The organism is Nostoc sp., assembly GCF_036917135.1.
Taxonomy (GTDB): domain Bacteria; phylum Cyanobacteriota; class Cyanobacteriia; order Cyanobacteriales; family Nostocaceae; genus Nostoc.
Genome location: NZ_JBALEA010000042.1, coordinates 1 through 57671 on the forward strand (window position 1 = coordinate 1; position 57671 = coordinate 57671).

The 57671-nt window shown below is 41.7% G+C and carries 43 protein-coding genes, 2 tRNA genes and 1 pseudogene (1 of these 46 running past the window's edge); 28 read left to right on the forward strand and 18 right to left on the reverse strand.

The genetic code is table 11. The annotated features are described in order from the left end of the window. Positions 1–586: 586 nt before the first annotated feature. On the reverse strand, positions 587–901 hold the full coding sequence (locus V7K50_RS12820) for a hypothetical protein (RefSeq protein WP_334960475.1): 315 nt from the start codon (positions 899–901) through the stop codon (positions 587–589). Positions 902–1634: 733 nt separating this feature from the next. Here V7K50_RS12820 and V7K50_RS12825 point away from each other — a divergent pair. From V7K50_RS12825 to V7K50_RS12845, 6 genes and pseudogenes are all read left to right on the forward strand, one after another. Further along, a complete protein-coding gene (locus V7K50_RS12825; RefSeq protein ID WP_334960477.1) occupies positions 1635–2246 on the forward strand; it encodes a hypothetical protein in 612 nt (203 codons plus the stop codon). 101 nt (positions 2247–2347) lie between these two features. Beyond that, a tRNA-Val gene (locus tag V7K50_RS12830) sits at positions 2348–2421 on the forward strand. Between the two features lie 125 nt (positions 2422–2546). Beyond that, positions 2547–2720 (forward strand): Arm DNA-binding domain-containing protein, encoded by a 174-nt coding sequence (locus V7K50_RS30695; protein WP_442944587.1) that lies wholly within the window; start codon positions 2547–2549, stop codon positions 2718–2720. 307 nt (positions 2721–3027) lie between these two features. Beyond that, positions 3028–3196, forward strand: a pseudogene (locus V7K50_RS12835) (ISAzo13 family transposase); the annotation flags it as partial. Positions 3197–3585: 389 nt separating this feature from the next. Continuing rightward, a complete protein-coding gene (locus V7K50_RS12840) occupies positions 3586–8088 on the forward strand; it encodes a PAS domain-containing protein (protein ID WP_334960479.1) in 4503 nt (1500 codons plus the stop codon). A 171-nt stretch (positions 8089–8259) separates the two neighbouring features. Continuing rightward, entirely contained in the window at positions 8260–8925 is a 666-nt protein-coding gene (locus V7K50_RS12845) for a nitroreductase family protein (RefSeq protein ID WP_334960481.1), read from the forward strand. A 72-nt stretch (positions 8926–8997) separates the two neighbouring features. Here the strand turns inward: V7K50_RS12845 and V7K50_RS12850 are convergent, their stop codons facing one another. Together V7K50_RS12850 and V7K50_RS12855 are read right to left on the reverse strand one after the other, a co-directional pair. Further along, positions 8998–9282: a hypothetical protein gene (locus V7K50_RS12850; protein ID WP_334960483.1), complete on the reverse strand. Its 285-nt coding sequence runs from the start codon at positions 9280–9282 to the stop codon at positions 8998–9000. A 15-nt stretch (positions 9283–9297) separates the two neighbouring features. Beyond that, positions 9298–9426 carry a hypothetical protein gene (locus V7K50_RS12855; protein ID WP_334960485.1) on the reverse strand — a complete coding sequence of 43 codons (129 nt, stop codon included), beginning with the start codon at positions 9424–9426 and terminating at the stop codon, positions 9298–9300. 152 nt (positions 9427–9578) lie between these two features. On the opposite strand from V7K50_RS12855, the gene V7K50_RS12860 reads away from it, so the two are divergent. Further along, entirely contained in the window at positions 9579–10646 is a 1068-nt protein-coding gene (locus tag V7K50_RS12860; protein ID WP_334960487.1) for a DEAD/DEAH box helicase, read from the forward strand. Then, complete coding sequence (locus V7K50_RS12865) at positions 10643–11854, forward strand: HNH endonuclease (protein WP_334960489.1); 1212 nt, start codon at positions 10643–10645, stop codon at positions 11852–11854. Before V7K50_RS12860 ends, V7K50_RS12865 begins: the two co-directional genes overlap by 4 nt. A gap of 144 nt (positions 11855–11998) precedes the next feature. Here V7K50_RS12865 and V7K50_RS12870 read toward each other — a convergent pair whose 3' ends face one another. Next, entirely contained in the window at positions 11999–12265 is a 267-nt protein-coding gene (locus V7K50_RS12870; protein WP_334960491.1) for a ribbon-helix-helix domain-containing protein, read from the reverse strand. A 117-nt stretch (positions 12266–12382) separates the two neighbouring features. Next, positions 12383–13120, reverse strand: coding sequence for a Ycf66 family protein (locus V7K50_RS12875; protein ID WP_334960493.1), 738 nt, complete (start codon positions 13118–13120; stop codon positions 12383–12385). A gap of 288 nt (positions 13121–13408) precedes the next feature. Between V7K50_RS12875 and gndA the strand changes: the two genes are divergently transcribed. From gndA to V7K50_RS12890, 3 genes are all read left to right on the forward strand, one after another. Beyond that, entirely contained in the window at positions 13409–14839 is a 1431-nt protein-coding gene (gndA, locus tag V7K50_RS12880) for an NADP-dependent phosphogluconate dehydrogenase (RefSeq protein WP_334960495.1), read from the forward strand. Between the two features lie 276 nt (positions 14840–15115). Then, entirely contained in the window at positions 15116–16213 is a 1098-nt protein-coding gene (locus tag V7K50_RS12885; protein WP_334960497.1) for a Gfo/Idh/MocA family protein, read from the forward strand. 6 nt (positions 16214–16219) lie between these two features. Further along, complete coding sequence (locus V7K50_RS12890) at positions 16220–16465, forward strand: HNH endonuclease (RefSeq protein WP_334960499.1); 246 nt, start codon at positions 16220–16222, stop codon at positions 16463–16465. A 124-nt stretch (positions 16466–16589) separates the two neighbouring features. On the opposite strand, the gene V7K50_RS12895 is transcribed toward V7K50_RS12890, so the two are convergent. Further along, the gene (locus V7K50_RS12895; RefSeq protein WP_334960501.1) at positions 16590–19307 is read right to left on the reverse strand and encodes a DUF3536 domain-containing protein; all 2718 of its coding nucleotides are present in this window, start codon (positions 19305–19307) and stop codon (positions 16590–16592) included. Between the two features lie 741 nt (positions 19308–20048). Between V7K50_RS12895 and cax the strand changes: the two genes are divergently transcribed. The 4 genes from cax to trmFO all read left to right on the forward strand — a co-directional run bounded on the left by cax (position 20049) and on the right by trmFO (position 25126). Beyond that, positions 20049–21140 carry a calcium/proton exchanger gene (gene cax, locus V7K50_RS12900; RefSeq protein WP_334960502.1) on the forward strand — a complete coding sequence of 364 codons (1092 nt, stop codon included), beginning with the start codon at positions 20049–20051 and terminating at the stop codon, positions 21138–21140. Between the two features lie 397 nt (positions 21141–21537). Then, complete coding sequence (locus V7K50_RS12905; RefSeq protein WP_334960503.1) at positions 21538–22677, forward strand: serine/threonine-protein kinase; 1140 nt, start codon at positions 21538–21540, stop codon at positions 22675–22677. 254 nt (positions 22678–22931) lie between these two features. Beyond that, the gene (locus tag V7K50_RS12910; protein WP_334960505.1) at positions 22932–23690 is read left to right on the forward strand and encodes a Uma2 family endonuclease; all 759 of its coding nucleotides are present in this window, start codon (positions 22932–22934) and stop codon (positions 23688–23690) included. A gap of 122 nt (positions 23691–23812) precedes the next feature. After that, entirely contained in the window at positions 23813–25126 is a 1314-nt protein-coding gene (gene trmFO, locus V7K50_RS12915; RefSeq protein ID WP_334960507.1) for an FADH(2)-oxidizing methylenetetrahydrofolate--tRNA-(uracil(54)-C(5))-methyltransferase TrmFO, read from the forward strand. 81 nt (positions 25127–25207) lie between these two features. On the opposite strand, the gene V7K50_RS12920 is transcribed toward trmFO, so the two are convergent. Both V7K50_RS12920 and V7K50_RS12925 read right to left on the reverse strand, forming a co-directional pair. Beyond that, complete coding sequence (locus V7K50_RS12920; RefSeq protein WP_334960509.1) at positions 25208–25852, reverse strand: ferritin-like domain-containing protein; 645 nt, start codon at positions 25850–25852, stop codon at positions 25208–25210. A gap of 430 nt (positions 25853–26282) precedes the next feature. After that, positions 26283–26576, reverse strand: coding sequence for a hypothetical protein (locus V7K50_RS12925; RefSeq protein WP_334960511.1), 294 nt, complete (start codon positions 26574–26576; stop codon positions 26283–26285). Positions 26577–26736: 160 nt separating this feature from the next. Here V7K50_RS12925 and V7K50_RS12930 point away from each other — a divergent pair, with 160 nt between their 5' ends. After that, positions 26737–27942, forward strand: a complete 1206-nt coding sequence (locus tag V7K50_RS12930; protein ID WP_334960576.1) for a murein hydrolase activator EnvC family protein — start codon at positions 26737–26739, stop codon at positions 27940–27942. 65 nt (positions 27943–28007) lie between these two features. Continuing rightward, positions 28008–28080, forward strand: a tRNA-Arg gene (locus V7K50_RS12935). Positions 28081–29176: 1096 nt separating this feature from the next. Here V7K50_RS12935 and cas12k read toward each other — a convergent pair. Further along, positions 29177–30631, reverse strand: a complete 1455-nt coding sequence (gene cas12k / locus V7K50_RS12940) for a type V CRISPR-associated protein Cas12k (protein ID WP_334960513.1) — start codon at positions 30629–30631, stop codon at positions 29177–29179. Positions 30632–30699: 68 nt separating this feature from the next. Here cas12k and V7K50_RS12945 point away from each other — a divergent pair, with 68 nt between their 5' ends. The 6 genes from V7K50_RS12945 (at position 30700) to V7K50_RS12970 (ending at position 39458) form a co-directional block, all read left to right on the forward strand. Then, the gene (locus V7K50_RS12945) at positions 30700–31131 is read left to right on the forward strand and encodes a MerR family transcriptional regulator (protein ID WP_334960515.1); all 432 of its coding nucleotides are present in this window, start codon (positions 30700–30702) and stop codon (positions 31129–31131) included. A 75-nt stretch (positions 31132–31206) separates the two neighbouring features. Then, entirely contained in the window at positions 31207–33432 is a 2226-nt protein-coding gene (locus V7K50_RS12950) for a DEAD/DEAH box helicase family protein (RefSeq protein ID WP_334960517.1), read from the forward strand. 9 nt (positions 33433–33441) lie between these two features. Next, positions 33442–35094: a type I restriction-modification system subunit M gene (locus V7K50_RS12955; RefSeq protein WP_334960519.1), complete on the forward strand. Its 1653-nt coding sequence runs from the start codon at positions 33442–33444 to the stop codon at positions 35092–35094. After that, positions 35091–36389 carry a restriction endonuclease subunit S gene (locus tag V7K50_RS12960; protein WP_334960521.1) on the forward strand — a complete coding sequence of 433 codons (1299 nt, stop codon included), beginning with the start codon at positions 35091–35093 and terminating at the stop codon, positions 36387–36389. The genes V7K50_RS12955 and V7K50_RS12960 overlap by 4 nt, the downstream gene beginning before the upstream one ends. 244 nt (positions 36390–36633) lie before the next feature. Beyond that, positions 36634–38523 (forward strand): AAA family ATPase, encoded by a 1890-nt coding sequence (locus V7K50_RS12965; RefSeq protein WP_334960523.1) that lies wholly within the window; start codon positions 36634–36636, stop codon positions 38521–38523. 2 nt (positions 38524–38525) lie between these two features. Then, positions 38526–39458 carry an MIT C-terminal domain-containing protein gene (locus V7K50_RS12970; RefSeq protein WP_334960525.1) on the forward strand — a complete coding sequence of 311 codons (933 nt, stop codon included), beginning with the start codon at positions 38526–38528 and terminating at the stop codon, positions 39456–39458. Between the two features lie 198 nt (positions 39459–39656). Here the strand turns inward: V7K50_RS12970 and V7K50_RS12975 are convergent, their stop codons facing one another. Together V7K50_RS12975 and V7K50_RS12980 are read right to left on the reverse strand one after the other, a co-directional pair. Continuing rightward, positions 39657–40274, reverse strand: a complete 618-nt coding sequence (locus V7K50_RS12975; protein WP_334960527.1) for a type II toxin-antitoxin system PemK/MazF family toxin — start codon at positions 40272–40274, stop codon at positions 39657–39659. A 1-nt stretch (position 40275) separates the two neighbouring features. Continuing rightward, complete coding sequence (locus V7K50_RS12980; protein WP_334960529.1) at positions 40276–40755, reverse strand: type II toxin-antitoxin system antitoxin SocA domain-containing protein; 480 nt, start codon at positions 40753–40755, stop codon at positions 40276–40278. Between the two features lie 984 nt (positions 40756–41739). Here V7K50_RS12980 and V7K50_RS12985 point away from each other — a divergent pair. Both V7K50_RS12985 and V7K50_RS12990 read left to right on the forward strand, forming a co-directional pair. Next, positions 41740–42723 carry an AAA family ATPase gene (locus tag V7K50_RS12985; protein ID WP_334960531.1) on the forward strand — a complete coding sequence of 328 codons (984 nt, stop codon included), beginning with the start codon at positions 41740–41742 and terminating at the stop codon, positions 42721–42723. A 147-nt stretch (positions 42724–42870) separates the two neighbouring features. Then, complete coding sequence (locus V7K50_RS12990; RefSeq protein WP_334960533.1) at positions 42871–45258, forward strand: S8 family peptidase; 2388 nt, start codon at positions 42871–42873, stop codon at positions 45256–45258. Between the two features lie 3 nt (positions 45259–45261). On the opposite strand, the gene V7K50_RS12995 is transcribed toward V7K50_RS12990, so the two are convergent. The 5 genes from V7K50_RS12995 to V7K50_RS13015 form a co-directional block, all read right to left on the reverse strand. Further along, a complete protein-coding gene (locus V7K50_RS12995; protein ID WP_334804334.1) occupies positions 45262–45765 on the reverse strand; it encodes a TniQ family protein in 504 nt (167 codons plus the stop codon). Beyond that, positions 45765–46601, reverse strand: a complete 837-nt coding sequence (locus tag V7K50_RS13000; protein ID WP_334804333.1) for a TniB family NTP-binding protein — start codon at positions 46599–46601, stop codon at positions 45765–45767. The genes V7K50_RS12995 and V7K50_RS13000 overlap by 1 nt, the downstream gene beginning before the upstream one ends. A gap of 3 nt (positions 46602–46604) precedes the next feature. Further along, positions 46605–48320, reverse strand: coding sequence for a Mu transposase C-terminal domain-containing protein (locus V7K50_RS13005; protein ID WP_334960535.1), 1716 nt, complete (start codon positions 48318–48320; stop codon positions 46605–46607). Positions 48321–48803: 483 nt separating this feature from the next. After that, positions 48804–49283 carry a hypothetical protein gene (locus V7K50_RS13010; protein ID WP_334960537.1) on the reverse strand — a complete coding sequence of 160 codons (480 nt, stop codon included), beginning with the start codon at positions 49281–49283 and terminating at the stop codon, positions 48804–48806. A gap of 416 nt (positions 49284–49699) precedes the next feature. Next, positions 49700–50983 carry a proton extrusion protein PcxA gene (locus V7K50_RS13015; protein ID WP_334960539.1) on the reverse strand — a complete coding sequence of 428 codons (1284 nt, stop codon included), beginning with the start codon at positions 50981–50983 and terminating at the stop codon, positions 49700–49702. A 441-nt stretch (positions 50984–51424) separates the two neighbouring features. On the opposite strand from V7K50_RS13015, the gene V7K50_RS13020 reads away from it, so the two are divergent. From V7K50_RS13020 to V7K50_RS13030, 3 genes are all read left to right on the forward strand, one after another. Then, positions 51425–53620 (forward strand): hydantoinase/oxoprolinase family protein, encoded by a 2196-nt coding sequence (locus V7K50_RS13020; RefSeq protein ID WP_334960541.1) that lies wholly within the window; start codon positions 51425–51427, stop codon positions 53618–53620. Positions 53621–54215: 595 nt separating this feature from the next. Next, on the forward strand, positions 54216–55469 hold the full coding sequence (locus V7K50_RS13025) for an MFS transporter (protein ID WP_334960543.1): 1254 nt from the start codon (positions 54216–54218) through the stop codon (positions 55467–55469). A 3-nt stretch (positions 55470–55472) separates the two neighbouring features. Continuing rightward, entirely contained in the window at positions 55473–56660 is a 1188-nt protein-coding gene (locus V7K50_RS13030) for an anion transporter (protein WP_334960545.1), read from the forward strand. On the opposite strand, the gene V7K50_RS13035 is transcribed toward V7K50_RS13030, so the two are convergent. Together V7K50_RS13035 and V7K50_RS13040 are read right to left on the reverse strand one after the other, a co-directional pair. Continuing rightward, the gene (locus V7K50_RS13035; protein WP_334960547.1) at positions 56638–57189 is read right to left on the reverse strand and encodes a hypothetical protein; all 552 of its coding nucleotides are present in this window, start codon (positions 57187–57189) and stop codon (positions 56638–56640) included. The genes V7K50_RS13030 and V7K50_RS13035 overlap by 23 nt on opposite strands. 354 nt (positions 57190–57543) lie before the next feature. Next, on the reverse strand, positions 57544–57671 hold the 3' end of the coding sequence (locus V7K50_RS13040) for a recombinase family protein (RefSeq protein WP_334960549.1). 1180 nt of this gene lie beyond the right edge of the window; 128 of the gene's 1308 nt are visible here — the last part of the coding sequence; the start codon falls outside the window, past its right edge; its stop codon occupies positions 57544–57546.

A 57671-nucleotide genomic window follows, 5' to 3' on the forward strand; every position in this document is an offset into this window, starting at 1 on the left:
TCAGCTTATGGGTTCAGAAACTTTAATAATTTTAGAGTAAGATGCTTATTGAATTGGCATTTTAATTATTAGTTTAGCATAACAAGTACTGAAGATCCCTAATTTTACACTGTTTAACTTCAAAGCAGACGACAAATGTATAGATTCTTCATGCATACATAGATGAGGGGGAGAAAAGGGGTTGCCGAGGGCAACCCCTTTTCTCCCCCCTTAAAATGATTATCATTCTTGAGAAAACCTGTCTCTTGTTTTTCTTGGAATAATTTATTCTTTGGAAGTCCCTATTAATACTATCAAGCAGCAACTCACCGTACAAGGTTTATTACCTCTTCATGTGTGGACAGATCCAAATCAATGGTTTAGTTTACTGCTCTGTAAGTTGCAAGCATAAAACAAATCAGGTATACCTTACATATATAGAGGTTCTCAGTTGAGTCCAATAGACATTTCCGAAAAAGAATTGTTTTGACGTAGCAGTGCTACGTCTCTACAAGGGTTCTGGGTGACGCATATTTAATTTCTGGAGATGTCTATTAATGTAGATCCCTATTAGTCCAAGTAAGTAAGCTAAGTGTTTAGCCGCTAATTATTGCTGCATTGAAGGTGTGGGAAAAATTCTGCTGAATACAGGAATCCTTGGCTGAGGCTTAGTTACAGTTATATCGGCATTAGCAGCAGATGAGTTCTTAGCTGCCTCAGAGAGGATAGATGGTTTACTATTAGCAGAATTGGCAAAATTACTCAATTGGATAGCGGAAGGTGAATTTGAAGATATGGAGATAATCTTATCAGTATTTTGACTGTTGGTTTTTACCGGAGTTTGAGCTTGAGATGGAGTAATGATGAAAGTCGAACTTGTTCCTAATATCAGTATGAGCAAAGAAGAAATATATTGTTGCATGGGAATTGCTAAAATGGGTCGATAAATATTTAGAGCTTAAAGAAGTTGTGTTTGTTATTAGTTGTAAATAAAATCGCAATTTCCTAAGATAAATCATAGTGCTGTTGTCCAAGAAAATCTGATCGCAGCGATTTATAAATGAATAGACCACTACTGTTAGTACATTAATTCGCTAACAATAACCAAACCTCCCTCAATCACCTTTATTACAAGGCAAAGCGTAGTTTCACTTCTGGCTGATAAAAAAAGAGCGGTTATTTTAACACTATTAAATTGGTTTGATCGAGAGTTAGCAAATAGATATACCTGGAATCATTAACGTTTTTTAATCAACTAACCCAGCACAACTTATTAATAGTATATTTATATATAAGTTATTATTAAAAGAGGAATATTACTGAACTTTCTCAAAAAATGATCTATATAAAATAAACTTTTAATTGGCATATTTAACTAACTAAAGCAGAAAATATATGAATTTTTAATAAAGCCTAAGTTTAATGAAATAGTTACTTAAATAAATACGTATATAATATATTTTTCTGGTGTGGTGGGGACTTCAGTCACAGCACTTTCAACGCGAACAAATGAACTATTGTGTTGAAAGCTGAAAGTCTGACCCCACACCATCCGGGATGTGAGGTAGATGTCTCCTGAGATCGAAGGATACAAAACATATAAACGCTACAATTTATCAGAAAAGTAAAGAAATAGTTAAATCCAGAGTGCCTTCATGATGGCTAATTTGACATCTGTTGACTTTGTTACCGTCCTATCCCAGACTGCGGCTGCGTATCGAGGGCAGGGAGGCATACGCCCGAGTGCTGAAATATTAGTAAATGCGTTGCTACAAGCAGAAAAAGCTGCCAAGGGGCAACGATTGACTTATCCGCTTGAGTCTCTTCTAGGTAAATGGCAACTTTGCTTTGCCACTGGTACTAAGAAAGTCAGAGAACGCGGGGGAATTGTTTTAGGCAAGGGTTTGTATGTACCCAAGTTTATCGCAATCTATATTTCCTTTAATGCCACCTGGGAACAGGATTCAGGCAGAGGTGAAATTGCTAATCAGGTTGAATTCAGCCCAGTTTTATTGAAGCTCACGGGACCAGTGCAATATTTAGGTAAGAAAAATTTATTGGCGTTTGACTTTAACCAGATGCTTATCAGTCTGTTTGGTCATATTGTTTACAACAGAGCAATCCGTTCTGGCAAAGTTCAAACAGAAGATTTCTACAAGCAACCCATAGCTAAACTACCCTTCTTTGCCTTCTTTTTAGTGACGGAAAATTTCATTGCAGCTCGCGGTCGTGGAGGAGGATTGGCATTTTGGATTCGAGAAATTTAAAGACACTGTAAATCAGATATTTTTGGTGGCGGCACCAGGGAAGAGGATTTGACTTGCATTTCCAGATAAGTATATGCTACTATTAGTGATTGTGTGGTTAAGGACGTATAGCTCAGTTGGTTAGAGCGCTACGTTGACATCGTAGAAGTCACTGGTTCGAATCCAGTTACGTCCATTTAGAATCTATATATAGTAAGGGTTTCAGAAGTAACTGGATTTAAACATCATCAGTTTTTACCTCTTATTGACACAAATCTGACCTAGTTTTAGTATCAGATTAGTATCCTAATTTTATATCCTATGTCCAAGGCTCCAACAGGGACTGTACATATAGAGTGCTTCAGGGACAGGTTGCGTTTAAGGTTCACCTACAATAGCAAGCAACACACCTTAGCTCTTAAACTAGCTGACACTCCAGTTAACCGCAAAGTGGCAGAGGGTATAGCCTCATTAACAATTCAAAATTCAAAATGACGCTCTCTACGAGACGCTAAAAGCGTAGCTTGCTTCTCTGAAAGAGTACGCGGACTCGCTTGCCGCCGGCGCTAACAAAATTCCAAATTAAAGACAGTTCAGACGAACGCGAGTGCGTCTCCAAGAGTTGAGAAGTGCCTTGCGCGGGTTCCCCGCGTTGTAGCAACTGACGCTCTTCCTAACGGGGGATTTAAACCCCGATGGTTCCTGAGCGTAGCCGTTGGCGCAGCCTCTCGTAGAGAAGGACTGAAATGGGTGCTATATCTAGATTGCAGGTTCTTAAACCTTTTAATTTCCGATAATCCAATTAGATTGGACATGTGCAGTACTAGAAAATCATCTTCATTGGCAGTATTTTAGATGAACTAGAAACGGCTTTAAATTTTGCTAGCACTATGAAATGGAACGGAAAACATCCAGCCGTTAAGCTAGTACAGGAAAGATATCAAAATGGGGTGAAGCTTACAAAAAAAGCTAGTTTTTCTTGGAATGATTTATTCTTTGGAAGTCCCTAATAAGATTATAATCACCTATTTATAAGTTTTTCAGCGATTTCATCTCTCCCAAATGATTTAGAATTGCTATGACGATCTTCATCGATAATTTGTATTACTGAGTAAATATTTATAGATTATTCTCTGGGAAAAGTGATATAAATTTCATAAGTACGCAGGAATAAAATTATACATTAAAATTATCAAACAAATTAATGCAAAGCAGATGTCAAGAGGGATTCCATAAATTCTATCTAATATGGTAAGATCCTGGCGTTAATGAAGGATTTTAACATTTCTTGAAAAATGTCAAATTTTCTATACTAACCTGCGGAAGGTGGGTTAATATCTACTTGATTAATTAATTCACAATGTCTCAGCAACAGCGCACTCTCTTAATTGTCGATGATTCCCCAGAAGATCGAGAACTCTATCGGCGGTATTTGCTGCGCGATCGCGAATATTCTTACAATATTCTAGAAGCAACGCTAGGACAACAAGGGCTAGAACTTTGGCAGCAACATCAGCCTGATGCTGTGTTGCTTGATTATCGATTGCCCGACTTAGATGGACTGGAATTTCTGGCACAATTGCAACTATTGAGCCAGCAGCCTTGCTTACCTGTGATTGTCGTCACCGGGCAAGGCAATGAGGCGATCGCAGTTAAGGCGATGAAAGCGGGCGCACAAGATTATATTGTCAAAGGGCAAATTACCCCAGAAGGGCTGCAAATAGCTGTAAATACGGCAATTGAAACAGTGCAGCTACGCACCCAACTACAACAGCGGATTGAGCGAGAGCGCGTAGTCTCATATATTACCCGAAAAATTCACCAATCGCTGAGTCTGGATGAAATTCTTCAGACAACTGTAACCGAAGTGCGAGAATTTCTGCACACCGATCGCGTCTTGGTTTTTCAGTTAAAACCTGACGGAGATGGCACAGTAATATCAGAATCAGTTGGGGCAGAGTGGCGATCGCTGCTCTCCCGCACTATGTACGATCCCTGCCTCGCTGAGAACTACCTGGCATGGAATCCGTCGGAAAATGTTACCTACGATCCCGCCTTTGTCGAAAATTATATCCAACGCTATCGTCAGGGTTACGTAACGGCGATATTTGATATTCAAGATAGCACTATTGATCCCTGTCACGTTGAATTGTTGGCTCAGTTTCAAGTGAAAGCTAATCTGGTCGTGCCAATTATTTACGATGACCACTTTTGGGGGTTGCTAATTGCTCATAACTGTGCAACTCCTCGAAGCTGGAAACCCTTAGAGATCGACTTGCTCAAAGAACTGGCGATTCAAGTTGGCATTGCAATTCGACAGGCGCAACTCTATCAGCAAGCACAGAATGAACTGACTGATCGCAAACGGGTAGAAGCAGAATTACGGGAGAACGAACAATGGCTACGATTAGCACTGTCAGCCTCTCGGATGGGAACATGGAACTGGAACATCCAGACGGGAAAAATTTCCTGGTCGGATAACCTGGAAGCCTCATTTGGACTACAACGAGGAGAATTTGACGGCTCATTCGAGATGTTTGCTGCGCGGTTGCACCCAGACGATCGCGATCGCGTGCTGGCAGCCGTCGAGCGTGCTGTCGCCACAGGAGAAGACTATGACATTGAATTTCGGGTAGTATATCCCAACGGCAAAATTCGGTGGGCACTCAGCCAGGGCAAGGTGCTATACGACCAAGACGGGCAACCGATTCAGATGGCGGGGATTGATTTAGATATTACCGAACGCAAAAAGTCAGCCGAAATTCTGCGTGAGAGTGAAGAACGTTTTCGCCAACTCGCAGAAAATATTGATGCGGTGTTCTGGATCAAAGAGGTGTCGGAAAATCAAGTTAGCTATGTCAGTCCTGCATATAAAAAACTGTGGGGATTGAACCCGCAGGAATTGTATCAAGGACAACAAGCATGGGTCGATCGCATTCACCCAGAGGATCGAGAAGCGACAGACAGAGCGTTTCATGAAAAAGCTATCGCAGGTAAATTTGATGAAGAATATCGGATTATTTTACCCGATGGTAGTATTCGCTGGGTTCACGATCGCTGTTTTCCTCTTCGAGATGAAACAGGAGAAATTTATCGGTTTGCAGGTATTGCCGAAGACATCAGCGAACACAAACAGGCAGAGCAAACGCTGCGAGACAGTGAAGAACGCCTGCAAATGGCACTAGAAGGTTCTGGTGGCGGTCTATGGGATTGGAACATTATTACTAATGAAGATTATTTAAGTTCCAGATGGCTGGAAATGCTGGGATATGAAAAAGGAGAGTTACCGGATGACTTTAGCAGTTGGGAGCGACTAATTCATCCTGACGATAAAGTTTGGGTGATGGAACGGTTGAATGCCCATCTTCAGGACGATTCGGTGTCTTACAAATTTGAATATCAGATGTTAACCAAGTCTGGGGAGTGGAAATGGATTTCCAACCACGGAAAAGTAGTTTCGCGCGATCAACAGGGCAATCCCCTGCGAATGGCAGGCATCCATCATGATGTCACCGATCGCAAACAGGCAGAGCTTGCTTTGCGCCAGAGTGAAGAATTTAAGAACCGCATTTTAGAAAGCACTTCTGACTGCATCAAAGTATTAAGCCTTGATGGGCGGCTGCTGTACATGAACACAGGCGGACTGTGTTTAATGGAAATTGACGACTTAAATTCCCATCTCAATACTGAATGGCTCTGTTTCTGGGAAGGCAGCTATCGGCAACAGGCAGAACAGGCACTCGCTGCCGCTAAAACAGGTGAAATCAGCATTTTTCGCGGATACTGCCCAACTGTAAAAGGCACTGCCAAATGGTGGGAAGTGGTCGTTAGCCCGATTCTGGATGCTTTTGGGCAGCTGGAACGAATCTTATTGATTTCACGAGACATCACCGAGCGCAAAAAGACAGAACTCCTATTGCAGGAGAGCGAAGCCCGGTTGAAACTGGCGTACAAAGCTACGCGATCGGGAGTATGGGATTGGGACATTACCCGCAACATCGCTTATGTATCTGAAGAGTACTGCAATCTGTTCGGTTTTGACCCAACCACAGAAGAAGTCAGCTTTGAAGACTGCTTAAGCCGCTTGCACCCAGGCGATCGCACCTCAGCCAATGAAATAGTGAGTCGTACTATTCAGCAACAGCAAGAGTACTATGAAACTGATTACCGCATTTTACACCCTGATGGCATTCGCTGGTTAGCAGCTAGAGCTAAGGTTTTCTATGATGCTGTGGGCAATGGGGTACGAATGCTGGGCAACGTGCAAGATATCACCGATCGCAAACACGTAGAGGAAGAATTACGACAAAGTGAAGAACGCTACCGCTACCTAGCAGAGGCGATTCCGCAACTTGTTTGGACTTGTAATGCCAGTGGTTCGTGCGATTACGCGAATCAACGATTGTGTGACTATACCGGATTGAGCTTTGAAGAGATTTTAGGGCGGGGTTGGTTATCAGCTGTTCATCCAGACGATAGACAAGCGGCTCAATCTATGTGGAAGAATGCTGTGGATCGTGGCAGTAGCTATCGCCACGAATACCGCTTTAAAAGAGCTGCTGATCGCAACTACCGTTGGCATTTGGTACTGGGACTGCCGCTAAAAGACCAACAGGGACAGGTAGTAAAATGGTTTGGCACCTGCACAGATATTCACGATCAAAAGGAACTGGAAGTTGAACGCAATCGCCTACTTGCCCAAGAGCAAGCAGCCAGAGCCGAAGCCGAACGCGCCAATCGGATCAAAGATGAATTTTTGGCGGTTCTCTCCCACGAATTGCGATCGCCTCTCAACCCAATTCTCGGCTGGACAAAACTGCTGCAAACCCGCAAATTTAGTGAAACCAAAACGGCTGAAGCCCTAGCCACCATTGAACGCAACGCCAAATTGCAAACTCAACTGATTGATGACTTACTCGATGTCGCCAAGATTCTGCGCGGCAAACTCAGCATCGAGGCTACTCCTGTGAATATGGTATTTGTGATTGAATCTGCGATCGACACGGTAAGAACCGCAGCGATTGCTAAATCAATTCTGTTGCATCCGGTACTGCCGAACATTGGGCAAGTCTCTGGAGATCCTAACCGCCTGCAACAGATCGTTTGGAATTTACTTTCTAACGCGATCAAGTTTACCCCTAACGGAGGACGGGTAGAAATCCGACTAGAGCTAGTCGATAATCAGGCGCAGATTACCGTCAGTGATACTGGTAAAGGCATTAACCTTGAGTTTCTCCCACATATTTTTGAGTCATTTCGTCAGGAAGATGTCTCAATTACTCGTAAGTATGGCGGGTTAGGATTGGGGTTAGCGATCGTCCGGCAGTTAGTTGAGGCTCACGGCGGCACCATCATGGCTGATAGTCCAGGTGTTGGCTTGGGAGCCACCTTTACAGTCCAGCTGCCACTGCTGAATATTGAACCGGAAATTAAGCAGACAGATGAGTTGCCACAACCAGCACTCGAACTTACAGGGATTCGAGTCCTCACAGTTGATGATGACCCTGATGCCCGTGAGCTATTAACAGTATTGCTTGCTGAATACGGAGCGCAAGTCCTGACTGTTTCCTCTGCGGCAGAAGTGTTGGCAAACCTAGAGTCCTTTCAACCCGATGTCTTAGTCAGTGATATTGGAATGCCCGAAGTTGATGGCTATACCCTGATTCAACAAATCCGCACTTTAACCCCCGAAAAAGGCGGACAGATTCCCGCGATCGCTTTGACTGCTTATGCCAGAGTTGAGGATTCCCAGCGAGCTATAACCAGTGGCTATCAACGGCACGTTACCAAACCCCTTGATCCAGAAGAGTTAGTTCAAGCTGTGGTGGCACTTAAAAAAATTGACTTGGGCAAACAGTTTTAGCCTTAACTGAACTGTATTGGTCTTTAGGTTGGATTTATTGAAAACGGCGGGAAACTCCATCCCCTTGCGGGTGGAGGTTTTTATTTTTGTTTCAAGAATAAATAAATTTGCTTGTATCCTAATTATGAATTACAAATTATTTGGTCATAACCCAACAATCAGGAGAATATCATGAGTTCCATCACTCAAATCCAACCTTTAGATGTACCCAGTGCGATCGCTAAACGTCGTTCTATCAAAACCTTTAAAACAGACCCCATCGCCCCAGAACTGCTCAAGCAACTGGTAGAGTTGACCGTGGCAGCGCCCAGCAGCTATAATATTCAAGGGTGGCAAATTATTCTCGTGCAAGATGAGGCGCAAAAAGCAGCCTTATCAGCAGCATCGTGGAATCAACAGCAAATTATCCAAGCACCAGTTACCTTTGTGTTCGCTGCCGATGCCAGTGCATCTGAAAAAAACTTGACCCCGATAATTGAACAGGCTCTTGCAACTGGGGCATGGAATGAAGGCACAGCGAATTATTTTAAAAGTGCTATTCCGCAATTTCAACAGGGGCTGGGAGACAAGCAACGGGAGTATGCGATCAAAGATGCGATTATTGCTGCTACCCATTTAGTCTTAGCAGCCGAAAGTCTGGGTTTATCTACCTGTTTTATGAATGGTTGGCTTGAAGACAAGGTAAAAGAAGTGATTGGTGCTGGGGATAATCCAGATTTAGCGATCGCTGTTTTAGTTCCTGTTGGCTATGCAGCTGAACCACGCTTAAATCCTGGTCGTTTGCCATTCTCCTCCAACGTCTCTGTAGACAGAATCGGTAATCCTTATGCAGGGTAGCTTCCCTAAAATAGCCTGATGGAAATAGTGAAACCCAATATCATCTTAGGTTAACGTTGGGTTTCACTACATTCAACTAGGCTGATTATTTGGTGGTATTTGTTCCGATGGTGTTTCCGCCGGCGGAGCGAGTACCGCATCTGGAGTAATTTCTTCTACAGGAATTGGTTGTTTGTCCTCAATTTCAAAATCTGGTTGGGCTGCTTCCACCAATTCAGCAGATGGGGGATGTGGTGGTATCGCTTCCGGTACAGTCTCGATTTTTACTTCGGTGTTGGTAGTAACTGTCTCCTCTGCTGGTTGTTCGGGTATGACAGTAGTTTTTTCGATAATCTCAATAACAGGTTGCTCTGCCAAAACAGAGGTAATGTCTTAAGGTTTGGGGGTTGTGGGTGTCTTTTTACTCACAGTCTGTTGCACCTTGTCTTTCGCGCCACTGAAGGTGCTACCAAGACCTTTTTGCAACTGGACTAGCCGTTCCTGAAAGAACAACTTATTCACCTAATTCTAAATAAATATCCTGGTAATTAGTTAGACAGCGCTCTGGGTTTGGGAATACTGACAATTAGGGTAATGAATTGCTGCAATCCGTTGATTTAGCCCTAGTTCCAGCCTTTCCCCTAAAGCACTGTCTTTCTAGGATTTTAGATATTATGACAACTGTTCAAGTTACATACGCAGGTCTAATCGAAGTAAAAAGGGGTGAGGCTCCCAAAGAGCTATACTCCCACCAGAACGAAGCAATCAAAGCACTGAATGAAACTAATAAAAATGCCTTTGAAGGCTTGCTAGTTCTACCTACGGGTGGCGGAAAAACTTTAACGGCAGTTCACTGGCTACTACGTAATTTTATTAACAAAAATAAAAAGGTTCTGTGGATTGCTCATCGCCATGAATTACTTGACCAAGCACTTGAGACACTTCAACTTAGTGCCTATTCATCATTATTGAGTAATGTATCAGGATTTAGATACCGCATTATCTCAGGTCATCCTAAACATGATCGACCTGTAAACATTGAAAAGACGGATGACATCATCATTGCCAGTAAAGATAGTCTAAACAGTGGGCTTGATCACTTGTTGAACAACTGGGTCGGTCACTTACAGGAAGTTCTTTTGGTTGTAGATGAAGCGCACCATGCAACAGCTAAGACATATCGTAAATTGATTAATGCTGTCAAGGATAATCTAAAAAAACGAGGTCATAATAACGGCTTTAAAATGCTGGGACTAACGGCTACCCCCTTTAGAACAGATGAGAGTGAGAAGAGTTTGCTAAAGTTAGTTTTTCCAAATGATATTATCTTTTCCGAACATCTGAGAAATTTAATTGCCAGGGGAATCCTTGCTGAACCGATTTTTGAGAACTTAAAAACGAACATAGAAATCAAGCAAAAATTGAATGAATTGAATGCAAGGCAAATCAAAAATATCGAAGATTTTGACAGGCTGCCAAAGGACATTGCTGAGAAGATTGCTCAATCTAGTACGCGTAACAATCAAATTGTTGACCATTATATTAACAATAGGAAAAAATACAAGCTACTTCTATTATTTGCAATTGATGTAGAACACGCAATAACTTTAAACGCACTGTTTAAAGCTAAAAAAGTTAATTCTGATTTTGTTGTATCTTCAGTTAAAGATTTAACTACAGGTGCTACATTTTCTGCCAAGGAAAAATCAGAAAATTCAGAAATGGAGAGCTTGAAGTATTGATAAATGTAGAAATGTTGACTGAAGGAACAGATTTACCTAAGCTACAAACTGTTTTTCTTACACGACCAACCGCCTCTACAATACTAATGACACAAATGATTGGTCGGGCTTTGCGTGGGCAAAAAGCAGGCGGTACAGAAAACGCTTACGTGGTCAGTTTTATTGATAACTGGGAAAACAAAATTAACTGGGTGAACCCAGAAAAACTTCATTTTGAAGAAGATGCAGAATTTATTGTAAAAGGAATTCCATCAAATAATAGAACTGCTCGGCTGATATCTATTGAAATGATCGAAGAATTCGCTCGTATCATGGATAACTCCATTGATACTAGTGGTTTAGAAAAACTAGACTTTTTGAAGAGGATTCCTATTGGAATTTATCATTTTTCCATTCTCGAACCATCCGAAGGATATGAGCCTAATCCTAGACCTTATGATGTATTGTTGTATGACGATACAGAAGAAGCATACGACAATTTTGTTAACGATTTGAAGACTCTATTCCAAAGTATTGATTTACAAGATAGGGAAATATTGACCGAACCAGAACTTGAAAAGCTTTGGCAAACTGCAAAGCAAATTTATTTTCATGACTATCAAACTTTGCTTGGTTACAGAGATGAAGATGTAAAAAATATCTTGCGTTTCTATGCTCAAAAGCAAATCCCACCAGCATTTCTAGCTTTTAGCGAGAGAAGAAAGTGTGATTTATCTATCGTAGCAAGACATATCTACGATAATTCGTTAGGTCGTAGAGCAGAGTCTGACTATATCAACTCAATTTGGAATGATGAAAAGTCTTTTTGGCAAGTTATATTCAGCTACAACCAGTTATATTTCATGAAGCAATTGGACGATGAAATTAGGAAGATTACTAATCCAGATATATACGGTAATGTATCCATATCAATACCAAGTGTAATTCCTGACACTGTACCAATAGAGAAATTAACTCTATATGAAATCAAAGAGCGAGATATTCTTGAATACAGAAAAATTAAAAATGCTGTATTCGCCAAGCAAACAGATACAAAAGGGTTTATAACTTGTGCAGCCAGTGGAGTTAAAACTCAGATGCGGAGAGATTTTCAAATTGATCACATTAAACCTATGTCTCAAGGTGGTTTAACTACCATAGATAATCTGCAACTGCTGACACGTAAAGCTCATGTAGAGAAAACCCGTATAGAGAATACAAGACGATAGTCTTTGAGGGATATCTCTGTATTCGTAGGTAATCTAAATCTTTCTGGTTTGGCAGGTTTAAAATATATGGTGTCACTCAAAAGAGACTTATGACCTTAACCCTGAACTTGCCACCAGAATTAGAACAGTATCTTGCACAAGAAGCTAAACAGCAAGGGCTTTCTGTTGGCGTAATTTTTCTGACAGTCGCGCCATCACCACTTCGCCGTCTATTACATCTCCACGTTCTATAGAAGCAAGCCCAACAGCTATTTTTTTATGGGTTTCTTCTTCCCATTCCTTATAACCCTTTTCCCATTCTTCCAGCAGTTTCAATGCTTTAGCAATCACATCTTCAGCATTTTCATATCTACCTGTAGCAATTCGGGTTTGTATAAATTGCTCGTATTCCGCCTTAAGTTGGATGTTCATAATTGTTATTCCTAGTTAGTATCGTTCTGAATTAGCGTTTGAAATTAGCCCTAAAATAGCCTGATGGAAATAGTGAAACCCAACATCATATTAGGTTAACGCTGGGTTCCACTACATTCAACTAGCTTGATTAGGTGGTATTTGTTCCCGTGGCGTTTCCGCCGGGGGAGCGAGTACCGCATCTGGAGCAATTTCTTCTACAGGAATCGGTTGCTTGTCCTCAATTTCAAAATCTGGCTGCGCGGCTTCCACCAACTCAGGAGATGGGGGATGTGGTGGAATCGCTTCCGGTACACTCTCGGTTTTGGCTTCGGTGTCAGTAGTAACTGTCTCCTCTGCTGGTTGTTCTGGTATAGCAGTTGTTTTGTGGATAATCTCAACAGCAGGTTTCTCTGCTATTACAGAGGTAATGTCTTCAGGTTTGGGGGTTGTGGGTGTTTTTTTACTCCCAGTCTGTTGCACCTTGTCTTTCACGCCACTGAAGGTGCTACCAAGACCTTTTTGCAACTGGCCCAGCCGTTCCTGAAGGGACAACTTATTTACCTGTTCCTGAATGCCAGTTCTCACCGTCTCAGCACTGGGTACTTGGGTTTGTTGTGCCTGGGGGGTCAATTGCCGACGTAATGATAGAGTTTGCCAGCCAAACCAGACCAAAAGAGCCACACTTGCCACATGACCCAGCAACAAACCCCCAGTGATGCGTGGTGCAAACACCCATAATACTAAGGCGTAGAACAGCCCTACACCACTCCAGATAAAGTCATTCTTGCGATGGATTTCTGGAAAAAAGAAAGCTGCTATATAAATGGCTAAACTACCAAGACCGACCACCAAAGCTAGGACAAATGCCAGCATTATTTGGTTACTCCTTTCACTATTGGGGATTGGGGATTGGGTATTGGGTATTGGGTACTAGGAAAGAATTTCTCAGTCCCCAGTCCCTAATCCCCAGTCCCCAATCCCTTAATTAACAATTTTGCAAGTCAATTGTTGATTTAGATACAAATTAAAATTAATTATCCCTGTTAGTTGTGGATATTTGTCATTTATATCAAGTCTTAAGGTCTTCTTTAGGGGAGAAGGGAAAATATCGGACTACCCTTAAAGTAAAAGGATCTGCAAGAGTTAGCCCAGAAATTTTTTATGACACTACAAAGCTTTGGTGTGATTGGATTAGCCGTTATGGGTGAGAACATCGCTCTCAACGTGGAGCGCAATGGCTTCCCAATTGCAGTTTACAACCGCTCCCGAGAAAAAACGGATGCGTTTATGGCGCAACGTGCGCCAGGAAGGAACGTCAAAGCCGCCTTTACTCTAGAAGAATTCGTTGCCTTATTGGAACGTCCCCGCAAAATTCTAGTAATGGTGCAAGCTGGTAAGCCAGTGGATGCGGTGATTGCTCAACTCAAACCCTTGTTAGACGAAGGCGATATCATTATCGACGGTGGCAACTCTTGGTTTGAAGATACAGAACGACGCACTCAGGAATTAGAACCCGCAGGGCTTCGGTATCTTGGTATGGGTGTCAGTGGCGGTGAAGAAGGAGCGCTGAATGGCCCTTCACTGATGCCTGGAGGTACAACAAGCTCTTACGAGTTTTTATCACCAATTTTCAACAAAATTGCTGCCCAAGTAGATGATGGCCCTTGTGTAACCTATATTGGCCCTGGTGGTTCTGGCCACTATGTCAAAATGGTACACAATGGTATTGAGTATGGCGATATGCAGCTAATTGCTGAAGCCTACGACTTGCTGAAAAATGTCGCTGGATTAAACCCCAGTCAGCTACATGATGTGTTTGCTGAATGGAACACCACCGATGAACTCGATTCATTTTTGATTGAGATTACGAAGAATATCTTCCCATATCTTGACCCAGAAACAAATAAACCCCTGGTAGATTTGATTGTTGACGCAGCCGGTCAAAAGGGAACTGGACGCTGGACTGTGCAAACTGCGTTGGAATTGGGAGTTGCTATTCCCACAATTACAGCAGCAGTTAATGCCCGGATTATATCTTCTATTAAAGAGGAGCGGGTTGCAGCATCGAAAGTCCTCACCGGACCCAGTGGCAAGTATGACGGGCAAACTAAGGACTTTATCAATAAAGTACGCGATGCTCTCTATTGCTCAAAAATCTGTTCTTATGCTCAAGGGATGGCGTTGCTATCCACAGCTTCAAAAACATATAACTGGAATTTGGATCTGGGCGAAATGGCGCGGATTTGGAAAGGTGGTTGTATTATTCGCGCTCGCTTTTTGAATAAGATTAAAAAGGCTTTTAGCGAAAATCCAGCTTTGCCTAACTTGCTGTTAGCTCCCGAATTTAAGCAGACAATTCTCGATAGACAGACTGCTTGGCGGGAAGTGATTGCGACAGCTGCAACAGTAGGAATTCCAGTACCCGCATTTAGTGCATCCTTGGATTATTTTGACAGCTATCGCCGCGATCGCTTACCTCAAAATCTAACTCAAGCACAACGCGATTACTTTGGCGCACATACTTACCTGCGTCTCGATAAGCCGGGAAGCTTCCATACTGAATGGGTGCCCATTGCTGAAGCTAAGAAGTAAATTTTCACACATCCACATCAGGATATTGTGAAAGGTTAAAAAGTTTCAGAATATAGTTTTAAGAGTGGCTCTGAGTTTCAGAGCCACTTTCTTTTTAATGCTGAGTTAATGAAGTATTATAAAATTTACTATAGCAGTTATCATTTACGTGAGGTACACCCGTAGGGGCACGGCATTGCCGTGCCCCTACACCTCGTGATGTAACCTTGTACTGCATCTGAATGGGAACCGCTATATGAATAATAAAAATCAGATAAATATGGGAATAAAAATAATATGATTGGAGTTGCGATCGCAGGTACTGGATTCGGTCAAAAAGTCCACATCCCTGGATTCCAAGCACATCCTCAAACTGAGGTTGTTGCTATTTATCACCGAGATATAAATAAAGCCAAAGCCATAGCCGAATCCCATAATATCCCTCACGCCTCCGATTCACTTACAGATATTGTGGCATTACCAGAAGTGCAAGCTGTCAGCATCTCTACACCGCCATTTTTGCACTACGAAATGGCAAAAACTGTACTCCAAGCGGGGAAACATTTATTACTAGAAAAACCGACAACTTTAAATGCAGTTGAGGCTAAAGAACTTTATCAGTTAGCTAAAGAAAAAAGCCTAATTGCAACTGTAGATTTTGAATTCCGCTTTGTACCAGGATGGCAGTTGTTTGCTGAATTATTATCAGAAGACTATGTGGGTAAGTTGCGCTTAATTAAAATTGATTGGTTAGGTTCTTCTCGCGCTGATACTTCCCGCCCTTGGAATTGGTATTCTGACAAAGATAAAGGAGGCGGTGCATTGGGATCTTTAGGTTCCCACGCCTTCGATTATATTCACTGGCTTTTTGGGCCAGTTCGTAGATTAAACGCCCATTTGACTACTGCGATTCCCACACGAGTTGACCCTGTTAGTGGAGAATCTAAGGCAGTGGATACAGATGACAACTGTATATTAACACTGGAATTAGCAGATGGCACACCTTGCCAAGTTGCTATCAGTGCCGTTGTTCATGCAGCAAGAACCCATTGGGTAGAAGTATATGGCGATCGCGGTACATTAATTGTGGGCAGTGAAAATCAAAAAGATTATATACATGGTTTTCGGGTTTGGGGTTCCCAGCCAGGTAAACCTCTAACGGAAATAGAAATACCAAATCGGTTAATTTTTCCCAAAAATTATGCTGATGGGCGCATTTGTGCATTTATCCGTGTAGTAGACCAATGGGTACAAGGAATTGAGCGCAATCAGGAAATTATACCATCGCTACGAGAAGGAATTTATTCTCAGTTGTTGATGGATTTATCTCATGAATCTCATCAAAAAGCAAGTTGGGTAGATGTTCCCAGCTTGTCAGAATTTCTTAGCAGCTAAAAACAAATGAGCAAAACTCCCCGTATTCGCATCCCATTGGAAGTAAAGAAGTATGTTTTTCAACGTGACAAATACCAATGCCGAAGTTGTGGTAAAACTACTGTAGAAACTAACCTCAGCATTGACCATATCATTCCCCTGGCTCGTGGTGGTCAAAACGATATCAGCAATTTACAAACTCTTTGCTTTACTTGCAATCAACTGAAAACAGACAATATTGATCCCCGTTTTCGGCGTCATTTTGATTTATAACGGTTCTCAATCACATGGAATACAGACCTAACCCCCAGCCCCTTCCCTACGAGCGTTGGGGAGTAAGCCTCAAAGCCTCTCTCCTTTTAGGAGAGAGGTTTGGAGAGAGGTCAGACGCGTACATCTATCTCAATTGATTTGAGATCATGCTGACATCAACGGCTAACTTTTTGCCCAACTTAAGCAACTGAAAACACTGATTATCCCCTTCATTGTCAACGTTAGTGATACACACCGGCGCGATCTGACTTTGCAGACAACTAAAGTATAGTTCCTGCGATCGCTGTAGGGAAATGTCAATATTTAGTTGATCCCCGACATCAATCAATCGCTCCAGTAGTTGGATATCTGCATTAAAACTACCATTGGCATCGTGCAATAATTGCCAGAGCGATCGCGCAATTAATTTTTCTAACATCTGCTTTCCTTCAGGAATATTCAGATGACAACGCAGATGTTTTGCTTCAGTTGCGATCGCTTCCAATTCTAATAGGTGACTCCAACTCTTTTGGGGATCAGCAATTTCTTGCTCAAGCGATCGCAATGTCATCAGACAACGATGCCCTAAGGCAATATCGGCTGCAACCTGCAATTCTTGCGGTACTGCGATTTCATCTCGATGAAACGCCATCAGCACACCATAATTATCACGGTAGGCTTGAGTATACAACTGCCCTAAACGTGTCAGTGTTTCCTGACTCAGCAGCCGCATAATTCGGTGGCGTTCTTCAGCAAATAGATTTTGCAAGCTGAAAGCTTCTTCTCCAAATAGCTGTGTCATCGCCAAGATAGTCTGAGCCGCACTCGCTTGTTGCAGTGCGCCAAACAGCTTTTCTTTTAATTGGCTGTAGTCACGCCGCCCAGTAAATTGTTGAATGCCGCAGTGAAAATCCCAGCCTCCCAAATGCAGAACTGCAAATACTAAATGCTCGCTTTCCCAAGTAATCTCTGATACCAGCTTTAAATTTCCCACAGCCAGAGTTAGCGATCCCATGCGTTGCAATTGGTAATCTAGCTCATTGGCAGCGTAGCAATAAACCCGCTTATGGTAACGCTGAGATTGTTGATCGGCAGCATCTTTTCTCGGCAAAGAATTGTGTGTCTCTGCTGGTTTCTGATTGCTAAATAACGAAGTAATGGCGTAATGGGCTGCTACTTGCTTAAAGCCAAGTTGGGCGGTTAACACAAGTTGGCGATAAATTTCGGCACCGTGTTTGAACTGATCCACATTACTGGGGGCTAAACCAAGACGTTTGACGAAGCCTTTTTCTAACTGCACACCAGCCACATCCCCTGCTAATTCCAAAGCACGGGCGGCGTAGCGGAGAATTTGTGTCCCCTCTGGACGGGAAATTTCTTCAAAAAACCAACCGCAACTAGTGAACATCAATAAAGCGTGACGCTGCATTTCTAACAGGCGCAGAGCGTCTACTTGTTCGGCGGCGGTTAGTTTGTGGGTTTGATGACGGGCGAGAAAACGGTTAACATTGGCAGCAGAGCGATCGCGCAATACTTGGATATATTCATCCCGTGCTAGCCAGGGATCACGAAATAACTGCCTACCTTGTTCTTCATACACCTCAGTTAGCTGATCCCGCAGCCAATTTAGGGCATCCCGCAAGGGACGACGCCATTTTTGATGCCAAACACCGCCTTCTCCACCACAACCACAGTCATCTTCCCATCTGCCGACACCGTGGGCGCAACTCCAGGCGGTGACTGACTTTAATTCCACTTCCCAACCGGGAGAATTTAAGCTGAGGTAGTGAGCGAAGTTCGTCACCGTCCAACCGTGTTGGGGAAACTCTTTGGTAAAGGCGTAGGCTAAGGTTTTCTCAGTTCCCTTTTTGTGGTGTCCAAAGGTTTCTCCATCCGTGGCCACAGAAATCAACTGTGCCAGACGATGATCCCCACGTACTGCTGAACCGATACGTCCAGCAAAATGACTCGAATTATAAACCACATCACTAAAACCCATATCCCGCGATATCGGACCATCGTAAAAGAAGATATCAATGTAGGGTAATTCTTCTTTTCGATCTTCTTTGGGGCTAGTGGCGTTCGCACTCAGAGGTGAAGATGAAGTATCTAATGTCGGCTGCAAATAACAACGATAGGGACGGGTAGAATCAATCTGACTACCACCGACTTCGATCCATTCAGGATGGGGATGATCTGGAGTGGGGAGGGGACGGCAACGCAGTGCTTGAGACGGCGCAAGGATAATGAAGCGAATACCTTCAGCGACAAGAGCTTCTAGGGTGGCGTAGTCTACAGCCGTTTCTGCTAGCCACATTCCTTCGGGATCGCGGCCAAAGCGGGAGCGGAAGTCTTCTTTACCCCAGCGAATTTGGGTATATTTGTCGCGTTCGTTCGCTAGAGGCATGATGATGTGATTGTATACTTGCGCGATCGCATTGCCGTGACCATGCAAGCGATCGCTACTCTTCGTATCCGCCTCTAAAATTCGCTGATAAACCTCCACATCGTAGCGTTCTAGCCACGACATCAGCGTTGCCCCAATATTAAAGCTGAAATACTCATAATTGTTGACGATCCCCACCACTTCACCTTGGTCATTTAAGACTCTGGCAAAAGCATTCGGGCGATAGCATTCCCAATGAATCCGCTCATTCCAATCATGGAAAGGTGCAGCACTCGGTTGGCGTTCAATTGCGTCCAGATAAGGGTTTTCCCTTGGTGGCTGGTAAAAATGACCATGCACCGTCACATAAATACCATTAGCCTTTCCCAGGGGATCGGTTTCTTTGGTGTTATTGGGATCTGAATGTAATGTTAACGTTGAGCCAGAGTTAGCTGGCATTTGGGCAGCAGAAGTCATGTATATTTATCCAAAACAAAAAACTTGCACTTGCACCGAAAACATTGTGCATAAACCTTTCTCCAATGGTTCCCGCACAAAATCCGGTATAAAAAACAACTATATAACCCAACCAAATTTTTGACAAAGCGATTTTATTGTAGTGGGAAATCTGCGTTATCGCACAGCCCTTTCCCTGAAGGCTCAAAGTAATTAGCCATTGAACAAAGCCTCAGTTAGGGGGAGCATCCCAATTTTGCCAAAAGGCACAAAACTAGCAGAAAAACCCTGTACAAACCTCTTTCCTTGGCGTCCTTGGCGTCCTTGGCGGTTCGTTATTTCATTATTGGCCTAAGCCAAAATCCCGGATAAAAATAAACTTGCACATTTGGGATGCTCCCCAGTTAGGGGTTTTATCTTCTTCACCGCCAATCAAAATTCTAATTGTCTTTTAATATATTAAACCTTATTTACGATGTAACATATTGGCACAGATTCAGACTTTTGCAACAAAAGATTACGATAACTCATTATATCGCAATTTTATTTTACACAACATCCGCAGCAGTGAGATGAAAACAGTACAATCTCTGAATTGCTCTATAGACGGTTGAGAGTATCATATCGGAGTGCTGAGTGAGGAGTTAGAAGTGAGGAGTTAGAAGTGAGGAGTAGATTAAACTCATAACTCATAACTCATAACTCATAACTCATAACTTATAACTTATAACTCCGTAAGATACCCTCAACTTAAGACAACAAATGTCAACCAAAAACATTATTCTTTTCGTTCTATTGCTGTTTATCCCGGTTTCTCTAGCAGCCCACTTTCTGGAGTGGGGAGACTTGATAGTTTTCATTACAGCTGGATTAGCAATTTTGCCCTTAGCAGCTTGGATGGGTACAGCCACAGAAGAAATTGCTGTCGTAGTCGGACCATCATTAGGGGGCTTGTTAAACGCCACCTTTGGCAATGCTACAGAACTAATCATCGCTCTCGTAGCCCTGAACGCTGGGTTAATAGATGTAGTCAAAGCCAGTATCACGGGATCGATTATTAGCAACTTACTACTGGTGATGGGTTTTTCCATGCTTTTGGGAGGACTGCGCTACAAAGAACAGACATTTCAGCCAATTGTGGCGCGGGTGAATGCTGCTTCGATGAATTTGGCGGTGATTGCCATTTTGATGCCCACGGCGATGAATTACACTTCTCAAGGAATTAACGAAGAAACACTGCAAAATCTTTCTATTGCTGTTGCTGTAGTATTAATCTTGGTTTATGCCCTAACACTGCTATTTTCGATGAAAACCCACTCCTATCTATACGATGTGGGTGTAGCGGAGACAGAAGAAGAGGAAACCTCTCACGCTAAACCAAATATGACGTTATGGATTGGCGTGCTGCTAGTATGTACCTTGCTAGTGGCAATTGAATCAGAAATGCTAGTCGGTACTTTGGAGGTGGCCACATCTCAGCTAGGTTTGACGGCGCTGTTTACAGGGGTGATTTTGGTTCCCATCGTCGGTAACGCGGCGGAACACGCCACAGCAGTCACCGTAGCGATGAAAGATAAGATGGATCTTTCCCTTTCGGTAGCTGTGGGATCAAGTATGCAGATTGCCCTATTTGTCGCACCTGTGTTGGTGATAGCAGGACGGATATTGGGACAACCGATGGATTTGGATTTCAAACCCTTTGAATTAGTCGCTGTGGTTGTGTCAGTGTTGATTGCCAACAGTATTAGTTCCGATGGTAAGTCCAATTGGCTGGAAGGTACTTTGTTATTAGCTGCCTATACAGTATTGGGTTTTGCCTTCTACTTCCATCCAGTTATGGAAGGTATGGGGTAGTTAGCGCGGTGTAGCCCGCACTTCTCTACGAGACGCTGCGCGTAGCTTGTACGACAAAGCTCAGTGACCATCGTAGACATCGCTCTTGATTAATTTTAGATTTTAGATTTTAGATTCTTTTTGTTCATGCCAGACTAAGGGACTTCCAACAAATAAATTACCCAATCTTCTGGGGTGGGCAACATGAGCGCCCATACACAAGGGCGGCCGAGACGCCCACCCCACAATAAGTAGTTGAGTATTTTTTTATTTGTTAGTCCCTAAAGTCCCGCCACGCGCTTTCAACCCTTGTGGGTGACACAAATCCAAAATCCAAAATCCAAAATTTAAAATCTGTTGATTACCCCCTTTTGCCTGGGACAGGAGAAAATAAAGAGATATAAGAGCGATCGCCTGTATGAGCTACTGCCTTAATCCCCATTGTCCCAAACCGGAAAATCCTAATCATGTCAAGTTTTGTGTGACTTGCGGTTCTAAGTTACTCCTCAAAGAACGTTACCGTGCTATCAAACCAATCGGACAAGGTGGTTTTGGCAAAACCTTCTTAGCTGTGGATGAGGATAAACCCTCAAAACCACGCTGCGTAATTAAGCAATTTTATCCCCAATCTCAAGGCACTAATACTCTTGCAAAAGCTGTAGAGTTATTTAACCAAGAAGCGGTGCAGTTAGATGAATTGGGCAAACATCCCCAAATTCCCGAACTACTGGCATATTTTACCCAAGAAGCTCGGCAGTATCTTGTACAAGAATTTATCGATGGGCACAACTTAGCCCAGGAACTAGCACATAGAGGTGCTTTTAGTGAAACGCAAATTCAGCAATTACTAAATGATTTATTATCAGTATTGCAATTTTGTCACGCTAGACAGGTAATTCACCGCGATATTAAGCCAGAAAATATTATTTTACGTGAGAGCGATCGCAAACTAGTATTAGTAGATTTTGGTGCTGCTAAATCTGCCACTGGCACTGCCTTAAACAGAACTGGTACTAGTATTGGTAGTCCTGAATATGTTGCACCAGAACAAATGAGAGGTAGGGCTGTTTTCGCTAGCGATATTTACAGTTTGGGTGCGACTTGTATTAATTTATTAACAGTGCGATCGCCCTTCGATTCTTATGATACCAACAACGATACTTGGGTTTGGCAGCAATACTTGAAAACCCCTGTTAGTAATCAGTTGAATCGCATTCTCAACAAGATGCTAGAAAGTATCCCAATTCGGCGTTATCAAACAGTAGATGAAGTTCTCAACGATTTAAATCATCAGTCACAAGTAGCAGCTACACCAGCGATAGCGGCAAAACCGATCCCTCAATCACCACCCAAATCTCCACCAGCTTTTGTACCGAAATCTCCTAGTCAAATTGATCGGGAATTAGAGGAAATGAAAACCCAATTTTTGGGTAGTAGCAAACCTCAACCAAATAAAATACAGCCACCAAACCCCATATCTCAAACTCCTAGTAAAAATAAAATAGATGAAGAATTGGAAGAATTAAAAGCCAAATTTCTTGGTAATAACAATACCTAAAAATACACTATGACCTATATCCTAGAAAGCTACGGTGTACACATAAGTCCTAAAAACCTAGTTTTGTAGGGTGTGTTATGCCGTAGGCTAACGCACCATCCCAGATTTTCGGTGCGTGATAGCAAAGCGGTAACGCACCCTTGTATTTAGCTTGGTTTTTGATCGCCGACTTAATTTATAGCTAAAATCAATATTAACGCGATCGCTATCTCAACTAAAAATATCATCTAAAACCTATACTTGGAGGTGCAGCAATGGTACAACAAGTCACACCAGAAACCACCATCGAAGTCATCTACCCGGAAAGCGACGGACAGCCAATGGCAGATAATACAGAACAATTTGCATGGATTGTCAAAATTAAAGAAAATTTAGAAATCTTATTTCCATCGCCAGCTGATGTATTTATCGCCGGAGATTTGTTTTGGTATCCAGTTCAAGGAAACCCTAATATTAAACAAGCGCCCGATACGATGGTAGTTTTTGGCAGACCAAAAGGCAAACGGGGTTCCTATTTACAGTGGAATGAAGATAATATACCACCACAGGTAGTATTTGAAATTCTATCGCCAGGTAACACCCTCAAAGAAATGACCAAGAAATTGCATTTTTACCAGCGTTATGGTGTGGAAGAATATTATATTTATGATCCCGATAAGAATGATTTAAATGGCTTGCTCCGTTCTGAGGATAGTTTTGAAGTCATCGAAGAGATGAATGGCTGGGTAAGTCCGCGTTTAGGAATCCGTTTTACACTGACACCGGATACCCTGGAAATTGTTTCTTCCACCGGACAAAAGTTTTTAAGCCCCGGAGAAATTGACCAGTTACGGGAACAAGAACGCCAACGTGCAGAACGAGAACGTCAAGCAAAGGAAGCGGCTTTACAAGAATTAGAAGCGGCTTCACACGAAAAGGAAGCGGCTTTACAAGAATTAGAAAAAGAGCGCGATCGCTATCAAGAATTGTTAGCTAAACTCCAAGAAAAGGGAATTGACACAGATAATTTGTAATTGCTGCTATTGATGGTGCGTTATACTGTCACTCCTGGCTATGTCTAAAATAGCCGACTTGTTGATGCGTCCTAGCGCTGATGCTGGTGGATACTTATGAGATGGGAATTAAAAATTTAACTATGGAACAACAACCGATAGAAGTAATTGGAGGTGGACTAGCTGGAACAGAAGCAGCTTGGCAAATCGCCCAAGCTGGAGTGCCAGTAATTCTGCATGAAATGCGTCCAAAGCGATTTAGTCCGGCTCATCATACAGAACATTTGGCAGAATTAGTGTGTAGTAATTCCTTTGGGGCAATGGCAAGCGATCGCGCTACTGGATTATTGCACGAAGAGTTACGCCAACTCGGTTCTATCGTCATTTCTAAGGCTGATGAACACGCCGTACCTGCGGGTGGGGCGCTAGCTGTAGACAGGGGACAATTTGGCCAAGACTTGACTCAAACTTTAGCAAATCACCCTTTAATTGAATTCCGCCGGGGTGAAGTGTCTGCGATTCCTGAAGGAATTGTGGTTTTGGCCACTGGGCCTTTAACTAGTCCCGACTTAGCCGAAGATTTGCACCGCTTTACGGGGATGGAATACCTCAGTTTTTTTGATGCAGCTAGCCCGATTATCGTGGGAGAATCGATTAACCGTGACGTTGCTTTTATGGCATCACGTTATGACAAAGGTGAAGCGGCTTATCTCAACTGCCCAATGAATAAAGAGCAGTACTTGCATTTTCGGGAAGAACTCTGTAAAGCTGAACAAATAGAACTCAAGGGTTTTGAACGGGAAACGGCGAAATTTTTTGAAGCCTGTTTACCCATAGAAGAACTAGCGCATCGAGGGGAAGATACCATGCGTTACGGCCCCCTCAAGCCAGTGGGATTGTCAGATGCTCGCACCGGGGAACGTTTTTATGCTGTGGTGCAGTTGCGACAAGAAGATAAAGCCGGTCAACTGTGGAATATGGTAGGATTTCAAACAAATCTGCGTTGGGGTGAGCAAAAGCGCATATTTCAGTTAATTCCCAGTTTAGAAAACGCAGAGTTTGTGCGCCTGGGGGTGATGCACCGCAACACTTTTATTAATGCTCCTCAGTTAATGCATCCTACCTTGCAATTTAAAGAGCGTCCGACATTGTTAGCAGCAGGGCAATTGATTGGTACTGAAGGCTACACAGCTGCGGCGGCGGGTGGTTGCTTGGCGGGAATTAATGCAGCAAGATTAGCTTTGGGTAAAGAACCTTTGGTTTTACCACCAACAACAATGATGGGTGCGTTATTAGAATTTATTAGTTCTGCTTCGCCGAAGCATTTTCAACCAATGCCGCCTAACTTTGGGATTTTTCCCGATTTAGGAGTGAAAATCAAAAGTAAACCGGAGCGTTATGGACGTTACCGCGATCGCTCTTTAGCTGATTTGGCAAACTGGAAAGCCCATAATTAATGGGCATGGGGCATTGGGCATTGGGCATTGGTTATTAACTCATCTCCCTCATCTCCCCACTCCCCACTCCCCACTCCCCATTTATACCTTCAGCACCCAAGCTTCACGATTCTCAGAGCTAACAAAAGGCGCTGGTACGATTTCGATATTTACTCCGAGGGCTTTGAAAGTGGCACGAATAGCCGCAGCATGGGCAGACTCAGTAGAGCCGATACTCGCCCCGATAGTAATCAATTTTGGAGTTTTCAACTTAGCAATTTCCTGGCTATAGGCGATCGCTGCATCTGTCTCCAAAGCTAAAGCTAGCTTGGCAATATTCACATCGCTATCCAAGTTGCCCTCACCCCTTTTGATGTATGATGAAACATCATAGGTAGACTCGGTTTTTACTGGAGTTCCCCCCAAACTCGTGATCGTAGCTGCTAAAGCATCCCGATGGTTTTTATGATCCGCTTGGTTGCGGAGCGCCAAAGCCAAAACAGCTTTACCAACCTCAGTACTAGTTAGTTTGCCAGCAGCAGCACCATAAGCCCAAATTGCCTGGTGTTCGTAATAAAGAGCATTATTGAGAATTTTGACATCGTTTCGTCCAGCAGTTGTTGTCCGAGCATCAGCCTTCTTGGTAATCAACGGCAAACCCAACGCAGTCGCTATACCACCAACTGCTCCACTCATTATTAGCCCACGGCGGGAGGATTTTTTGCTTAAAGGGCTTTGATAGTCCATGAGTTAGTGTCTCCTCAAGAAATTACGGTTTTTTGATGCGGATATGAAAATGAGGGCATACCCAGGGCACGAATAACCCTGCAAGTACTTCCTTGGAAAAACAATAATTTTTCCCAAAGATATAGTTTTAATGTGTCTTGACTAGATATTCACTTTCCACGTCAATGACTGCTCATTTGTAACTCATTTTGGCAATGGTGTCAGCAATTACACTAAATTGGAATAAATACTATTTTTGTATTTTGAACTTACAGCAGTTTTCATGTATTTGAACCACATCTATCGTAGGGGCACAGCATGCTGTGCCCCTACCGCGTGGTCTATTTACCTGAAATATAGCTGTAAATGCAGTATAGGCAAGCATTTAGTCAGATTATTCGCTTTATTTTGACTAGCGAACAAAAATAACTTTGTATTATTTATGGTAGTTTTATTTACTTGTGTCAATAGTGACTAAACCATGTATACCTAGCGCTGTAATTACACCTCCTAGCAATCCCCAGGTGCCATCGGCAAATACGTTGATGCGATGAATGTAGGTGCGATGATAGGCATACTCCAACTGTCTATCATTTACTTTTCCAACCTCTACCAGGTTTTCCACATATCTTTCAGCTTTAATCAGTGCTGCATAATCGAGATTAAACCAATATAATGATACTCCCACCACTGCTAAACCTGGAAAAACCAAGGTAATTAAGAGAATTGCTATACGTGCGTTCATACATCTCACCCGCTAATAAACCTGCTCAATGCTGACATAGCTGGAATCCTTGTGTTACAACTTGGCAGGCCAATTTAATAATCTGTTGGAGTGGGTGAATCAGATTTTGGGAATAATCCTCATAGTGTTTAAAAGCATCGTTGTGGTTGGGCTACACACTATGAGAGGGCGATTTCTTGAAAAAAAGCAGATTTATTACAGTTTATCTATTGCATTTTGCTGCATTTTGTGGATTTATTTGGCATTAATTCCAGCCTACGCAACGTCTACAGGCTCTATTGATACTTTGCGACAACAGCAGCAACAAATGAACCAGCAACATCAGGGTGTGGTTAACGAGCGCGATCGCTTAACTAATCTTCAACAAGAAGCCCAAAAAAACCTCACTGGTTTAAAGCAAAATGTGCAAACTACAGATGGCTACATTCAAGAGAGCGAATCACGATTACAAGTCGCCACCCAACGCCTTCAGCAGTTAGAAACTGATTTAGCTGTGGCGGAACGTTCATATCAGGAGCGTCAAATCGCAACAGTAGCACGATTGCGTTATCTCCAGCGATCGCCAATTTCTGTGGGATGGGCAGTTTTGCTCGAAAGTGAAAATATTAGCGACTTTTTCAGCCGTCGTCATCAGTTGAAGTTAGTGTATCAGGCAGACGAGCAAATTTTGGTAAAACTCAACACCCAAGCAAACCTGATCAATAAACAGAAGACAGAATTAGAACAGCAAAAAAACGAAATTGCTTTGATTCGTGAGCAACTCTTAGCAGAAAAAGCCGATTATCAAACCCAGGCGCGATCGCAATCAGAATTGATTCAACGCCTCAATAGCGATCGCCTCGCCCTAGAAGCAGCGCAAAACCAGCTAGAGAGAGATTCCAAAAATCTGGAAATCTTGATTCAACAAAAGGTAGCAGAAAGCAGAGAAACAGAATCGGCGCAAACAAAAACCAACAGTCGGACAAGTGCGATCGTTCGGGGAACTGGTGTAATGGCATATCCTAGCGATGCTCCTACCAGCAGTCCCTTCGGCTGGCGGATACACCCAATCCTTGGCTATCGTCGCTTTCACGCCGGGTTAGATTTTGCCGCTAGCTATGGTAGTACAATTCGGGCAGCCGATTCGGGCAGAGTGATTTTTGCTGGGTGGTATGGTGGTTATGGTAGAGCTGCAATTATCGACCACGGCAATGGCATGACGACATTGTACGGACATACCAGTGAGTTGTATGTTACCGAAGGACAAGCAGTTGAACGCGGACAAGCGATCGCTGCTGTTGGTTCTACAGGTTTCTCAACTGGTCCCCATCTCCACTTTGAAGTGCGTCGAAATGGTACACCGGTAGATCCAGCTAATTATCTTTAAGCCAAAAACCAAGTTTTTTGAGGCTGCAAATTCTATCCCAGACGTGTTATAATGCGGAAGACTAAGGGCGCGTAGCTCAGTGGATAGAGCAACAGATTCCGGTTCTGTGGGTCGGGGGTTCAAATCCCTCCGCGCTCGTATCGATTGCCAAATTATTTGTCCGCGTTGACAGATTAATGTCCTTCTTGCCAAATTATTGTCCGTGTTGACAAATTGTATATCATTACAACACCCTGCCATACCTAAAGTATGGCAGAACTCTTCTTTTATAGGGTAACTAATCGGTTTCAATATTAGAGCTAAAATCAAGCTCTTCAAACAAAGAATCTGTTGCTCTATCCTTTCAACCCACCTAAAAAGTGTTTGCTATGAACACTGGAAAAATTCCAAAACTCAATAAAGCTTTTAATGTACTAGGACATACCCATTGACAGCGAAAGTCGTAGCGACTTTCAACCCGCCTCTCGCTGGGAGGAGTGTTGAAACCAGTTGATCGAACCGGGATCGGATTCATTCATTGGCACTTTCAACCCGCCTCTCGCTGGGAGGGGTGTTGAAACGTTGCCGAGAGCGAGTTCGACAAATTCAGTATCAGGCTTTCAACCCGCCTCTAGTTGGGAGGGGTGTTGAAACCCGAAAAAATAACCTATCCACATACTAATTTGCAATGCTTTCAACCCGCCTCTACCTGGGAGGGGTGTTGAAACTCAGAATCTCTGTGCTTCCTCATCGTTCTTACTTTCAACCCGCCTCTAGCTGGGAGGGGTGTTGAAACTCTGCGCTCCAAACCCTTGATTTGCCAACAGTTCTGAATGCATTTTTGGCAAGTCTCCCAAAATCGCCTGTCTGTTAACACTTAAAAAAGTAAATTAACTGACACCAGAAAAGCTACAAGCCTTAATCAATAAGCGATTTGAAGTTTTGGCAGATCCCCAGGGAAATTGACCCCGCTTCGATTCGCCAAAAAATAATTAAGGTGGGTTCCTCCTTGCTCGGAGGTGATTCAGTAGCCACCACTGCGGTAAACCCGCACCTCTATTACTGGGGGCGCACCTAATTCCTATCCACAAGGGACAGCAGCATCAAGGTGGGCAGCTACCAGGGTCAGAAAGCAAGACTGTTTAACAGCAGTCAAACTAACCCAAATTTACACAGCACAGAGGCTTATAACAAGCATGAACTGCGGCGCTGTTGAATTTTCTTATTTTATTATCAAGGTTCGGTATTTTGTCAATCAGTTTATTTTGCGAGAATGATAAGCTGCGATCGCTAATTCTTTCGCTTTCTCTTGTGGACTACCTCGAATTGGCTGTTTTGACTCCTCTATAACAATTCCAGCTTTAACAGCTGACGAGTGAATATTTGCCATCAATCTGCCATAACTCCATTGATGAACGCTAACTCGGTACTGTTTGGCATACTGTTTTTGAACTTCTATTAAGTCTGATTTTTGTTCAGCTTTGGCTTGAATCTCACTTTGAACTTGCTCTCGCATATTGTCTAATTTGGGTAGAACAATACTTCCAGCACAGTATGTTTGGGCGATCGCAATAATCTCTTTCGCTAGTAATCTGTCAATATACTTCCCTAACTCCGATTCTCCAAACTGATTTGGTGCAGCAAGCGTTTGAGCTATTTGGCGTTGGTGGGATAAAAAATGCTTTTGCTGTCGCTGTCGATTTAGCAGTTTGTAATTATCACCCAGTAGTTGTTTGATGCTGCGATAGGTAATTACTTGACCTGTAGTGCCGTCTACTACCGCTAGCGTTGCAGGCTTTTCTAAGCCAAGGCTAATACCAATAAGAATATGAGATTGTCCTTTATATAAAGGTTTAGTGGGGCGAGGAAAAGGGTTATTAATTCTGTCTAAGGTGGAGTTTTTCCGTTTTATGTGGGCTTGCTGTTTTTCATTAAGGTCGCCTTTGGCTTTTGTATTAGTGATAATTTTAGCGATTTCTTCAGCTTTCTCTTCCCTTACTTGATTGGTTCCTTCAGTCGTCCATAGGCGTGTATCCACAGAACAGTAGAGGGTTAAGCGATTAACATTCCAAGGATCGCCTTTGCCTTCCTCTTTATCGGTGATTTTGCAACCATTTTTGAGTAAATAGCTGATAGCATAACGAGTCAAGTTATCTTCTGTCTTGGGATAGGACTCAAATAAGTTCTTTGATAACCTCTTGCTATCTGAATTTTGAGCTTTTTTGCGCTTTTTAGCTTTTTTTACATTTGTTGATGGAGTTTCAGCAGTATTGAGGGAAGCAAATTGAGCCAAAATTTCAGCAGCTTTAGTGCGAAGACTATCTAAGCTGACACCACTACTTTCTATCAATTCAACATCACTGTTGAGCATTTGCAACCAGCGATTTTTACCTTCTAGTTGGAACTGCGATCGCTTCATCAAGGCAAACCATGATTTATAAATGTAATTCACCAATGCGATCGCACTCGCGTAAAACCGTCCAGGCTGACCAATGAAACGAGAATCAATTTTTAAAGGCTGGCAGAGTTCTTTGACAACACTAGTGGGGTGTTTGACCTTTTGTCGCCAACTCTCAAACTCTGGGTGTTGACTTACCCGATGCAATAGTTCATTAATCAGTGGCGTATTTAACTCCGCCATCAACTTCCATAGTTGGTGGCGTGATGATTCTGAGGCTACAAGACGACACTGAATAGTGATTTGGCTCATCGGCTTAAAACAATATTGTCTAATACTAACATAATTGTATTAAACAAGTCTTCTGTAAAATAAATTGTATGCAGGAGACATTTTTTACAAGCAAGGAAGCTGCTGAAATCACAGGCTGCACCCTTCGTCAGCTACAGTATTGGCGAGAGAGGGGGGTGATTGTTCCTGTAATCAGTGATACTGGGACAGGACGTAGTATTTATTACTCAAAGTCTAATTTGCTGGAACTGGCTGCAATGTCATATTGGCTATCTGTGGGGTTAAGTTTTGACATAGCCAGCACCACGCTCAAAAAGCTGAAAGACCAAGAGCCGGAGTTATTTACTTCAGGTAAAGGTAAGCGGTTTATGTTGTTGTCACAAGCACAGGAGCGATCGCTTGAGCTTGTGGAGTTTGACAGAAAAAAGGCGATCGCATGTTTGGATGCAGGTAAGCCTGTAATTCCGGTGTGGTTGGACGAAATCTATCAAAAGTTGGCGATGAAGTTGGGAAAAAGTTAAAACTTCTGAGATAAAGCGGAAAAGGCACTGACACTGAGGGCTTCGTGCTAACTTTGGTAAGACAGGAGTGATTTGATGAGCAACTTTAGCAAAGAGACAGACGCACGTATTAATATTGATGACCTTCTCCGCCAAGCAGGATGGAACCCAGCTGATAAATCTCAGGTAATGACTGAAGTTTCGGCTCAAATGGCAGATGGGAGAAGAGGGAGAGCCGATTATCTACTACTTGACCAAAGAGGTCGTCCCTTGGCAGTGATTGAAGCTAAGAAGCGTGCGATTGAGCCTTATGTTGCTAAAAATCAAGCACTTCCCTATGCTCGGAAGTTGGAAGCACCGTTTATTTTCCTCAGTAATGGCGAACTGATTTATTTCTGGGACTATCAAAACGATGATGCCCGGATTGTCAATTCTTTTTTTTCCCGGCGGGATTTAGAGCGGTTGCTTGAAATGCGCTCAACCCGTCAACCTCTAGCTACTATTGAAATTCCTGAATATTACACTCGACAGGGAGAAATTCGCTTAGTCCGTCCCTATCAAAGGGAAACTATGCAAGCTATTGACCATGCGGTTGAATTGGGGAAGCGGCGATTTTTACTCGAACTGCCAACTGGAACAGGTAAAACTGATTTAATTTGTCTGCAATTAAAACGCTTGATTCAATCGGGATATGCCGAAAAAATCCTGTTTTTAGTAGATAGAGAACAATTAGCAAAACAGGCATTAGAAGCAATCCAAGATGTTTTAAATCAGTATGGTAGCTACTGGCTGAAGCCGAGTGTGATCCGGCAAGAGCAGCAAATTACAGTTTGCTTACTCCAAACTATGATTAGCCGTTATCGGGAGTTTACTAGCGGCTATTTTGATGTTGTTGTGGCTGATGAATGTCACCGTTCGATTTATGGTATTTGGCAGACGGCACTTACTCACTTTGATGCGTTCCATATTGGTTTAAGTGCTACGCCAGCAGCTTACATTGAACGTAATACTTTTGATTTCTACAACTGCCGGAATGAGCAGCCAGATTTTACTTACGCTATTCAAACAGCATTTGAACAAAAGTATCTTGTCCCCTATCGATTCGCTACTGGGATAACTGAAATTATTGCTGAAGGTGCTGAAGTTGATGAGGTTTCTTATGACCCAGCAGACTTTGAACGCAAGTGGACTAATGAGGCGAGTAACCGCCTAATGATGCAGGAATTTGACAGACTGGCTTGGGAGAATTATCAAGAATTAGCACCAGGACAAAAGATTGGGCCTGGTAAGTCGATAGTATTTGCTTTGACAAAAAATCATGCAGCACGCTTAACCAGATATCTGAACGAATTACATCCAGAATGTAAGGGGCGTTACGCTGAAGTAATTACAAGTGATGTTGCTAATGCTGATGATTTAATTCGCCAGTTCAAATATGAGGATTACCCACAAGTTGCAGTCAGTGTTGATATGCTCAATACTGGCTTTGATTGCCGGGAAGTTTTGCATTTAGTTATGTGTCGGACAGTGCGGAGTCCAATTCTTTATCAGCAAATTCGTGGACGGGGGACAAGGACTGCGCCACATATTGATAAGCGCAAGTTTGTTATTTATGATTTTTTCAGAAATCACGAATATTTTAATGATAGCGATACTGATATTTATGCGGAAACTGGTCGAGGTCATGTATCAATTAGAAGCAACCAGCAACAATCCCGTCCTCGTTCAGAATTAATTGAATTAGGGCTGAGGGATAGATGGCAGCAATATGTCAATTATGTAGAAGTAGGTACAGAAGGGGAACGGGTTGATAGGCAGGATTATGTCACTAACTGGAAGCAAACAATTCAATCTGCTGTAACTAATGATCCAACACTCCAGAAAATTCGGGATGGAGAACTGTTGACTGAAACAGAAGAAACGGAACTGGTGCGGCGTTTGAATACACCCCGGTACTACTTTAATGAAGAAAACCTGCGGCGAGCTTACCGCAATTATAATGGTAGCCTGATTGATTTTATTCGGGCTGCATTGGGAATATTAAAGCTTAAAAGCCAGGAAGAATTACTGGAAGAAAATTTTAGAGCTTGGTTGGTTTCTCACTCTTTTGCACCAGCGCAAGCTCAGTATCTTTCTTTGTTGAAGAATCGGGGTATTGCCAAAGGTCAGCTAACCATAGATGATTTATTCTTGCCACCCCTCTCAGTTCTCAATGCTGCTGGTTTAGGTATAGAACTGTTTGGTGAGCAGGGATTGCGGGATATTTTTGATGAACTAAACCGCTCTGTGTTCGCGGTGGATACTACAGGTACAGAGGGTTAAGAGAGAAATATGGATTCAGAAATTCGGCGCAAACTCAAGCATATTACTGATACTTTGTGGGCTGGTGGGGTAACAAATCCTGTCACTTACATTGAGCAGATTTCTTACCTGATATACCTGAAGCTGTTGGATGAAGAAGAAGCAAATCGGGAGTTACGCGATCGCCTCATGGGTAATAATGGTAATGCTAAATTACTATTTCCCCAGCAAGCAGAACGTTATCGCTGGTCGAAATGGCGTTTCAAGAGTGGTACTGAACTACGGGACTTTCTGCGGGATGAAGTTTTCCCCTACATGGCGAATTCTTTGCTGAAAGATGAGCCAAAAGTGGCAGAGTATTTCCGGGATGCGGTTTTAGAAATTAATGACCCGAATGTTCTCAAGTTGGTAGTTGATGAACTCGATACCTTGGATTTCCTCAAAATGGGTCAGGATGTCAAAGGTGATATTTTTGAGTACCTGTTAACCCATTTAGGTCAATCTGCGCTTAATGGTCAATTCCGTACTCCCCGACAGATACGGGCGTTTATGGTGGAGATGGTTGACCCTGATTTGGGGGATACTATCTGTGATTTGGCTTGTGGAACAGCAGGATTTTTGATTGATAGTATTGAGTATATTTTGGCTAAGTACAGCGAAAATCCCATAGAAGTGCCGATTTACGGTGAGGATTGGCTGGAAAAACGGGGACTGACTTTAGCTGAAGCAAAACAGCAAATCCCCAATCTCCAGACTTATCGTAAAGGAAATGGGGATAGATTACCTGACTGGAAACTGTTGGAAGAGTCGATTTATGGCTTTGATGTCTCCCGCCAGATGATGCGAATTTCGATGATGAACTTGGTGCTGCATGGAATTCGCAACGCCAAGCTGAAAGTAGCAAATGTCTTGTCAGATATGGGGGGACTGACAGAAGATGATTTGCGCCGTCGCTATAAGGTGATGTTTGATAATCCCCCTTTTGCGGGAACGTTACCCAAAGATTCTATCCGTGCAGATTTACCGACAAATTCCAAAAAAAGTGAATTGCTGTTTTTGGCTGCAATCATGAAGTCTTTGGTAGCGGCTGGAAAGTGTGCGGTGGTTGTACCAGAAGGGTTACTATTTGGTTCCACTGGCGCTCATGTGGATTTGCGTAAAAAACTGGTGACAGAATTTGATTTATTAGCGGTGGTTTCTTTACCTGCGGGGGTGTTTAAGCCATATACGGGGGTGAAGACGGCCGTGCTGGTAATTCGCAATCCAATGGAATCTGCGGTGCGTCAGGTGAATCAAGTTTGGTTCTATGAAGTTAAAAATGATGGTTACGATCCTGACAAGATTTCCGGCGGGGGTAGACCGGAAACGCCAGAACTTAACGATATTCCCAATTTATTAAAGCAGTGGAAGGTTTATCGGGAATCGGGTTTTGTACAACCTCCAGGTTTTGAAAAGGGGGAGTTGCTGAAGCCGGGAAGTGAGGAACCCCGATGCTGGTGGGCATCTTTGGAGACTATTGCCGAAAATGATTACAATTTAGCTGCTGGGCGTTATAAGCCACAGGTAACTGAGGCTGTTTCTGATGATGATCCGGTTGAGTTGATTCGAGAAGTCTTGGAAATTGAGCGAGAAATTGCCTCTGGGCTAGAAAAGCTGCTTCGTGATGTGGAGGCGGTTTCATGAAGTGGCCTATTGTACCTCTTTCTATTGCAGCAAATATTAACCCTCGTAATCGAGAATGGACTAGCTTACCTGATGAAACAGAAGTAACTTTTGTGTCGATGTCTGCTGTTTCAGAGAAAACAGCTTCAATAGTTTTTCCAGAAATTCGTACTTTAAGTAAAGTTAGACGTGGATATACGCCTTTTCAAGAAAATGATATCCTCTTTGCCAAAATTACTCCTTGTATGGAAAATGGTAAGGCAGCTTTAGCGAAAAATTTAGTTAATAGTTTGGGATTTGGTTCAACTGAGTTTCATGTTCTAAGACCTAATAAATCAGTCCTGCCTGAATATATCTATTACTTTATAAGACAGCAAAGTTTTCGCAATTTAGCTAAACAAAGTATGCGTGGCGGTGTGGGACAGCAAAGAGTTCCAGAGGATTTTCTTACAACTTATTACCTACCCCTCCCTCCTCCCTCTGAACAACTCCGTATAGTTGAGATTTTAGATCAAGCTGATGCACTGCGAAAAATGCGGGCTGATGCTGATGCTAAAGCCGATCGCATTTTGCCTGCGCTATTCATCAAAATGTTTGGTGAGCCGTCAACTTGGACAGATATGAATACTGAAACTCTAGGGAGTTTAGTAAATATTCAGAGTGGGGGAACACCGTCGAAAAAAAATCCAGATTATTGGGATGGAGATATTCCTTGGGTATCTCCCAAAGATATGAAGCAAGATATAATTTTTGATTCTATTGACCATGTATCTCAAAAAGCAATAGAAGAAACGAATATAAAATATGTAGAGCCAGGTGCAATCTTAATTGTAGTTAGGGGTATGATTTTAGCGCATACCATTCCTATTGCATTAGCAGCTACTCGATTAACAATTAATCAAGATATGAAAGCACTTTATCCTAATCGCAATGATATTGATTCAACATATCTACACGCTGCATTAAAAGCATCTAACCGTAAAATATTGTCCCAAGTGGGTACAGCAGGACATGGGACAAGAAAATTTGATACTGATGAACTACTCAATCTGCCAATTTTAATTCCCTCTCAGGAACAGTTGAAGAAATTCCAGATAGTAGTTACAGAGTGTAGAGCAAGTTTGGCTGGTATCAGTAGAACAAAAGAAAAACTAGAAAAATTATTTGATGTTCTCCTTTATCGTGCTTTTTCTGGAGAACTCACAGCAAAATGGCGAGAAGCACACATGAAAGAACTGCTTGCAGAAATGGAAGAGCAAGCAAAAGTCCTCAATTTGACTGAGAATAAAGATTCTCAGCAGCTTTCCCTGTTGTAAAAATATCTACCCAAGAATGCAAAAGTGGCACTTATAAAATAAATGTGTAAAATATATCGTTAATACTATTACAAGTAAGAAGAAGCCACACAGTAAAAAAATACGAGAATGTCATTAAACTCTACCAATATAGTAGAGAAGCCGTTTTTAGGTTATTTTTGCTTATAACAGACAAAATATATGAATTCCACTCACCACTAAAAAGTCAGGAAAGCCATCAAGGTTTTCACTGAACTATATTAATATGCCTAAAAAAAATCCCCCTCCCCGTAAAACAGATTCATCAGCTAAAAACAAAGCCAATTCGCCCATAACTGGTTTCCGTATCAGTAATTTCAAAGCTTTTGCTGATACTCAATACATCCCCATTCGTCCCCTCACGCTGATTTATGGCGCTAATAGTTCCGGTAAATCGAGTATACTTCACAGCCTGTTGCTGGCGCATCACGCTATTACAAACGAAGGTGAGCTAGATGTTTATCGCACAGAAGCCGGGGGTGATTCTGTTGATTTGGGAGGTTTTGGGCAATATGTTCATAAACGCGATCGCACTCGTCCTGTAGAGTGGGCGATAGACCTTGACCCCAGCAACATTAACTTATCAGATAAGGGACTCGGTAGTTTATTAGAACCAATCAAAAAACTAACTGTGGGTGTTGGTATCGGGATGCACTCTTCAGAAAATGGAGGTATAAAAGTGCGATCATTCTTTTTAGAGGCTGATGGCGAAAGAGTGCTGGATATGAGTTCCCGCCCCAAGGGTAGGCTTCAGTTAGATCGCCTTGACCACAAGCATCGAATAATTAGTCCGTTGATTGAAGCGATTATAGAGGCAAAGACATTTAAATTAAAGGTAACTCCGCAAGATGAGGAAGAAATTGAGCAGGTAATCAAGATTCTTGTCCCAGAGATTACAGCACAAGTTTATCGCTTCTTACCATCAACCATCCAAGTTGAAAATTCGCATCAAGCAAATATTGATAGCATCACACCTGTAAACCCTCAAAATCGGCAGAATACTTTAGCCGATGTTATACGCTTGTTTATTCCCTACCGACTAAATGATATAGTCAGCGCGATTACCCAAACAGTAGAGAGTGAGTTAGAAAAATTACGATACCTGGGGCCATTTCGCACTTATCCACCCCGGCATTTTGCCTTTTCTCGACAGCAAGATGCTAATTGGCACGCTGGTGGTGGTTATGCTTGGGACATTCTGTTGAATAATGCTGAAGTTCGCAACAAGGTAAATGGTTGGTTAGGGGATACTGACAGAATGAAAACCCCTTATGAGTTAAGGAAGCGTACTTTATTACCAGATTCACATTTAGAGGATAAACTTGACTCCCTTCTTACCAAAAGCTTACACGATTTCACCGTTGAGTTGGTTTTTCACGCAGCAGGATTTGGTGAAAATCTTCAAGAAGAAATTGAACGAATAATAACTGATTTAGAAGATACAAATGTCGGGAACAGTCAATTTTGGCAAATATGTTGTTTGAAGTCAGCAGTAGATTCAAACTCATACAGCTTAATGAGGTATTTTTTTTCCGGTTTGGATTATAACCGTACTCTCCCGGAAATTGAAGATATTGTTTCGATGATGACTGATATCGAGAATCTATCAAAAATCTGGGTAGATGATATGACTTCAGAAGGCGATCGCATTTCAGATTTAGTCTTTTTTGATAAGAGAACTAAAACACAAGTCAGCCATCGTGATGTGGGAATTGGTATTAGTCAAGTAATTCCAATCCTCGTATCTTGTTATAGTCTATCTGATTCCTTAATTGCCATTGAACAACCAGAAATCCATTTACATCCCAAACTGCAAGCAGAACTTGGAGATGTCTTGATAGAGTCAGCTTTGGGAGCCAACAAAAATACATTAATTTTAGAAACTCATAGCGAAAATTTACTTCTTCGCATAATGCGGAGGATGCGAGAAACTTTTAATGAAGAACTCCCTAATGGAACTCCACCAGTAACACCTGAAGATATTTGTGTCCTCTATATAGAGCCTATTGGAGAACAGACTGTAGTGCGAGAGATCCCATTAAATGAGTGTGGAGAGCTTCTAGAGTTATGGCCAGAGGGTTTCTTTGAAGAGAGATTAAAGGAGATATTTCCCTAACTATGCTTACTGAATACTCGCTAGGCTCATGTATTTTTGACATTGAATGTTACATTGGCGATGATCAAGAGCGTCGCCAGTTATGCTATTCAAAATTGAAAGAACTCAAAGAAATCATTTTAGAAGAAGAAGCCTTAATTCGTGATTTAAGAGATGGGGCATGGAGTAAATATGTTTTAAACCATCCTTCTAAACATCCAAATACAAAATACATTATTGAAAAGCTGCGGTTGCGTAAAGTTAAAGCAGCTAAAGCTACAGCATTACCCTCTAGTCATGATGAGTGGTGCCAAGAAGCAGTTGATTCTCGCAAAAATGAGTTTTTAAATGCTATTTTAACTTCTCAGAAAACAGCAGCAAATTTTAGTAGTGTAGCAGAAATCTGTTCGATTGAGAAACTCACTATTGCTAAATGGTTACAAACCCATAGTTGTTCTGTTCGTCTTCAAAGAAATATTAATGAATATCTAAAGTATTTAGGAGTGGTTCTAAATCAAGCTAAAATGATTAAATTTATTGATCCATATTTCGATCCCGATCCACTGCAAAGAAATTACACTGATTTTCACTATCTTATCACCGCAGCAAGAAGAGACATAAAAGAACCCAAAAAGACTATTGAAATTCACTTACGTAAAAAATTTTCAAAAGCAGATGCAAAAACACAATTTCAAAATATTTCTCCTGCTTTAAAGAACGCAAATCTAACTGCTCAAGTTTTTTTCTGGGATGATTTTCATGATCGTTATCTAATTACCGATATCATTGGTATTAACCTTAATAATGGGTTTAACACTGATAATAAGCTGACTACATGGACAAAATTAAGCAAGTCAGATCGGAATAATATAAATGACGAGTTTAAACCAGACTCTTTGCGTAAAAAATCTTTAGTAGGTAATCATCTGTTGTGTTACGAGTTCAGTTTGCCGTGAAGATGTTACTATATCTTGCATTTCAGAACTAAAGAAAATCGAGAATACAGTGCAATAATTGCCAGATTTGTAATAGTTAGGATATCAATGTCATTGATAAATATCTAGGTACTATAGGACTCATATCTGATTTGTGAATAAGATTTCAGATAAAACCCTGATAAAACAGGCTTTTCACTCTCAGTATGTTTTCAGAAATCAAATCGGAGTCCTATATGATCCTAAATTGTTGATTAATTCTTCTATTGCTAAATTCTTTGTATCTTCAGGTAGATAATCAAAGACTTTTTTTAAAAGTTCTGGGGACGCATTTTGAGCAAACCAGTCATCACTAGGATTTTCTCGAATATTCAAAAAATACTTTAACCGTTCTTCTATAGCGTCTTTATCTGGTCTATCTAATTGTCCAATTCTATCTGACCAATTTGCTGATGAGTCTTTGAAGCAATTAGCATCAACAGTACAGATTTGATGAACTAAAGCGTAGGAATTTTTATTAAGACCATTTTTTACTGTAGGGTTAATTGGATATGTAGTTGGTAAACCGTTAAATGTTCCTTGGGAAGTCAGGGGAATAACGCAAAATGTTGTTATATATCCAGATTCATCTTGAAATTGATTGCTTGTCCAGATGATATAAGGATGTATCCCTCTGAAAACCCTACTTGAATTAATATTCTCAGTGCAAGTTTGACATTCTACTTCACCTGGCTCATCTAAATTATAAATATGGACATGACCCAGTTGGCAACGAAGAGATACCCTATAGGGATTTATGGAATAGATCCAACCTTGTCTAGGTTTTTGTCCAACCACTTTACAATCCTAATTCACTAACTAATTTTTCTCTTTCTGCTTGTAAGTTAAGTCTAGCTTTTTCTTCTGGTCTATGGGTATTTTTCGCTTCCAGCATTGGAGCAGTGCTATATACATACTCTAGTAACTGATTCAGTTTATCTGCGCCGGCCCACTCTCTCCGAATATTATCCAGGATGAACTTAAGACTTAGAGGTATTTGCAAATCATCTACTTGAGCAGCTTCATCCACAGGTCTAATGTATGTTGTATTTTCCTGAGATTCTTGAATAATCTCTTTCCCATTCATTTGATTTAAGGCAGCATCTATACCCTCATTCCAAGGGCCAAATTGATAATAACACCAATCTAGATCAGTCAGCTGCTTTCCTGTCCACTTAACAGAGTAAAGATCAGCTAAATACAAAAACTTGATCAGCTGTGTTTTTGTAATATACCCTTTTGTCGCGTAGACAAAATATTTTATTAGTTTATCCAACATGACCTTTCTCTCTGTTAACTGCCACAAAATAGTCTAATTAATGAACAAATATAAATGTATATAAAGATTCGTAATCCTTTTTATTTAATAAAATATAAAGATTTTATACAATGTTTCTATCGGTTAATTATAGTTGTTTTTTTTGCAATCTTTAACACTTTTTGGCTTACTCATCGTAGACCACAGTATATTTGTACTAATATAATAGTACACGATTAATGTAACCGACACAATCTTTGACTAAAATCTCATGTGTTGTAAGTGTCTCATGGATTTGTCGCATCTCGCAGAATAACCCTTCGCCACTTTACCATTATCCGTGAACGACACAAAGCACCTTTGACACGAAGCATCCACCCACAATGCTGGAACTTTGAACCTTGTCCCACAGTTTGGGTACTCTGAAAGTAAGCTTTACCCTAAGCTGATTGTTTCAGCAGGGACTAGGAAGACGTATTCATGGAGCGATCGCTTGAACCTGTAGAGTTTCAATTAGACGCATCTATTAGATAAAGCTAAACCTGTGATTTCGGCGTACTTAGACGATATTTATCAACAATTGGTGCTGAAATCGGAAAAAGAAAGCATGAAGGAATTAGTACCGCAAAACGAAAGTCAAAAGTCAAAATGATTACGGTGTAAGGTTTTCATTTATTTTGAATGGTAGTTTTATTTCCGTCGTGCTGTACTAGCCATCAATAATAAAGCTAATACATACCATAAGTTATGTATAACTAGACCTTTCAGGGCTAATAGAGTGATATCCAAGGCTTTGATATGAATAATTCTTATTTTAAAAAGGGATTAGCCCTATGATTACTGGAAATTTATTGCTCATTGCTTCCTGTGATTCTTTATAGTACAATTGTACTCACAAAAACATACATTTTCCTCTATCTATCCGCTAAAGATGCTTTTTAAAGTTGTAAAATGAAATGTTCTACTTTATGAGAGCCTAAAAAACTTGTCAGATAAAATGCTTATATGTCAACAGCTCGCCACATTATTGCGCTCTTGAAGAGCTACCTAGAAGGTGAGGAGCAACAATTTTTCTCTGTTGCTTTACAGATAGCTGCACATGAAGCAAGACAAGGACATACTAAAATTGCTCAAGACATTCAAATTCTCATTGATAAAGCAAAAGAGCGTAAATCTGTTATTGAGCGTAAAGCTTTGGGGGAAACGCTCACCCAACCCAAGGGAGAACTAGCAAATCTTGTATCGGTTCAGTATTCAGACACAAGACTTATTGACATGGTTCTTCCTCCAGTTTTAGAAAAAAGATTACAGCGTATTCTTATAGAACATATCAAGCAGCATCGTTTAGCTGAGTATAATCTCAAACCTCGTCGCAAAATACTTTTAGTTGGGCCACCAGGTTCAGGTAAGTCGATGACTGCTGCTGCTCTTGCTGGAGAACTACAACTTCCTCTTTTCACAGTTCTTTATACTGGTCTAATTACAAAGTTTATGGGTGAGACAGCTAATCAGCTTAAGCTCATATTTGATGCAATGCTGGTGACAAGAGGTGTTTATTTTTTTGACGAGTTTGATGTCATTGGCTCACAACGTGCTTCAGTTAATGACGTTGGAGAGATTCGCCGGGTTTTAAATTCCTGCTTGCAGTTTTTGGAGAATGATGACAGCCAAAGCCTAATCATTGCTGCGACTAATCATCCTGATTTATTAGATAAGGCTCTTTTTCGACGTTTCGATGATGTTATTGAATATGAGCTACCAAATCAAGAAGTTGTTTGCAAATTACTAAAAACGCGTCTAGCTCCTTTTGATACTGAATGGCAAAATTGGGAACATATTATTGAGAGTGCTAATGGTCTAAGTCAAGCAGAATTAGTTCGAGCCGCAGATGAAGCGGCGAAAGTAGCTGTGATTTGTGATCAGGATTCAATTTCTGAAGAAAACATGATTTCTGCGATTCTAGAGCGTAAAAACACCATCTTTAAGTGAGTACGGTATTATTTTATAAAGATGTGTTTAAATTAACCTATCGACCCAATGCCAGACTACCGAAGGAATCTCCCTAATCTTTACATAATGGTAAAGGGAGATAGCAAAAACTATACATATCCAAGAAAAGTAATAGATAAAAAACCCTTGCCACGGCGTAATCGTATAGAACACGCCGAAAGGTTGCAACAAGCTTTTGAAAAAGCCCTTGAAAATTATCAGCAACAAAAATTATTACGTGAGCCAGAACTTGCAGTTGGAGAAGTTGGTTTTTATTTAGAGTTCCAGCTACCAAAAAGCGAACTTAAAGCACTTGAGTTCTTGGAGAACAAGCCTAAAAACATCGAGTTACTTGCTGTTCACTCATCTGATGAAGCAGACGAAACCGTATCAGTAACCGTATTTGTACCAGAAAAAGCATCAGATTTTTTCGCTTCAAAAATCGAAGCTTACCGTGATAAAGAAACAAATAAAGGAAAGCCAAAAAATGAGCCTTTAATCGCACGGTTGGATGATATTAGCTTAGGCACAGTGCGTGCGCTATTCACAGACAATCTTGAATTTCCATCTGAATCTCAGCAGGTATGGTGGGAAGTTTGGTTACGTCATGGTTGTCGTGAATCTTTCCAGCAAATAGCTCAAAGACTCGATATTAGGACAACAGGAAACTCAATTACTTTCCCTGATAGAGAAGTAGTTTTGGTATTGACATCTGTAATAACTTTATCTCGAATTATTAACAACACTAGCTTAATTGCTGAACTTCGCCTTGCTAAAGATTCACCATCGATGTTCTTTGAGATGGATATGCAAGAACAGGTTAGTTGGGTTCAAGAACTTGCAAATCGTATTATTGTAGCATCGAATAATAATTTAGCTGTTTGTTTATTAGATAGCGGTGTTACAGGCTCTCATCCTTTAATTAAGCCAGCTCTTGCTCCTGAAGATTGTTTAACTTGCGATCCAAACTGGGGAGTGGCAGACAGTAAGCGTTGGGGAGGGCATGGTACTGACATGGCTGGCATAGCCCTTTATGAAAACCTTTACAATGCACTAACAACATCAAATAAAGTATATCTTACCCACCGATTAGAATCCGTAAAAATACTTCCAGACCAGGGAGAAAATGACCCTAAGCTTTATGGAGCAATTACGAAGGAAGCTGTTTCTCGTGTAGAGATTAACAACCCCAAGCGCCAGCGTGTCATTTGTATGCCTCTGACGAGTAAAGGCGACAATAATAGGGGAGTTCCTTCTTCTTGGTCAGCAGCAATAGATCAAATCTGCTTTGAATTTCAGCGACTTATGGTTATTCCAGTTGGGAATATTCCCAAGCCTATTATATGCAGTGAGTATCCCAGTCGAAATGATTTAAGCCCAGCAGAAAATCCATCACAAGCATGGAATACGCTTGTTGTTGGTGCTTATACGGATAAAGTAAATATAGTTAATCCAAATTATGCTCAATGGCAAACTATTGCTCCTGCTGGCGACCTTTCACCTGGAAGTAGAACTTCTCTTTTATGGACTGACCAATGGCCTATCCGACCGGATGTGACTTTTGAGGGGGGAAACCTAGCAACTGATGATCCTCATTCTCCTGGTATGGATATTGATGACTTACGACTTCTGACAACTTATTATCAACCTAATGTACGGCAATTTAACCTTTCTGGAGATACTAGCGCTGCAACAGCTTTGTGTAGCTATATGGCAGCACGTATTTGGGCTAAACACCCCGAATACTGGGCAGAAACAGTTCGCGCCTTAATAGTCCACTCCGCAGAATGGACTACTGCAATGCTTAGTAATTTACCTAAAAATCCTTCGCAGAGTAAAAAAGTATCTATATTATTGCGTCGATACGGTTATGGTGTTCCTAGTCTGGAGAGGGCGCTTTTAAGTAGTAAAAATGACTTGACAATGATTTGTGAAGACCAGTTGCAGCCTTTTCACAAAAAGGATGGTAAAGGTTCGGTAAAAACAAAAGAAATGAACCTTCACATACTGCCTTGGCCAACACAAGAGCTAGAAAATTTGCGTGAAGCAAAAGTAGAAATGCGGGTAACACTTTCATATTTTATCGAACCTAACCCTGGAGAGCGAGGATGGGAAAATAAACATTCTTATGCTTCTTATGGTTTAAGGCTTGCTGTTAAGCGCTCTACAGAGACTTTGGCTGATTTTAGAAAACGAATTAACAAGCAAGAGCAAGAAACTGAAGAGAATGTTACATCTACTGGAAGTAGCGACAGTGGATGGTTCTTAGGCCCCAAAACATGGAATCGCGGTTCTATTCATTCTGATATTTGGCAAGGTACTGCGGCTGAATTGGCTCAGAAAGATTCTATTGGTATATATCCTGTTAGCGGTTGGTGGAAATATCATCCGAGGTGGGAAGGATGGAATAAAACAGCTAGATATGCTCTGATTGTTTCGATCCGAGTTATAGATGAAGTCGAAGTTGATATTGATCTTTATACTCCTATTTCTATTTCCCCCAAAATTAAACAGACTGTGCCTATTAATCTGTAGGTTCTAAGCCGGATTTTGTAACTCTGCCATTTCCCCAAACGTCATAAAACACCTTTGACACCACGCATCCAGCCACAGTGCTGGAATCTTAAACCTCGCCCCACAGTTTGGACATTCTGAAAGCAAGCCTAAATTGTGGCGATCGCACCCTTGCGTTATCTTCAACTGCCATTCAATCTTGTGACAAGGTGACTCAACATAACAAGCAGCACATAACCGAATCGGCTCAAGCTTCATCCCCACCCCAGCAGGCGGTAACATCTGCGCTAGCCTATCAGCATCAACCTCCACAACCTTAGCCAATGCCTCTAATTGCTGGCGAGACGGTAGGGGATTAAACCGAAATTTTTCCCATCGGGCGATCGCACCCCCAAGTCCTGCGGCTTTACCTAACCCAGTTGGGGTTAAATCATTTGCCCGTCGAAAGCGTCCCAAAAAATGACTCAGGCTTTCTCCTTGATATGGTTGAACTCTAAACAGCCAAGGCTTAATATTTTCTACTTCCATCACTTGTACTCAGCAGCTACTTCCTTCAAAGTTTCCAAATCAATTTTTTGCAGTCCCTTTTTTAAAGCCCGGATTGCAGTCTCTCGCAGAATCATATCCATCAAACCGATATAACCTCCAGTTGCTTCCCCTAACGTCTTCAACATCGTCTTACTCGAAAGGTTGGAAGCAACTGGCAATCTCAGTATTTGCTTCTCCCAAATATCCACCGTTCGCTTAAAATCTTCCCCTGACATCTTTCCAAAACGGTGACAAGACCGAAAACGGTTGTAAACCTGCTCATCCCGCTTAATCACTGCATCTAAGCGATCAGTTCCTACCAAAATCACTGCTATTTCCAACCTGTCAAAAATATCACGCACTTCCGCAAAAGTTTTCGGCTTAAAGCGGTCAGCTTCATCAATAATCAACATCTCTACCCCGCAACCTTTAAGAACCCGCAGTGTTCTATCTCGAATTTCTGCCACTGTTCCTTTAGTTACTTGATATTTTAAATGCTCCATAATTACCCCAAAGAATTCCTTAGCACCGCACTCCTGGGGAATTTGGATATAAGCCACAGGTACAGTTGGGGGTTTTCCTGCAACTTGAGAGGGTTTATTCCTAAGCCTATAGGCATCACAACCCATTGTTTTTCCCGTTCTCGACTCACCTACCACACGCCCAGATTGTCTTGATTGGCGCTTTCCTTCCAACCAATCATGGAGAATTTGCACTTGTTCAAGTGGGACAAAACCTTTACGATTTAATCGTTGAATCTCTGTCTGTAATTTTTCACTATTAACGGGAATATCACCCAATTGTTGGGCGACTGCTTGGGCTTCTTTTGAAGTCATTTTCTAAAATCCGTAATCTTCACGCATTTGTTCGTAATCAAAAACTTCCGGCATCTCTGGCTCAGATTCGCTATCAATAGATACTGCCTCTACTGATGACTCTGGCTCAACAGGTATAAGTTGTTTAGATTTTTTGACCTCAGCCTGTTCTACTTTCTGACGCTCTTTTTTAGTTTTCTTTTGAGTTTGGAATGTTTCGCGTTCCCTAACTTCAGCCAAAATTGAGCGATTGCTCACAGCTTTACCCGCTTCTCTGACCTTACGACTACTAGCTTTTGCCTCATCTAGAGATAGTTCTTCTGTCTCCAAATCTTGAGCATAAGCACGAGCAATAAATACCTCTTTATCCCCTTCTATGCGATAAACCAAAATCGTTGTGATGTCTCTGGGGTCATATCGCAACACAACACTTTCCCCCGCATAACCCGCTAAGAGTTCACCTCTATACATCAAGTTTTCAAATTGCAGATATCCCCCGCGTTGAATTTGTCGCCGTGTTTGCTTCATTAAGCAAATATCCAAATCCCTCTCGGAAAGTAAATCGGGTGCTGCAATTAAACCAGATTCCCAGCGTTGAAATCTTGTCTGGTCGCCCATTCGAGCATCAAGTCGCTGGTTATAGTTATCAACGATGTAACGCACCAACATTTGCTCTAACTGCCGCAACGTTAAGCAAGCTTCTTTCTCCGCTTCCTCTGGTCGCTCTTGAACGTTTGAACCTGTATATCCCTGTAAAGTTGAGAATAATTCTGTATTTAGAGTTTTAAACGGACGCTCAACACTACCACCTTCAGATGGGCGATCGCGCAAATGACAAACAAATCCTAACTGCACCCCTATTTGCTGTAAATGGTTAGAACGAAAATCTTTACCCCCATCCGTATAAAAGTGTTGCGGTAAACCAGAAGTACCCCATTCTTCATTAAGCCCATATTCTGAACCATATTGCTTGGGCAAAATTGCATGGCGTAGCGCCAAAGCTACAACTTGAGAACTTGGTGCATCGTAGCCCAAGTTAATCCCCATAATGCAGCGCGAATAACTATCAATAACCGTTGTTAACCAAGGACGACTAAGAATTTTGCCATGCTGGTCTACTAATAAAACATCAACAAGGGTGTGGTCGCACTGCCAAACTTGGTTACTGTGTTCTATTTGTAAATCTTTTCCATCACGGGTTTTCACTGATAAGCGCGAACCACGCCAACCCGGACTGCGAATACTTTTAGCTTGCTCAATTTTATCTATTAAGGGTTGCAAAATTCGGTAAACCGTCATGTGGGAAGGATGCTTAACTCCCAGTTCGTCTGCTCTCGCCTTCACTCTAATAAATACCTGCTGGCGAGTCATCCTTTTACTTCCCTTATTACCCTCCTTATAAGTTTTCAATACAAACTCTTGCCAGTCTTCATCAACTCGATGCTTCCCTTTATCCATCCGTTGATTTTGCGCCAGTCCAGCCAAACCTTCCTGTTCCCATTTATCTACCAGCCGTCGCACTGTACGTACTGATTTACCAAGCTTTTCTGCCGCTTCCTTGAGCTTTTGAGTATATGTAGTGCGATCGCTATTTTTTAAAAGACTTTGAATCACCTCCATTTTCACCAAAGCTTCATCTGAAAGCTTAGAAACAATAACGTTTGCTTCAGCAAGATCGTTGTTAACATCTGCGGAGCTTGCCCAAGTCGTAGAGGTTGTAGAAAATTCTGCATCTTGCATACAGTGTTTTATCAAAACATAGTTGTATTATACTACTTAGGTGACAAATAATTTGTTAATTTATGAAAACTCATGATTTTTCCAGGTTTTTGGAAAGTGACAATTAAATTGTGAAATATCTGGTATTTGACATCTAATTAGTGAATATCGGCTTAGATGGGTATAACTGTCTTAAATAGGAAAACCCTGACATAATCCTTGCTATGTCAGGGTTTTAGGTATTTATAGCTTTGTGACAATATTTTGTTAAATTGACAAATAATTAGTTAATGTACATTACCTTTGTAAGACTAATCGCAAAGTCGAAAGGTTATTTTCTCTCACCTGAATCTAATGTATCCCTAAAAAAACGAAATAAGGGTGAATAATTTGCTTGAGATAAAGTTATCGTTAACTCTGACAAACATAAGTATGACTTATATAGATTTGGTTGTGTAGAATTTAATGCTACACGGTGTGGTGTTAAACATTAGGTTATAAATTTCAAAATTTCCGTCGCTTTGGCATAGGACGCATCGCTTCACGACCTAAGATAAACATCCCCGCGATACCTAAACTGACAAACCAAACATATTGATACCAATATTGCCGAATCTGCTCAACTGTATTGAGTTCTCGATGCAATGTGTTTAAGTACAGCAACAGCACCAATATCATGAGCGCCCCAAAACCAACAAAGCTCAAGCCAACAAAAATTCGTGTAGGACGCAGTTCAAAATCACTAATAGTGTCTATGTCAATTTCTGCCAGTTCCTTAAAGGAGTCATCAGCCAAAGATGAAATCGCTTGGAATCTATTGCTCAGTGTTGGTGGCAAAATCGGCGACAGTGTGGCTACAGTAGGGCGACGTAGCAAAGCCTCAGTATCTCGTAGCAATTCCAGTGGCTTACGGTTAGTAGTTGGTTGAGCAAACTCTATGTTGTCTGTAGGAGTTGGGGTATTGGCTTTGCTTTCAAAATCCATAGCATGCTTGTGAAGAACCAGGATATACATAGCCTAGCGAATCAGGAAACAAATCGGTGAAAATAATTCGTAATGACTCTCGTGACACTCGCTAACGCTGTGCTATCGCCCTTCGTGCATAGGGTGAAATTAGCATGGTGTTTGGTTCATCTAAGAGGATGTTTGAAAAGTGGTTGACTGTAATTTTAGGCACTGATTGATCCCCCCTAACCCCCCTAAAAAAGGGGGGAACCGGAATTAAAGTCCCCCTTTTTAAGGGGGATTTAGGGGGATCTCCAAGGGTTAGCAACTTGATAACCTAGCAATATTTGAGGATTAAAAACATGGTGAGCCAGCGTGTTGGGCGGGTTCCGCGACTTGTTCGCGCAGCGTCTCCCCCTGGGAGAAGCGACTGGCGAACCCGTAAGGGTGAAAAATCATTCATCCATCTCTTTTAATGTTGCTAATGCCGATGGAGATAAACGACTCAGATAGCGGAATATCCAGTATTTAAAGATAGTATTTAAAATTACGGGAAATGTAGCAATAAAGAAAAAGATCACATTTCTACTAGCTGGCAAACCTAAATGTTCTGCGAATCCTTGAAGAATTACCTCCCACCCATCTGGTGAGTGAAATCCGACAAATATATCTGTAAACAGAATAATTAAAAAAGCCTTAGCACTATCACTAAGACCATAGACAATGGTATCCATAAAAGACTTGAGAATCAAAATTTCTCTTTTGTTCAGAGCGATAATTATCCCAAAAGAAATTAGTGATATTAAATCTGCAAAAACATTGCTAATAGCACTACTACTTTTAATGTGAAATTCCTCAGCTATCTCCATTGCTTTGTCTTTAATTTTTTCCTTCATTATCTCTGAAGAAAGTGAAGGCGCTTGATTGAGTAAATATTCAAATCTCAATCCTTGCTCAAAATTATGTAATTCATGGAGAGCTTCTTTCTCCATATCAGAATTGATCAGGATTTGAATTTTATTCTCTCCTCTAATTTTTTCTAATATGGGAGTTACTAAAAATTCTTTAGATAAATATTGAGTTAAAAGTGGTACAATAATTAGAACTATTAAAAATCTTATAGCAGTTTTTGTCCTATTTCGAGAAATTCGATAATTTCTGATAAATTCTTCTTCTGCCTGGGGTGCAAAATCTGCTTTAATTCTATTAACTGTTTTGCTTATAGACCTCGGAAAAACTTCAGGATTTTGAGATGGAGATGTTGCGTTAATATCATTGATATTAGATAATTCTGACTGTTGATTAATTTCGCTGCGGTTGATTTTTGGGGGTTGAGAAGTTGGTATTAATGCGCTGTCGCTAATTAGTTCATCTTTGATGGCGTACTTCTCTACGACTTCATCAATAACCTTCAATTTTTCTAATAAAACAGAATTAGATATATTGACAATTCCACGACTAAGTTGAAATTCTGCAAGCCTGATTTTAATAATAGTTAAGTTCTTATTAAGATAAGCTTGCCAATAAGACATCACATTTTCAGTATATCTTACTGATTCTGAAGATATTTTTTTGTGATCAAAATGTTCAATTTCAATGTTTTTAATTCTCTGAGCTGCTTGGTAAGCTTCTAAGAGTGCCCTTTCTGGTGTATCTAAATACCAATGATTAAGCGATCGCCAGTATCCTTTCAGCTTTTGCTGAAGCAATGTTGTTGTTTTTGCAAATGAATTTTTCATTATATATATGAGAATTTATATAATGTCTATTATAGTTATATAACCATCAGAAGTGGTTAATAGCCCGTTTTAAATCTCATTAACTATTACACTATAGTAATTATAGACTCAGCGTACCATTTGCTGGTACCCAAGATGGGAGAAAGCTGCTATTGGCTATCTATACGAACCTCTACGGCAGCTAAATGATGAAGTGCCGGATGCACAAAACAAGCGCCCAGTCAAGATACATCCTCTCAAAAAAACAAAAACCCCACGGGTGAGGTGGAGTTGATTTAATTAGGGTTTCTTTTGTAAGTACAATTGTACTATAAGTTATAAATAATCGCAAGCGTTTAGGTAATTTCTACAAAACTCAACTGCTAGGATTTTGACAGTGGTTCAAGAGTGCTGAGTGCTTTTTGCCCACTGCTACCTCTATAGTATTGAGGAAAGAGAGTAATGTTGAAGGTTTTTGCTGACCGTGGTGGTACATTTACAGATATTGTTGCTGTTACTAATAATCAAGCAATTATCGATGGACTCTCAAAACATCCTGAACGTTTTTTAATTGTGACTTTGCCTAATCAGCAATGGATTATAGTCTACAAATTACTTTCAGAAAATCCTGAGCAATATCAAGATGCAGCCATCCAAGGTATTCGGGATATCATGGGTATTTCTAGCAACGAACCCATTCCTACTGAAGCAATAGAAGTGCTGAAAATGGGGACAACAGTAGCAACAAATGCGCTGTTAGAAAGAAAAGGCGATCGCGTCGTTCTTCTCATCACCAAAGGGTTTAAAGATGCGCTGCGAATTGGCTACCAAAACCGTCCTAATATCTTTGCTCGTCACATTGTTTTACCAAGTATGCTTTATGAGCAGGTGGTTGAGATAGATGAACGCTACGATGCTAGAGGAAATGAATTAATACCCATAAATGTTGAACAAGTTAAAAGTGACTTACAAGCAGTTTACCATACAGGAATTCGGAGTTGCGCTATTGTTTTTATGCACAGCGATCGCTATCCTGCTCACGAACAACAAATAGCCCAGCTTGCCCAACAAATCGGCTTTACACAGATATCTGTATCTCATCAAGTTAGCCCGTTAATGAAGTTGGTCAGTCGAGGGGATACAACAGTAGTCGATGCTTATTTAACTCCTATTTTGCGTCGCTACGTCAACCAAATAGAAAGTCAATTGAGAATAGAAAATAACCACTCCCCACTCCCTACTACTTCGGCTTCTCTACGAGACGCTACGCGTAGCTTGCTTCCCCGAAGGGGTACGCTCAGTACAAGTCCCTACTCCCCGATCAAATTAATGTTCATGAAATCTGACGGGGGTTTAGTCGCAGCCGAGCAATTTCAAGGAAAAGATAGTATTTTAAGTGGACCGGCTGGGGGGATTGTTGGCGCAGTCCAAACTAGTAAAAGGGCTGGTTTTGAGTTAGTTATTACCTTTGATATGGGAGGGACAAGTACAGATGTTGCCCACTTTAAAGGAGAGTATGAACGACAATTAGATTCAGAAATTGCTGGGGCGCGAATGCGAGTTCCTGTATTAGCAATTAATACCATTGCTGCTGGCGGTGGTTCAATTCTCTTTTTTGATGCTTCTAGTTATCGTGTGGGGCCGGAATCTGCTGGTTCAAATCCTGGGCCTGCTTGTTACCGACGTGGTGGGACATTAGCGGTTACTGATGCCAATGTGATGTTAGGTAAAATTCACCCACAATATTTTCCTTCGGTTTTTGGAATTGATGGCAATTTACCTTTAGATAAAAATATTGTCATTAAGAAATTTACACAATTAGCTCAAGAGATTGCATCTACTACAGGAAATCATTGTACACCCGAACAAGTAGCTGCCGGATTTATTGCGATCGCAGTGGAAAATATGGCGAATGCAATTAAAAAAATCAGTCTACAACGCGGTTATGATGTCACACAATATGTGCTTTGTTGTTTTGGCGGTGCAGGTGGGCAAGTTGCTTGTTTAATTGCCGACACCTTGGGAATGAAAAAAATATTTCTACATCCTTATGCTGGCGTTCTTTCGGCTTATGGAATGGGATTAGCTGATGTCAGGGCAATTAGAGAAGGGGGAGTTGAACAATCTTTAACTCAAGGATTAATCCCCAAATTACAGCAGTTAATGGAATATTTAGAAACTCAAGCTAAAAGTGAAATAGATGAAGCACATATTCAAGTAGAAATAGCCCGAAAAATTAACTTAAAATATGAAGGGACTAACTCTACATTGACCGTTAATTTTGCTGATGATGTCCTAGAGATGCGACAAAAATTTGAGATAGAACATAAATCTCGCTATGGTTTTATTCAATTAGAGAAAAGCTTAATTGTCGAATCTGCCTCAGTGGAAGTAATTCAGAAGATGGATACTCCCGAAGAAGCTTTAATTATTCGGACTCGCCCCTTAAATGAAGCTCCGATATCGGTTGAGATAGTCAGGATGTTTAGTACTGATAGATGGTATCATACTCCTGTTTATCGGCGGGAAGATTTGCAGCCAGAGGATAGGATTAATGGACCTGCGATCGTCATCGAAAAAATTAGCACAATTGTAGTTGAACCTAACTGGCAAGCGAGATTGACTGAATGTAATCATTTGATTTTACAGCGTCAATAGGTTGTGATTTGAGGAACGAAACCCAACCTACAAATCTACAAATCTTTAGGACTTACGCAAAACTGCACGCTGTAGGGGCAATTCATGAATTGCCCCTACCTAAAAATCAGGGTTTTAGCTATTGTTTGCGTAATACCAATTCTGTATGGAGATGCGCTAAGGGATTTCCAAGAAATAAATTATCCAAGAAAACGAACCACAGAGGCGCAGAGGGCACGGAGAGATGAAGAAGAGAGAGGATTGTTGTATGAGATTTTTGAATGTTTTTTAATTTTGAAGTCCCTAAACCATATTTAAGTACAAGAAAGAAAAACGAACCGCAAAGGACGCAAAGGACACAAAGAAAGAAAGAAGTTAAAAGGGTTTGGCGCAGCCTCACAAAGAAATGGTATAAGTCCTATCTTCTTAAACGAGCAGTATTGAGATTTACCCCACAGGCTTTTGATCCCCCCTTAAAAAAGGAGGGCAAAAATCCCAACTCCTCAAAATCCTCTGAAAGTTTTAGTTACTTACTACCTTTTTCTGCTTTGGCATAGTTTTTGCACCAAGATATGTGTAAGGCGATTTTATGAACTAAGTGGCAATAAGAGGAGATATGGGACAGAACTTGGCATCTCGCAGGCAGAGTCTATTAGCACTCGATTGGTTGAATGTATTTCTCGCAGATATTCAAGGTGGTGTCGGGCCGTTTTTGGTTGTTTACCTCACGTCGAGTCTGCATTGGAACCCGGCTCAAGTGGGTTTGGTAATGACTATCTCTGGATTGGCAGGAGTAATAGCTCAAGCACCTGCTGGAGCATTAATTGACCAGGTTCGTCAGAAGCGATCGCTTATTGTCATGGCGGCTGTGCTAATTGCCATCAGTTCACTTGTTACTGCCACTATTCCATCCTTTACTGCCGTTGCGACAGCGCAATCCTTTACTGCCGTTGCGGGAGCATTCTTTGCCCCTGCCCTTGCTGCTATTTCTCTAGGATTAGTTGGGCGACAGGGAATTGAGCGCCGCATCGGACGTAACCAAACCCTGAGTTCGGCTGGAAATGTGGGGGCGGCATTGCTGGCAGGATTAATCGGTCAGTTTGTCGGTCAAGCAGTTATTTTTTACTTTATTGCTCTGATGTCGGTAATAGTAATTGTTTGTGTGTTACGAATTCGTAAAAATGACATTGACTATCGATTAGCGCGAGGGGGCGATGATGGCGATAGTCAGGTTCATGTCTCTAAAATTACCAAGATTTTGAGCGATCGCCGTTTGCTAATCTTTGCGATCAGCGCGGTATTATTTCACTTTGCCAACGCCGCGATGCTGCCTTTAGTGGGTGAAGTATTGTCTCACCACAAAGGCGGCAGTCCACCTTTATTCATGTCTGCCTGTATTATCACAGCCCAGTTAGTGATGGTTCCATTGGGAATTTTAGTTGGTCGAGGGGCGAGTCGCAGCAAGCGTAAACCAATCTTTTTACTGGCCTTTCTAGTATTGCCGATTCGTGGTGTGCTGTATACTTTCAGCGACAACCCATTCTTCTTAGTATCTGTGCAATTATTGGATGGTATAGGCGCAGGAATTTTTGGCGTAATGCAGCTTTTAGTAATAGCCGATTTGACCAAGGGAACTGGACACTTCAATTTAGCACAGGGAGCAATTGGGGCTGCTGTTGGGATTGGTGCTTCCCTGAGTAACTCTTTGGCTGGCTTTGTCGCTAAAGAAGCGGGGTATAATGCTAGCTTTTTGACTATGGCCGCGATCGCTGCCTCTGCTTTGGCTTTCTTTTGGTTCTTTATGCCGGAAACTAAATCTACATCCCATTCAGCCGACTCTAACTCGGAGTTACCGACGGTGGGAGAATAGGCAATGGTAATTCTTCGATACCTGGTGATTTTAGTCAGTTACGTTGGGTTGGGGTTGGGCTACTTACCCGGATTGCGGATGAATCGTGCCACCATCGCCCTTGTGGGTGCAGCTTTGTTGATGGCATTGGGATTGCTGGATTTATCGACGGCGTGGAGGGCGATCGATTATAAAACCCTGATCTTCCTGTTCGGGATGATGATAATTAGTGCTAATCTGACGGCTTCGGGTTTTTTCCGGCTGGCTGTCGATTACACAATCCGCAATATCCACAGTCCATTGGGGTTATTAATAGTACTAACTTTTGGTAGCGGTATCCTCTCAGCGCTGTTCCTCAATGACACCATCGCCCTAATTCTCACACCTTTGGTAATTAGTGTTACCCAATTGCTCAATCTCAACCCTATCCCCTATTTGCTGGCACTGGCTGGCGCAACTAATCTCGGTTCTGTGGCTACCCTCAGTGGTAATCCTCAAAATATCTTGATTGGTTCCTTCTCTGGTATTAGTTATCTAGACTTTGCTAAAGCTTTGACACCACTAGCTTTGATCGGTTTGGTAATTCAGGTGGCTTGGCTGTGGTGGTTGTATCCAGAGGTGCGTTCTCTACATCCTTATCTAAAAGTAGAACCACCCCATTACCGCATCTTTAAACCACTGCTAATTAAAAGTCTGCTAATTACCGCCGGATTGTTGGTAGCTTTTTTGATTGGCATTCCCACTGCGGAAGCAACGTTAATTGCGGCTGGACTATTATTAATAACACGCCGCATCAAGCCAGAACGAATTTTAAAAAAAGTGGACTGGGATTTGCTGGTGATGTTTTGTGGGCTATTTATCCTAACTGAAGGTGTGCTGAAACTCGGTTCGCTGCAATGGTTTACCGGGTTTGTTCACGATCCTTTGAGCATTCTGGGAGTGACGGTGTTGCTGTCGAATTTGGTATCCAATGTCCCGGCGGTACTGCTGCTACATCACCTAATTCCTCATCCCGACACGCAGACTTGGCTACTACTAGCGGCTGCTTCCACGCTGGCAGGTAATTTGACGCTGTTGGGGTCTGTGGCCAACTTAATTGTAGCGGAAGCTGTTGCTAAGGAAGGATATCGGCTAACATTTAGGGAGCATTTGCGATTTGGACTACCGTTGACTGTTGTAACTGTGGTACTCAGCTATTTTTGGATTTACTGAGTTTACGTGTGTGAGACGAATCAATTCCGGCTAGTTGACGATATTTAACGACAGTGCGACGGGCGATCGCTATTCCAAATCGCAGCTTCAGTAATTGAGCAATTTGCTCATCACTGTAGGGTTTGGTTGGCGGTTCTTCTGCAATCAGTTGGATAATTAACTCTTGCATCTGTGTGGGTGTAAGTCCACCAACACCAACGGGAGGACACAGCGATCGCAACGGCAAAATTCGGCTTGGCTTGCCGCCAATCAATAAGTAGCGCGATCGCACAATGCGGCTGATGGTAGCATCTGAAAGTCCAACGGACTGAGCAACTAGTTGCTGTGGTGTGGGTACTAAATCTAAGCTGTCTTTACTTACGAGAAAGCCTTGCTGACGCTCAACTAAAAATTGTCCAACTTTGAGTAAATTTTCCTGCCACTGGTTTAGTGCCGTTAGTAAACTCTGCGCCTGTTGCAGTAGGGATTCTAGCTGTAGGTTTTTCTGAGATTGGCTGAGAGCGGCTTGTTGCAGACATCGCTTCTTCATCCAAACAAAACTCTTGACTCACCTGATAAACCAAAGAAACCTGCCACCCGTTCCTATGAGGTTCCGCTTGGAGATCGGGGGTAACAATTGCTGGCGGATAATAGCTCAAGTTTCTGCCTGCGCGGACTTTTTAGGGGATTGTTTGTGAGGCTGCACCAGATTTTCTTTCTTTCTTTGTGTCCTTTGCGCCCTTTGTGGTTCGTTCCTCATGTAGTTTGGCGCATCTTCATACAAAATTGGTGTACAGCAGATTGCGCTCTAATCGAATACACGTAGAGACGTAGCACTGCTACGTCTCTACAAGGTTTTGGGTTTTATATATGTACTTCATTTACCTGAAATCTACTATAAGTCCTAAAAAATAAAAATAACTTGGAGTTTTAATTCTTTATTCTGAAAAGTAATCTCAATTTGCCTGATAAATTCTCGAAAGTAAAATCTTCGCTCTGTTTCTGACAAATCTAACCAAAATTGTGGTATAG

Coding starts and splice junctions, on each gene's coding strand:
- V7K50_RS12820 (WP_334960475.1), bottom strand. CDS start 901: ATGCAACAATATATTTCTTCTTTGCTCATACTGATATTAGGAACAAGT.
- V7K50_RS12825 (WP_334960477.1), top strand. CDS start 1,635: ATGATGGCTAATTTGACATCTGTTGACTTTGTTACCGTCCTATCCCAG.
- V7K50_RS30695 (WP_442944587.1), top strand. CDS start 2,547: ATGTCCAAGGCTCCAACAGGGACTGTACATATAGAGTGCTTCAGGGAC.
- V7K50_RS12840 (WP_334960479.1), top strand. CDS start 3,586: ATGTCTCAGCAACAGCGCACTCTCTTAATTGTCGATGATTCCCCAGAA.
- V7K50_RS12845 (WP_334960481.1), top strand. CDS start 8,260: ATGAGTTCCATCACTCAAATCCAACCTTTAGATGTACCCAGTGCGATC.
- V7K50_RS12860 (WP_334960487.1), top strand. CDS start 9,579: ATGACAACTGTTCAAGTTACATACGCAGGTCTAATCGAAGTAAAAAGG.
- V7K50_RS12870 (WP_334960491.1), bottom strand. CDS start 12,265: ATGAACATCCAACTTAAGGCGGAATACGAGCAATTTATACAAACCCGA.
- V7K50_RS12875 (WP_334960493.1), bottom strand. CDS start 13,120: ATGCTGGCATTTGTCCTAGCTTTGGTGGTCGGTCTTGGTAGTTTAGCC.
- gndA (WP_334960495.1), top strand. CDS start 13,409: ATGACACTACAAAGCTTTGGTGTGATTGGATTAGCCGTTATGGGTGAG.
- V7K50_RS12885 (WP_334960497.1), top strand. CDS start 15,116: ATGATTGGAGTTGCGATCGCAGGTACTGGATTCGGTCAAAAAGTCCAC.
- V7K50_RS12890 (WP_334960499.1), top strand. CDS start 16,220: ATGAGCAAAACTCCCCGTATTCGCATCCCATTGGAAGTAAAGAAGTAT.
- V7K50_RS12895 (WP_334960501.1), bottom strand. CDS start 19,307: ATGACTTCTGCTGCCCAAATGCCAGCTAACTCTGGCTCAACGTTAACA.
- cax (WP_334960502.1), top strand. CDS start 20,049: ATGTCAACCAAAAACATTATTCTTTTCGTTCTATTGCTGTTTATCCCG.
- V7K50_RS12905 (WP_334960503.1), top strand. CDS start 21,538: ATGAGCTACTGCCTTAATCCCCATTGTCCCAAACCGGAAAATCCTAAT.
- V7K50_RS12910 (WP_334960505.1), top strand. CDS start 22,932: ATGGTACAACAAGTCACACCAGAAACCACCATCGAAGTCATCTACCCG.
- trmFO (WP_334960507.1), top strand. CDS start 23,813: ATGGAACAACAACCGATAGAAGTAATTGGAGGTGGACTAGCTGGAACA.
- V7K50_RS12920 (WP_334960509.1), bottom strand. CDS start 25,852: ATGGACTATCAAAGCCCTTTAAGCAAAAAATCCTCCCGCCGTGGGCTA.
- V7K50_RS12925 (WP_334960511.1), bottom strand. CDS start 26,576: ATGAACGCACGTATAGCAATTCTCTTAATTACCTTGGTTTTTCCAGGT.
- V7K50_RS12930 (WP_334960576.1), top strand. CDS start 26,737: ATGAGAGGGCGATTTCTTGAAAAAAAGCAGATTTATTACAGTTTATCT.
- cas12k (WP_334960513.1), bottom strand. CDS start 30,631: ATGAGCCAAATCACTATTCAGTGTCGTCTTGTAGCCTCAGAATCATCA.
- V7K50_RS12945 (WP_334960515.1), top strand. CDS start 30,700: ATGCAGGAGACATTTTTTACAAGCAAGGAAGCTGCTGAAATCACAGGC.
- V7K50_RS12950 (WP_334960517.1), top strand. CDS start 31,207: ATGAGCAACTTTAGCAAAGAGACAGACGCACGTATTAATATTGATGAC.
- V7K50_RS12955 (WP_334960519.1), top strand. CDS start 33,442: ATGGATTCAGAAATTCGGCGCAAACTCAAGCATATTACTGATACTTTG.
- V7K50_RS12960 (WP_334960521.1), top strand. CDS start 35,091: ATGAAGTGGCCTATTGTACCTCTTTCTATTGCAGCAAATATTAACCCT.
- V7K50_RS12965 (WP_334960523.1), top strand. CDS start 36,634: ATGCCTAAAAAAAATCCCCCTCCCCGTAAAACAGATTCATCAGCTAAA.
- V7K50_RS12970 (WP_334960525.1), top strand. CDS start 38,526: ATGCTTACTGAATACTCGCTAGGCTCATGTATTTTTGACATTGAATGT.
- V7K50_RS12980 (WP_334960529.1), bottom strand. CDS start 40,755: ATGTTGGATAAACTAATAAAATATTTTGTCTACGCGACAAAAGGGTAT.
- V7K50_RS12985 (WP_334960531.1), top strand. CDS start 41,740: ATGTCAACAGCTCGCCACATTATTGCGCTCTTGAAGAGCTACCTAGAA.
- V7K50_RS12995 (WP_334804334.1), bottom strand. CDS start 45,765: ATGGAAGTAGAAAATATTAAGCCTTGGCTGTTTAGAGTTCAACCATAT.
- V7K50_RS13000 (WP_334804333.1), bottom strand. CDS start 46,601: ATGACTTCAAAAGAAGCCCAAGCAGTCGCCCAACAATTGGGTGATATT.
- V7K50_RS13005 (WP_334960535.1), bottom strand. CDS start 48,320: ATGCAAGATGCAGAATTTTCTACAACCTCTACGACTTGGGCAAGCTCC.
- V7K50_RS13010 (WP_334960537.1), bottom strand. CDS start 49,283: ATGGATTTTGAAAGCAAAGCCAATACCCCAACTCCTACAGACAACATA.
- V7K50_RS13015 (WP_334960539.1), bottom strand. CDS start 50,983: ATGAAAAATTCATTTGCAAAAACAACAACATTGCTTCAGCAAAAGCTG.
- V7K50_RS13020 (WP_334960541.1), top strand. CDS start 51,425: ATGTTGAAGGTTTTTGCTGACCGTGGTGGTACATTTACAGATATTGTT.
- V7K50_RS13025 (WP_334960543.1), top strand. CDS start 54,216: ATGGGACAGAACTTGGCATCTCGCAGGCAGAGTCTATTAGCACTCGAT.
- V7K50_RS13030 (WP_334960545.1), top strand. CDS start 55,473: ATGGTAATTCTTCGATACCTGGTGATTTTAGTCAGTTACGTTGGGTTG.
- V7K50_RS13035 (WP_334960547.1), bottom strand. CDS start 57,189: ATGAAGAAGCGATGTCTGCAACAAGCCGCTCTCAGCCAATCTCAGAAA.